Raw genomic sequence first — 57671 nt, 5'->3', positions numbered from 1 at the left:
GTCAACCAGCTCCATCGGGTTACGCAGGTCTGGTTTATCGGAACCGTAACGACGCTCAGCTTCGGCAAAGGTCATGATCGGGAAATCACCCAGATCGACACCTTTCACTTCCAGCCACAGATTACGCACCAGCGCTTCCATCACTTCACGCACCTGCGGTGCGGTCATGAAGGAAGTCTCAACGTCGATCTGGGTAAATTCAGGCTGACGGTCAGCACGTAAGTCTTCATCACGGAAGCATTTAACGATCTGATAGTAGCGGTCAAAGCCAGACATCATCAGCAGCTGTTTAAACAACTGAGGTGATTGCGGCAGCGCGTAGAATTTACCTTTATGTACGCGAGAAGGTACCAGGTAATCGCGCGCGCCTTCCGGCGTCGCTTTGGTCAGCATCGGTGTTTCGATGTCGAGGAAGCCGTGGTCGTCCATAAAACGACGCACCAGGCTGGTGATTTTGGCACGCGTTTTCAGGCGCTGCGCCATTTCAGGGCGACGCAGATCTAAATAGCGATACTTCAGTCGCGCTTCTTCGGTGTTGACGTGGTTAGAGTCCAACGGCAGCGAGTCTGAACGGTTGATGATAGTCAGATCGGAAGCCAGCACTTCAATTTCGCCCGTCGCCATATCGGCGTTGACGTTTTTCGCGTCACGCGCACGCACGGTGCCCGTAACCTGGATGCAGAACTCATTACGCAGTTCGGAGGCCAGCTTTAACGCGTCCGCACGGTCCGGATCGAAAAATACCTGCACGATACCTTCGCGGTCGCGCATATCGATAAAGATCAGGCTACCAAGATCACGACGACGGTTGACCCAACCACACAGAGTCACCTGCTGCCCCTCGTGGGACAGACGTAGCTGTCCGCAATATTCTGTACGCATGAGATATCCCTTAACTTTGCCGCAGGCGGATTGTCACCTGCCTCGCAGATGACGAAGTCGCAGCTTTAGCTGAATGTCACAACTGAATGAAAAAAGGCGGCTATTATACTGGAAATTCTGCCGCACGATAAGTCCGGTACTGACTGTACGCCTGTTTCCTCGACGGGCATTGCGTAATCTCACAAAAAATAACAAAAATTGTCGCCCCTTTCACACTGATTCGCGATTAAGGTGTAACGGAATTCTTTTATTACTGGAGTGACCATGCTGGAATTGAACGCTAAAACAACCGCCCTTGTCGTAATTGATTTACAGGAAGGGATCCTGCCTTTCGCTGGCGGCCCTCATACGGCACATGATGTGGTTACCCGCGCCGCGCAGTTGGCGGAAAAATTCCGTGCCCACGGTTCCCCGGTGGTAATGGTGCGCGTCGGCTGGTCTGACGATTACGCCGAAGCGCTGAAACAACCGGTTGATGCGCAAACTCCGGCTAAAGCGTTGCCTGAAAACTGGTGGCATTACCCAGCTTCTCTGGGGAAATGCGCCAGCGATATCGAAGTGACTAAACGCCAGTGGGGAGCCTTCTATGGTACCGATCTGGAATTGCAGCTGCGTCGCCGGGGTATTGATACCATCGTCCTGTGCGGGATCTCGACGAACATTGGCGTTGAGTCGACGGCGCGAAATGCGTGGGAGCTGGGTTTCAGTCTTATCATTGCAGAGGATGCCTGTAGCGCCGCCAGTGCTGAGCAACACCAGGCCAGCATGACCCACATTTTCCCGCGCATTGCGCGCGTTCGCAGCGTGGAGGAGATTCTGCAAGCGCTATGATTTATATCGGTTTACCCCAGTGGTCGCATCCAAAATGGGTGCGTCTGGGGATCACCAGCCTTGAAGAGTATGCCCGCCACTTTAACTGCGTGGAGGGCAATACCACGCTGTATGCGCTGCCTAAATCCGATATTGTTGCCCGCTGGCAGGCACAGACCACCGATGCGTTTCGATTTTGTTTTAAATTTCCGGCGACCATTTCGCATCAGGCTGCGCTGCGTAATTGTGATGACCTTGTACAGGAATTTTTTACACGCATGTCGCCGCTGGAAGCGCGCGTTGGGCAATACTGGCTGCAATTACCCGCGACTTTTGGCCCACGCGATCTGCCTGCCCTGTGGCAGTTTCTCGATGAGCTCCCGAATTCCTTTACCTACGGTGTGGAAGTTCGCCATCCAGACTTCTTTGCCAAAGGCGAAGCCGAGCAGCTATTTAATCGCGGTTTACACGAGCGTGGCGTAAACCGGGTGATTCTGGACAGCCGCCCGGTACATGCCGCAATTCCGCATACTGAAGCAATACGCGACGCCCAGCGCAAGAAACCGAAGGTTCCGGTGCATGCAGTAGTGACGGCAAACCATCCGATGGTACGCTTTATCGGTAGCGATAATATGGCACAAAACAGCGAGCTTTTTGCCGTCTGGCTGACCAAGCTGTCGCTATGGCAACGCACCACGACGCCGTATCTGTTTTTGCATACGCCGGACATCGCGCAGGCCCCGGAGCTTGTTGATACGCTATGGGCAGATTTACGCAGCGCCCTGCCAGAGATCGGATCAGCACCCTCTATTCCACAGCAATCTTCTCTTTTCTGAAAATGCCACCTATCATAGTCAGTGCCAGCAGCCATTTTAAAAGGGAGTTTGTATGGTAAGCGCGCTTTATGCCGTATTGGGTGCGTTATTGTTAATAAAGTTCTCCTTTGACGTCGTTCGCCTGCGCATGCAATATCGCGTTGCCTATGGCGATGGAGGTTTTAGTGAACTGCAAAGCGCTATCCGTATTCACGGTAATGCGGTGGAATATATTCCCGTCGCGTTAGTGCTGCTGTTATTTATGGAAATGAACGGCGCAGAGACGTGGATGGTGCATATTTGCGGGCTGATGTTGATTGCCGGACGGCTGATGCATTATTACGGATTCCACCACCGGCTCTTCCGCTGGCGCCGTTCAGGCATGAGCGCAACCTGGTGTTCGCTGTTGCTAATGGTGCTGGCGAATCTTTGGTATATGCCCTGGGAGTTGGTTTTCTCCCTGCATTAGCGCACAATACGCCACTTTATTTTTCCCGGATTTTTACGTTATGTCTCACCGCGACACGCTTTTTTCTGCGCCTATCGCCAGTCTGGGTGACTGGACCTTTGATGAACGGGTAGCTGAAGTCTTCCCGGATATGATCCAGCGTTCCGTTCCTGGCTATTCCAATATCATATCTATGATTGGCATGTTGGCCGAACGTTTCGTACAACCCAACACGCAGGTCTACGATCTGGGCTGTTCTCTGGGCGCAGCGACGCTCTCGGTGCGTCGCAATATTCATCACGAGAATTGCAAAATTATTGCCGTCGATAACTCCCCGGCGATGGTTGAGCGCTGCCGTCGTCATATTGATGCCTATAAGGCACCGACCCCGGTTGAGGTTGTCGAAGGCGATATTCGCAACATTACTATCGAAAACGCCTCGATGGTGGTGCTGAATTTTACCCTGCAATTCCTTGAGCCACCTGAGCGCCAGGCATTGTTGGATAAGATTTATCAAGGGTTGAATCCCGGCGGCGCGCTGGTGCTGTCTGAAAAATTCAGTTTCGAAGACGCTAACGTTGGCGAGCTGCTGTTCAACATGCACCACGACTTCAAACGGGCCAATGGCTACAGCGAACTGGAAATTAGTCAGAAACGCAGCATGCTGGAAAACGTGATGCTGACCGACTCGGTAGAAACGCACAAAGCGCGACTGCATCAGGCTGGCTTTGAGCACAGCGAATTGTGGTTCCAGTGCTTCAATTTTGGCTCTCTGGTGGCGTTGAAAGCTGAGGTTGGCGCATGATCGATTTTGGTAACTTTTATCAGTTGATTGCCAAAAATCATCTGTCCCATTGGCTGGAAACGCTTCCGGCGCAAATCGCTGCCTGGCAGCGCGATCAGCATGGTTTATTTAAACAATGGTCAAACGCCGTCGAGTTTCTGCCCGAGCTGACGCCGCATCGTCTGGATTTACTACACAGCGTTACCGCAGAAAGTAAAGAACCGCTCAGCGAAGGCCAGCTTAAACGTATCGACACCCTGATGCGTAACCTGATGCCATGGCGTAAAGGACCGTACTCGCTGTACGGCGTCAACATCGATACCGAATGGCGTTCCGACTGGAAGTGGGATCGCGTTCTGCCGCACTTGTCTGATCTCACCGGCCGTACCATTCTTGATGTTGGCTGTGGCAGTGGTTATCACATGTGGCGCATGATTGGCGCTGGAGCGCATCTGGCGGTTGGGATCGATCCTACGCAACTGTTTCTGTGCCAGTTTGAGGCGGTACGTAAACTGCTGGGCAATGACCAGCGTGCTCACCTGCTGCCGCTGGGTATTGAGCAACTTCCAGCGCTAAACGCCTTTGACACCGTGTTCTCCATGGGCGTGCTTTATCACCGCCGATCGCCGCTGGAACATCTGTGGCAGTTGAAGGATCAGTTGGTTAAAGATGGCGAGCTGGTGCTGGAAACGCTGGTCGTCGAAGGTGATGAAAATACCGTTCTGGTGCCGGGCGATCGCTACGCGCAAATGCGTAACGTCTACTTTATTCCATCTGCGTTGGCTTTAAAAAACTGGCTGGAAAAATGCGGTTTTGTTGATGTGCGCATCGCCGATGTCTGCGTCACCACCACCGAAGAGCAACGCCGCACCGAGTGGATGGTAACCGAGTCGCTGGCCGACTTCCTCGATCCGAACGACCACAGCAAAACGGTGGAAGGCTACCCCGCCCCATTACGTGCAGTATTGATTGCGCGTAAGCCGTAATAGATTGCCGAATGACCGTTACGTATAGCACCGTTTCTCCAAAATAGTTCAAGTTGCAGCAAGGCGGCAACGCAGCAAATCCCCGGGAGCGTAGATAACTACGTGACCGGGGTGCGCGAGGCGGCCAACGCTGCTGCGGCTTGAAATATGAAGGAGAAAAAAAGGCCCCTGTTGAAATTGCAGGGGCCTGGTACGAGCAAGCATCATATTGGGCGACATGATGCAACGGTAAAATCAGCTGGCCTGATGGTGTGCAATGATTGCTTTCATTTCAGCAACCGCCGTCCCGTCTACCGCATAGCGCGAATACTCATTCGCCTGCGCATCCGAAGACATCGACAACCCCGAATTGCGATAACGCATTGGTGAAGCCAGCCATACTCCGGCAGAACTGTGGACTTCCTGCACTCCAGCATCAAGGAACAGGGACAAATTCGAGGCGCGAACCCCCGCTCCGGCCATAATGATTGGAGCACCGGGCTGCGCAATAAGTTCCATTATTTTTGTTAAACCTTGCGCCGCATCTGATTTTTGCCCTGAAGTGAGTACTCTGGCAATGCCCAAATCAGCTAATTTTTTAAGCGCATTTAGTGGGTTAGCACACATATCAAAGGCCCGATGAAAAGTGACTTGCAGCGAACCGGCGGCAATCATTATTTTCTCCATGCGCGGCATATCGACATTGCCATCCACATCTAAAATGCCGGTCACCAGCCCTGAGAATCCCAGCTCCCTGACCATCACAATATCATCCAGCATTGCAGCAAATTCACCTTCGGTGTAGCAAAAGTCGCCTCCACGTGGGCGAATAATGGGATTGACGGGAATCGAAATGTGCTGGCGAACGGAACGCAAGACGCCCAGTGACGGCGTTAAGCCCCCTTCTTTGGGTGCCGAGCATAGTTCAATACGATCCGCGCCGTTTTGCTGCGCCGTGCGCGCGCACTCCATGCTGTAACAGCAGATTTCCAGTATAGCCATGCTCACTCCTGACGTTCGCTTGCCACAATGGTTTCAATCGACCACGGATGGAATTTTATCGTCACGCTACCATCGCTAACCGCCAGCGTCGGATTCGGTAAACGCTCACGCTCTCCTTTTGGCGAGCTGGTTTTCACAAAAATGCCCGGTTGACTCAGACCGTGATCGGAAAGCAGCGCCAGCGCTCGCGCATTCAGCGTTTCCGCTTCTCCCGGCAGAACAATTTCAATATGTTCCCAGCCTTCATGTGGGTAGCGTTTTTCGCCCGGCCACGGCAGTTCGACGATGGAAAATTGCCAATGTTGCACACAAACCGGCTCATGCAGTTTAAAAAGACAAATAGGTCTGCCGTTGATAATGTTTTCTGACAACAATTCACCGCACTGTTCAAACCCACGACGCCAGCGCTCTGCGGTGGTATTTTGATGGCAACGCAAGGAAATGTGATCGGCTTCCAGGCCTGTGATATCCAGCCCAAGGCGGGTAGAAAGTTCCGTTAATGCCTGCGTGAAATGCGGTAAATCTGCAGAAATATCCTGTAGTTCTGCAACGGTTTGCCAGTTCGCCATATTAAAAGCTCATATCCATGTTCAAAGTCGCTAATTTACTCTGTTGCGCTGCGCCATCCAACCGCTGTTTTCTCCGAACACATCATGAATAAATTTACGCCATTGCATTGTTTATATTTCAGGCTACTGGCGGTACACACAATGCTGACGGCAACGGGCATTTGCAGTATACTCCCGCCCTTAATTCTTAAACTGGTGCGGTGAATTTTAGGCCGCTTCATAAATGTAAGGTATTCCGGTGAATATTCAGGCTCTTCTCTCAGAAAAAGTCAGTCAGGCCATGATTGCTGCAGGCGCGCCTGCAGATTGCGAACCGCAGGTTCGTCAGTCAGCAAAAGTACAGTTCGGCGACTATCAAGCTAACGGCATGATGGCTGTCGCTAAAAAACTGGGTATGGCGCCGCGACAACTGGCTGAGCAGGTGCTGACTCATCTGGATCTCAACGGGATTGCCAGCAAAGTTGAAATTGCAGGCCCGGGCTTTATCAATATTTTTCTCGATCCGGCATTTCTGGCGCTGCACGTTCAGCAGGCGCTGGCTTCCGATCGTCTGGGCGTAACTCAACCGGCAAAACAAACCGTCGTGGTTGACTACTCCGCGCCTAACGTAGCGAAAGAGATGCATGTTGGTCACCTGCGTTCCACCATCATCGGTGACGCGGCGGTGCGTACGCTGGAGTTCCTCGGTCACAACGTTATTCGCGCTAACCACGTCGGCGACTGGGGTACTCAGTTCGGTATGCTCATCGCATGGCTGGAAAAACAGCAGCAGGAAAATGCCGGAGAGATGGCGCTGGCTGACCTGGAAGGTTTCTACCGTGATGCGAAAAAACATTACGACGAAGATGAAGCCTTCGCTGAACGCGCCCGTAGTTATGTCGTGAAACTGCAAGGCGGTGACGAATACTTCCGCGAGATGTGGCGCAAACTGGTCGACATTACCATGTCGCAGAACCAGTTAACCTACGATCGCCTCAACGTTACCCTGACCCGTGACGACGTCATGGGCGAGAGCCTGTACAACCCGATGCTGCCTGGCATCGTCGCCGATCTGAAGGCGAAAGGTCTGGCTGTTGAAAGCGAAGGCGCTACCGTCGTATTCCTTGATGAGTATAAGAACAAGGAAGGCGAACCGATGGGCGTTATCATTCAGAAGAAAGATGGCGGCTATCTCTACACCACAACCGACATCGCCTGCGCCAAGTATCGTTACGAAACCCTGCATGCCGATCGCGTACTTTATTACATCGACTCTCGCCAGCATCAGCACTTAATGCAGGCCTGGACCATCGTACGTAAAGCCGGTTATGTGCCGGATTCAGTGCCGCTGGAACACCACATGTTCGGTATGATGCTGGGCAAAGACGGTAAACCGTTCAAAACCCGCGCGGGCGGCACGGTTAAACTGGCCGATCTGCTGGATGAAGCACTGGAGCGCGCACGTCGTCTGGTCGCGGAGAAGAACCCGGACATGCCTGCCGACGAACTGGAAAAACTGGCAAATGCGGTCGGTATCGGCGCAGTGAAATACGCGGATCTGTCCAAAAACCGTACCACCGACTACATCTTCGACTGGGACAACATGCTGGCGTTCGAAGGTAACACCGCGCCATATATGCAGTACGCTTATACCCGCGTACTGTCCGTGTTCCGTAAAGCAGATATCGACGAAAGCGCGCTGGCAAATGCGCAGGTCGTCATCAGCGAAGATCGCGAGGCTCAACTGGCGGCGCGTCTGCTGCAGTTTGAAGAAACGCTGACCGTCGTTGCGCGTGAAGGTACGCCACACGTGATGTGTGCTTACCTGTACGACGTTGCTGGTCTGTTCTCCGGCTTCTATGAGCACTGCCCTATTCTCAGCGCTGAAAACGAAGAGATTCGTAACAGCCGACTGAAGCTGGCACAACTGACGGCGAAAACCCTGAAGCTGGGTCTGGATACACTGGGTATCGAAACCGTAGAACGTATGTAATCACTTCAAATAATGTGAAAGCCCGCGCTATGTCGCGGGCTTTTTTATTTCCTCGAATGACCGCCCTCGTAGGCCTGATCAGCAAAGCACCATCAGGCGCTACGTTCACTGTAATTTGTAACAACCCACAAGGAATGACACATTTCCCTAGAGATATGGAACATCTTTTGCCTGTCATCCCGTCTAAGCCTCCGTATCATTAGGCGGCGAATTAATCGGGTACGGGTCAATGACATTCAGAGATTTTGAGGCGGAAGAAAAGCTCTTCCAGCGGCGTGTATTGGTGGCCTTTGGCCTGGTAGTCATCTGTTTTGGCATCCTGATTTACAATCTGTATAACTTACAAATCTGTCAGCACCAGTATTACACCACCCGGTCGAATGCAAACGACATCAAAATGCTGCCCGTCGCCCCAACGCGTGGCATGATTTACGATCGCAACGGCATCCCGCTGGTGCGCAACGTTACCTGGTACGATATTTCCGTTACACCGTATAAAATCAGCGATATGAATGCGTTACTCCAGCAGCTCACGCCGATCGTTGACCTCACACCTGATGACATAGACCAGTTTCGCCATGAGCTGAAAGCCAGCAGCCGCTATCGTCCTGTGGTGCTAAAAAATGCGCTAACCGATGTCGAAATCGCCCGTTTTTCGGTAAACCAGTTTCATTTTAGCGGCGTCAACATCAATAGTTACGAAGACCGCCAGTATCCCTATGGCGCGGCGCTGGCGCATGTCCTGGGTTATGTTTCAAAAATCAATGACAACGACCTGAAAGCACTGGATCAAAAGGGTCTGGCGGAGAACTACGCCGCCGATCACAACATCGGTAAGCAAGGTATTGAGCGCTATTACGAAAACGAACTGCATGGAAAAACCGGTTATCAGGAGGTGGAAGTAGATAACCACGGACGCATCGTACGCTTGATCAAAGATGTGCCGCCCGTTGCCGGAAAAGATATCCATCTGACGCTGGATTTACATTTACAGCAATACATTGAGAGCTTGTTGACTGGCCAGCGTGCCGCCGTTTTGGTTGAAGATCCACACGACGGTTCCGTACTGGCGATGGTCTCAAACCCCAGCTATGACCCTAATCCGTTTGTCAAAGGCATCAGCTATCAGGACTATAACAAGTTACTCCAGGATAAAGACCTGCCATTAATCAATCGCGTCACGCAAGGATTGTACCCTCCCGCTTCAACGGTCAAACCGTATATGGCGATGTCGGCATTACTGAACGGTGTGATCACGCCGCAGACCAGTTTCTTCGGCGCCCCTACCTGGACGCTACCCGGCACCGAGCGACATTACCGTGACTGGAAAAAAACGGGCCACGGTATGCTGGATGTCACCAAAGCGATAGAAGAGTCTGCCGATACGTTCTTCTATCAGGTGGCGTATATGATGGGGATCGACCGGATTAACAGCATGCTCAGCCAGTTTGGTTACGGTAAACCGACCGGCATCGATCTTGATGAGGAGTATAACGGCCTGCTCCCGAGCCGCGAATGGAAGCAAAAAGTGCACAAAAAAGCCTGGTATCAGGGGGACACTATTTCAGTTGGCATCGGTCAGGGCTACTGGATTGCCACACCTATCCAGATGGTAAAAGCCATGGTCGCACTGATTAACAACGGCAAGGTTATCGTCCCTCACCTGCTGCTCGATGAAGAGAGCGGCAAAACCATCACGCCGTATCAGGCTCCAGAAGCACCGTCACAAATCGCCTCAGCCTCATCGCCCTACTGGGGACTGGTGCGTCAGGCGATGTTCGGCATGGCGAATGAACCAAATGGTACAGGTTATAAGTTCTTTCACACCGCGCCATACGGCATTGCGGCAAAAAGCGGCACCTCGCAGGTCTTTAGCCTGAAAGAAAATCAGACCTACAATGCGAAGATGATCCCTGTCCGCTTGCGCGACCACGTGTTCTATACCGCATTTGCACCCTATAAGAACCCGAAGGTCGCGGTGGCGTTAATTCTGGAAAACGGCGGCAGCGATGGTGTCACCGCCGCGCCGGTTATGCGTCAAATCATGGATCATCTGTTTGCCCCGCAGGACAATACGGTACAAACAGTGACGACTGAACAATCAGGACCGATAGCGGTATCGCCATCGAATACCGATATCAAAAATACTTTCGCAAGTATTCGGTAAGGCACAGCATCGCCATCGCCTGTCCGTAAGGCATGGAGGTCCGAGGGATGTTGCGGTAGAAATCGAGATTGTGTCCCATCCCGGTACCAAACGAGGTGTGCAGCAGTTCACCTTCCGGTGAAATATGCTGCACAATGCCGCGAATGGCTTTTTCGGCTACCGGCGCATACTCTTGCCCAACATAGCGTTTACGTACTGCTTTGAGGATCCCATAGGCAAATCCGGCAGTTGCCGATGCTTCCAGATACGACTGCGGGTCGTCCAGCAAGGTATGCCACAACCCACTTTCATCCTGGCATTTCGCCAGCGCCGCGATTTGCGCGTTCAGGACCTGTACCAGATAGCGGTGAACAGCATTGCTTTCCGGGAAATCAAGTAATTCGAGGAAGTCCGGGATCACGATAGTTAACCAACTGTTGCCACGCGCCCAGCGGGCATTAGCAAAGTTATGATTTCCTTCATAGCTCCAGCCGTGGAACCACAGCCCCGTTTCTTTATCCATCAGGTTTTGCACGTGCAGCAGGAACTGATACGTTGCCTCTTCGATGTAGTCCGGGCGATTGAGTAGCTTGCCAATCTTCGCCAGCGGTAAAACCGTCATCATCAGCGTGTCATCCCACATCTGTTGATGGTTTTCTTCCGCCAGCGTGATGTGTTGCATACCACCAAATTCGGTACGCGGCATCTCATGCATTGCCCACTCAGCCCAGCTGTCGAGCCACGGCAGATACGCTGGATTACGCGTCTCTTCATAGCGATACGCCAACGTTAAAAATGGCGCCATGGTGTTCACGTTTTTAGTGGTTGCACCTTCAGCAAAGCGATCGGCAAACCAGCTATCGATGATATCGCGCATCGTTTCATCGCCGGTTTGCAGATAGTACTGATACATCCCGTACAGGCCGACGCCGTGTGTCCACTCCCATCCCGCCCAGCCTTTAGTATCAATTACGCGTCCATCGTCCAGACGCAGCAAGAACTCGCCGGTTTCGTCATGAATATTGACCAGGTTATGCGTCACCTTTTTGATCAGCGTTTTTAATTCATCCCTGGCAATAAAATGTTCTGGCTGGCGCAATAACGGGCTATGTTTAACCGGGTAAACAATCATTTACTAAACCTCTGTCAATGTCGGATTCAATGCTGTGACCTGCCCCTGTTACGGCGCAGCAGCTTTTTTGGAGGCCCCGCAATCCTCGCTTTGACAATGGGCATCCTTATAGGGTCACAGTAAAAGCTAACAGGAAGTGAAACCTTTCTATTTCTGCCAGAAGGATTCGTGAAATGGCAAGAATACAAAGAGTCCGGCAACGTACGTCACTTATTTTATAAAACGGCGTTTCTATTTAATTGAATGAGAGACTGGAATGTTGAAGCAACCAGCAGTTTCAACTGCTGGTCTGAATGACGGAGGGTGTTAACGGTAGTTCACAATCACCTGATTGCTCTGAATGCGTAACGCGGGGATCAGGCGACCACCGCCGGGGACCTCCCAGACAAAATGCATCGGTTCAATGGCCGGAACGTTATTGAACCCGTTGGTGGTCCCACTTTGCCCGTCCAGTTCGACACAACGGGACTGAGAACATAAACGCACCCGCAAACCTGCGGGCGTTGGGCCATTCAGCTCATAGCGCCAGGCCACCAGCGTCATCAAGCCTGAGACCGGCTGGCTGGGAACCAAAGGATCAGACGAGGCTGACTGGCCACGGTGATTTAAGGTGATCCCCATGCCACTTGCCTGCCAGGCCCCTTCTCCGGCGGCCTGCGCCACCAGAGGAAAAAACAACAACCACAGTAACTTACGCATTATTTACCTCCAATGGTCGCCGTCATGCGGATATGGCGGTTATCGGAAAGCTCCATATTCGATAACACCACCAACTGCGGGATGCTGCGGCGTAAAAACCGCGCCAGTAACGGACGTAACGCGTGATTAACCAGCAAGACCGGCGGCGCGCCCAACATTTCCTGCCGGGACAGCGCTTCCTGAGTCTGGGCCAGCAGTCGGTCTGCAAGCCCAGGCTCCAGACCGCCGCCCCCCTGCAGCGCTTGCAGCAGCAAACGCTCGAGCGGAGTATCAAGACCGATAACCTGAACCTCTTCATTACCCGGGAACCACTGCTGAGTGATGGCACGTCCTAACGCAACACGGACGACCGCGGTAAGCTCATGCGGATCGTTTTGCAACGGCGCATGTTCCGCCAGCGTTTCAAGAATGGTGCGCATATCGCGAATCGGTACTTTCTCATCCAGCAAGTTCTGCAGCACTTTATGCAGCGTGGTGAGCGTCACAACGCCCGGCACCAGATCTTCCGTCAGCTTTGGCATCTCCTGCGACACTCGATCCAGTAACTGCTGCGCTTCCTGACGGCCAAACAGCTCAGCGGCGAACTGCCCAATCAGGTGGTTTAGATGCGTAGCGACAACTGTACTGGCTTCAACCACCGTAAAGCCCTGAATCTGCGCCTGTTCCTTCAATGCGCTTTCAATCCAGATAGCGTCCAGTCCGAACGCCGGATCGACCGTTTTCTCACCCGGCAGCGACCCGGCGGCAGTACCCGGGTTAATGGCCAGCCAGCGTCCCGGATAGGCGTCACCGCTGCCAATTTCTACCCCTTTCATCAAAATTCGATAGCGGGCTGGCTGCAGATCCATATTGTCTCGAATGTGTACCACCGGCGGCAGGAAGCCCATATCCTGGGCAAATTTCTTACGAATACTGCGAATTCGCCCCAGCAACTCGCCATCCTGCTGAAAATCCACCATTGGGATCAGGCGGTAACCTACCTCCATGCCCAGCGAATCTTCCAACTGCACGTCGTTCCACGTGGCTTCTACCACGGAGTTGTTTTCCGGCATTTTCACCGGCTGCGGTTCATCCGGCGCTTTTTGCTCACGACCGCGCATCCACCAGGCCAGGCCCAGTAATGCGGCAGTAAACATCAGAAACACCAGGTTAGGCATGCCCGGAACCAGACCCAAAAGCCCAAGTACCGCCGCACTGAGCAACATGACGCTGGGGTTACTGAACAGTTGGGTCACCATCTGTTCGCCTACGTCCTGGTCTGTACTCACGCGGGTCACGATAACACCCGCCGCGGTAGAGATAACCAGCGCAGGAATTTGTGCCACCAGCCCGTCACCGATGGTCAGCAGGGTATAACTTTCCGCAGCGCTGCCCATGCTCATACCATGCTGCAACACCCCAACTAACAGACCGCCGACCACGTTGATTACCATGATCAAAATACCGGCGATGGCATCTCCACGGACGAATTTACTCGCACCGTCCATTGAGCCGTAAAAATCCGCTTCCTGGGTCACTTCCGAGCGTCGTTTTTTAGCTTCATCTTCGCCAATCAGACCGGCATTCAAATCCGCATCAATCGCCATCTGCTTGCCGGGCATACCATCCAGCACGAAGCGCGCACCAACCTCGGCGATACGCCCCGCACCTTTGGTGATTACCATAAAGTTAATGATGACGAGAATCACGAAGACCACGATGCCGATCGCAAAGTTACCGCCAACCAGGAAGTGGCCGAAGGCTTCAACCACCTTCCCCGCCGCCGCCGCGCCAGTGTGTCCTTCCATCAAAATGATACGGGTAGACGCGACGTTCAGCGCCAGACGTAATAATGTGGTAAACAGCAAAATCGTCGGGAATGCGGCAAACTCCAGTGTACGCTGGGTGAACATCGCCACCAGCAGCACCATGATCGACAGCGCAATGTTAAATGTGAACAGCAAATCGAGGACGAAAGCCGGCAGCGGCAGCACCATCATCGACAGAATCAGCAGGATGAGGATCGGTCCGGCAAGGATTTGCCATTGCGTGGATTTCAGGTTGCTGGGCAGACGCAGCATCGCGACCAGATTAGCCATCAGTATTCTTCTCGTTCATAAAATCCAGTGCTTCTGGCACCGGAAGGTTTTCAGGTTGTGGTGGACGCTTGCCGCCAGCCAGACGCCAGCGTTTTAGCTGCCATACCCATGCCAGTACTTCAGCAACGGCGGCATATAATTGACCCGGTATTTGCTGACCAATTTCAGCATGGCGATAGAGCGCACGCGCCAGTGGCGGCGCTTCTAATGTCGGGACACGGTGCTCTGCGCCAATTTCACGAATGCGCAACGCAACCAGCCCGGCCCCTTTCGCAACAACTTTCGGCGCACTCATTTTGTTCTCGTCATACTTCAACGCCACTGAGTAGTGCGTAGGGTTAGTGACAATAACGTCTGCTTTCGGCACATCCGCCATCATGCGACGCTGAGCGGCCGCGCGCTGCATTTGACGTATTTTGCCTTTAACGTGCGGGTCACCTTCGCTTTGCTTAAATTCATCGCGGATATCCTGACGCGACATACGTAGCTTTTTCACATGGCTATAGATCTGGAAAAAGACGTCGAACCCCACCATCGGAATGACGCCAAGTACCACCAGTAGTGCACACATACCGACTAAATCCAGGGCGTTGCCCATCGCCGTAATCGGTGACTCCGCCATCAGACGCATCATCGCTGGCCAGTTATGCCAGAGATAAAATCCGGCCACGCTTCCCACTAACGTGGACTTCAGTATTGCTTTGAGCAGTTCTGCGCCGGTTTGAGCGGAAAACATGCGCTTAATGCCCGGCAGCGGATTCAACTTAGAGAATTTGGGTTGCAGGGATTTACCGCTGAAAATCAAGCCGCCAAGCATCACCGGGGAAATTAAAGCCACCAGAACGACGCCGGTAATCAACGGCAACAGCGCAATCATCGCGTCTTTAATCAGCAGGATGATTTGGCTGAGGATCAGATTAGGGTCGTTAACCATACTGTGGTCAAAACGTAATCCGGCCGACAGCATGCCAGCCAGCCTGCGGGCAAGCGACTCCCCACCAATCCAGATAATGCACACACCCACCAGCAAAATAAGCAGTGAGGTCAGCTCTTTGGAGCGGGGGATCTGCCCTTCTTCCCGCGCTTTTTCAAGTCGGTGGGGTGTGGGGGCTTCTGTTTTGTCGTCGTCGCTTTCTTCTGCCACGCATCAGACCCTGGATAGAGATATAGTCGAGAATGATGCCAGAACAGCTATCCAGCAATGGGAAGAGTAAGCGGTAAAAAAGACGGGATTTATGGCTTTAAGCAGAATTGCGCGTAAGCCGGATGAGAGGCCCACGCCTCACATCCGGCAAATACGCATCAGAACCCGAGGCTATCCAGCAGGTCGTCAACCTGATCCTGACTTGCTACTACGCCGGCTTTCGAGGCGTCAACCTGCGGGCCGTTAAGCAAGCTTTCGTTTTCACGTTTTGGACGTGCGCCCTGTTCCGGAATGTTTTCCAACAGAACCATCAGCAGCTGACGTTCAATCTCCTGGATAACATCCATCATGCGCTTGATAACCTGACCGGTGAGATCCTGGAAATCCTGCGCCATCATGATGTCCAGCAACTGGGCATTGGTAAAGCTGGTATGTCCAGGTACATCACCAAGGAACTGACGGGTATCGGTGACCAGCTCACGGGCATCGGACAGTTCGATCGGATTTTCGAACCATTCATCCCAGCGTTTAGTCAGGTCTTTGGCCCCTTTTTCCATCGCGTCCTGATGCGGCTGCGAAGCTTCTACGCTGTTTAGCGCACGCTCCGCCGCCTGCGCGGTCATCTGTACAACGTAATCGAGACGATCGCGGGCATCAGGAATCGCTTCTGCCGCTTCGGCAATGGCCTGATCCAGCCCCAGTTCACGCAGGCTGTCGCGCAGCATTCGGGTCAAACTGCCGATGCGCGCGATGATGTCCCCTGCAGAGTGTTCGTCAGCAGGTTTAATTTGTGGTTGCATCATCATCACACCCTCACATGCCCAGTTTCTCAAAGATTTTATTCAGTTTTTCTTCCAGCGTCGCCGCCGTGAACGGTTTCACGACATAGCCACTGGCACCTGCCTGTGCTGCCGCAATGATGTTCTCTTTTTTCGCTTCTGCCGTGACCATCAGCACCGGCAGAGAAGCCATCCCGCCATCAGCACGGATGGTTTTCAGCAGTTCCAGTCCATCCATGTTCGGCATGTTCCAGTCAGAAATAACAAAACCGAATCCCCCAGCCTGCAGCTTGTTCAGCGCATCCACGCCGTCTTCAGCCTCTTCAACATTGTTGAATCCCAGCTCTTTAAGCAGGTTACGCACGATGCGACGCATGGTGGAAAAGTCATCCACAACCAAAAACTTAAGCTCTTTATCCGCCATAAAAATAAACTCCTGATTCAAATACGTATTGCCTGTCCGGCACTAATTTTCACCAGCATTTGCTGGCTCACCTGGCTAAGATCGACCACTTCGCTTACGCCACCCATATTGATGGCCTCGCGCGGCATGCCGAACACCACACAACTTGCTTCGTTTTGCGCAATGGTCCAGGCTCCCGCCTGATTCATCGCTAACATTCCGGCTGCGCCATCGTTGCCCATACCGGTCAGGATCACCCCGACGGCATTGCGCCCCGCATGTTTCGCCACCGAATGGAACAGCACATCCACTGAGGGGCGATGCCGATTAACCGGCGGACCGTCATGAATTTTGATTTGATAGTTCGCGCCACTGCGCGCCAGTTCCATATGCTTGTCGCCCGGCGCGATATACGCATGCCCCGGGAGTACGCGCTCTCCGTCTTCTGCCTCTTTCACGGTTATCTGGCACAGTTTGTTCAGACGTTCGGCAAATGAACGGGTAAACCCTGGTGGCATATGCTGGGTAATAAGAATACCGGGGCTTGAAAGCGGCAATGGCTGGAGTACATGGCGAATTGCCTCTGTTCCTCCGGTTGACGCCCCAATCACCAGCAGTTTTTCCGAACTGAGTAACGGCCCTGCTTTCAAGGTCGTCGGTGCCGCCATGGGCTTATGGGCCGCCAGTTTTGCGCGCGATGCGGTGCGAATTTTCTCCGCAATCATCTCGCTATACGCCAGCATCCCTTCGCGGATCCCCAGTTGCGGTTTGGTGACAAAATCAATCGCCCCCAGTTCCAAGGCCCGCAGCGTGACCTCTGAACCTTTACCAGTCAGTGAAGAAACCATCACCACAGGCATTGGACGCAGGCGCATCAACTTCTCCAGGAAGTCGAGGCCGTCCATGCGCGGCATTTCCACGTCCAGCGTCAGGACGTCGGGATTGTATTTTTTGATTAAATCCCGGGCGACTAACGGATCCGGCGCCGTCGCCACCATTTCCATATCACTGTGACTGTTAATAATTTCGGTCATGATTTGACGCATCAATGCAGAATCATCTACCGACAACACCCTGATTTTACTCATGCTTTATCCTTACCTGGCGCATGCGCATACACGGTCTGTCCACGCAGGCTAAACTCGCGCACAAGGTTGCTAAAGTTTTCTGAATGACCTGCAAACAGCAGCCCGTCAGGTTTAAGAAGTGGAACAAAACGGTGCAAAATGTCCTGTTGTGTCGTTTTATCGAAATAGATCATCACGTTACGACAAAATATGGCGTCGAACGGTCCGGGCACGTTGTACTGCTTATCCAGTAAGTTCACGCTGGAAAATTCAACATGACCTGCCAGTTCCTGCCTAACGCGTACCAGTCCTTCATGCGGCCCGGTGCCGCGCATGAAATAACGCTGCAACTGCTGGGGTGACAGCGTCTTTAGCTCATCGAGGCGGTAAATGCCGTTTCTGGCCTTTTCCAGTACTTCGGTATCAATGTCGCTGGCAAAAACGCGCCAGCGGCCCGGTGCCATACCTAAGGTATCGGCAAGCGTAATCGCAATGCTGTAGGGTTCTTCTCCGGTTGACGCCGCCGCGCTCCAGACGCGGTATTCACCGCTGCGCCGACGAGCGTGATCTGACAGCACCGGAAAATGATGCCCTTCGCGAAAAAACGCGGTCAGGTTGGTAGTCAGGGAGTTAATAAAAGCCTGCCACTCAGCACTGTTCTGGTTAGCTTCCAGCATGCTGAGATAGCGACCAAAGTCATCCAGCCCCAGGGTACGCAGTCGACGAACCAGGCGGTTATAAACCATGTCCCGCTTATGGTCGGCCAGTACGATCCCCGCACGCTGGTAGATTAATTGACATATCCGACGAAAATGCGCGTCAGACAGCGCGAGGCGCTGTGTCATCTGTAACAATAATGACGTTTGCCCGGAGGGCAGAGATGATGTCATAGCGCCTTCTCAATCACATTCAGGATACAACGGGCGCAACCTGAGGCTGCGCCAACTCTTGTTTTGCTACGGTTTGCTCTTCAAGTTTAAAAAATGCGACACAAGCAGAAAGATGATCGGCCTGCGTGGCAAGTTGTCCGGCGGCGGATGCAGCTTCTTCTACCAGACCGGCGTTTTGCTGCGTCACGGAGTCCATCTGGCTGACGGCCTGCGCCACCTGCTCAATGCCTCTGCGCTGTTCATCGGATGCCGAGGCAATCTCGCCCATGATGTCGTTAACCCGGGTCACCGAACTGACAATTTCCGTCATAGTGCGCGACGCCATATCCACCAGCTGCGAGCCCTGATGAACCCGGGTGACAGATTCCTCAATCAGTCCCTTAATTTCTTTCGCCGCCTGTGCGCTACGGCTTGCCAGATTGCGCACCTCACCAGCGACGACGGCAAAACCACGCCCTTGCTCCCCCGCCCTGGCAGCCTCTACCGCGGCATTCAACGCCAGGATATTGGTCTGGAAGGCAATGCTGTCAATCACGCCGATGATGTCGCCGATTTTCTGCGAGCTGGCAGAAATCTCATGCATGGTGCTGGCGACCCGGGACGTCTGCTCGCCACCTTTATGCGCTGTGTCTGCCGCACTTTTGGCGATTCCTGACGCCTGGCGTGCATTATCAGCGTTCTGGCCGACGGTGGCGGTCAGTTGCTCCATGCTGGCCGCCGTTTGCGCCAGAGCGGCCGCTTGCTGTTCGGTTCGCGAAGATAAATCGTTATTGCCCATCGCAATTTCTGAAATACCGCTATGCATGGCTGAGCTGCCCTGACGAACGTCACTGACCGTTTCGCGTAACGCCTTTTGCATCTTCTGCAAGCTGGCAAAAATGGCCGAGATCTCATTGCGCCCATAAACCGCTACCGGTCGTGCCAGGTTCCCCGCGGCAATACTGTCGAAATGGCTGCCAATAATCGCCAGCGGCTGAACGATCATCTTGCGCGACCAGAACAGCGCACCGCTGGTGAGCAGTGCCGCCAGTACCACCATGGTGGCGAAAATCACCCCCGACATATGGTAATTTCGCTGGCTCTGATCGCCTGCCGTTTGTAACACGCTGTCGATGTTGCTCTGCCACGCATTCACATTCGCATCAAAAGCATCCTGAGCCGCCTGCACCGGCGCGGTCAGAAAATCTGACAACTGATTGTTTTCAAGCCAGGTGGCCTGATGCGCGAGAGCGCTATGCCACTGGTTGAAATTTTTCTCAGTTGCGCCTAACAGCGCCTTGCCTTGTTCCGTCGAATCCGACGTCGCCATAAAGCGTTTAAACATCAATTCAGACTGCGCCAGGCTGTCGCGCGCGAGGGTCATCAGCGTTTTGATGTCCTCTGGCGGATAGCTCAGGGCGGTCAGCGTCCCTGCCTTATTAAGGGCCGTACTGGCCTGTAATAACACAGCGCGGGTTTGGGCCAGTGCAGCGCGTTGCTGATTACTCCGTTCGACCTGATTCAGGTTCTGAAATCCGTCCCGAAATGCCCAGAAGGACAAGCCATTACTGCCAATCTGCAAAACTCCGCAGAGGATCAAAATCAAAAACAGCGTGGTCGAAATTCGAATACGATTAAACATCAACGCTCCCATCGGGCGGCACTGGCCGCGGTTTAACTATCAGTCAAAATGTTTCCCAATTCGTATCTTGTTCAATGCTCTGGCGCGGATAGGATGCGCTCGGGGCTGCTGGTAATCGTGTATCGCGTGGTTTTGTCGAGGCCGGACGTGACGCAAGACGGAAAGTCGATACCGACTGCGTTAAGCGACTGGCCTGTTCTTCAAGAGCGGCCGCTGCGGCAGCTGACTCCTGTACCAAAGAGGCGTTCTGCTGCGTAACGCGATCCATTTCAGAGACCGCGAGCGCAACCTGATCAATCCCCCGGCTTTGCTCGTCAGATGCCGAGGCAATCTCGCCCATAATGTCGGTCACCCGCGTCACGGCATTGACGATATCGTTCATTGTTTCGCCGGCGCTTTCTACCAGTACGGAACCGGTATCAACCCGGGAAACGGAATCTTCAATCAATGCTTTGATCTCTTTCGCCGCCTGCGCACTGCGACTTGCCAGATTACGCACTTCACCCGCCACCACGGCAAAGCCGCGGCCTTGCTCACCGGCACGTGCTGCTTCAACTGCCGCGTTCAGTGCGAGAATATTGGTCTGAAAGGCAATGCCATCGATGACGCTGATGATGTCGGCGATTTTCTTCGAGCTATCGGCGATTTCGTGCATGGTGTTCACCACGCTATCAACCACTTTGCCGCCATGCTGCGCGGTATCGGACGCGCTTTTCGCCAGTTGCGAGGCCTGACGCGCGTTGTCCGCGTTTTGCTTCACAGTTGCGGTCAGCTGTTCCATGCTGGCTGCGGTCTCTTCCAGTGCAGACGCCTGCTGTTCCGTACGAGATGAAAGGTCAGTGTTTCCGCTGGCAATTTCGCTGGTACCGGAATAAATCGCATCAGAGCCTTCACGCACCAGAGTGACGGTTTCCGTCAGCGAGCGCTGCATATGATCAACCGTACTGGCCAGCTCGCCGATTTCGTTACGGCCACTAACGGCGAGAGTTGCGGTCAGGTTACCGCTGGCGATTTCCCGGATATGGGCAATGACACGGGACAGAGGATTAAGCAGGGTATGACGGATGCCATACCAGACCACCACCAGAATCAGCACCAGCACCACGGCCAGCACGCCGAGCTGCCATTGGGCGAAATGGTAATCCCGCGCGCTTTGATCAAATGCCTGGACGTAAAGCTTTTCGCTAACGCTGGCGTACTTGCCCAGCGCCTCGCCGAGCGCGTTTTGCATTCCCTGCGTGGGCTGCGCGAAGTAGGCGTCCATATTGCCGCTTTCCAGAAACTGAACCAGTTCTGCCAGGGCCGCATGGTACTGCTGATATTTTTCCTCAACGTTGCCGCTGGCTTCTGCCATTTCCGGCAACGGTGTGATGTTTTTAAATTTTGCGTAATGCGTTTCAGCCTGCGCCAGCGATGCTTTCGCATTCTTCAGCAGATCGTTTTTGGCGCTGCTTTGCTGGTTAGATGCAACCATCATCATGCGCGCAGAAGAACGGCTTAAATTGATTCGTGTCTGCAGCATCAGATCCCATGTTGAGGTGAGTTCACTTTGCTGCTGTCGAAGATCGTTAGAAATAACAAAACTTTGCTGATTCTGCTGCAATGAAGAAAACAACAGACCACCGGAAACAAGCTGTAGCAGTGCGAAAACCCCCAGCACCATCATCAGCATTGTGACAACGCGGATACGGTTAAACATAAGGCACCTTCCTGAAAACGAGTTATCAACGTTATCGGCACTCGCTGAGATAACTTTACGTTTGCGAAAAGGAAATCCTGAAGGGATGTGAAGCCTGGCGAGGGGAAGATAAAACGGATGCGCAGCAACCACAAATCATTCACATAAAAACACCATAATTATCATGTAAATAACATTTATTTTCATCGGTGAGCACGGTCAGAATGGCCGAAATACGCATTTTTATGTGATTGAGATCACACATACGCATCGTAAATACCACAACAAAATGGATAAAAAATTAAAAAAAGTTGTATCCGTTTACGCTTTAATCCAATTTATATGATGAATACCTCGTTACCACTTAATAAGTATAAAAAATGAGTAACCGATCAATAAATGTTAAATCCTTACTGAGGGCTTTTTAGTGGCAAATGCAAACAAACTCACGTTGTTTATCGTGATCTTCATGCTGGCGGGGATCCTGTCGGGTGCGGTGATCCACTCTTATGCCTCCCCCGGCGTCGTGACCGCCTGGGCCGATAACATTACGCTTCTTACCGACATCTTTTTACGCCTGATTAAAATGGTGATCGCGCCTTTAGTATTCAGCACCCTGACCGTTGGTATTATGCGCCTGGGAGAAACGTCCACCATCGGTCGCGTGGGCGGCAAAGCGATGATCTGGTTTATCAGCTCTTCTATATTGTCTATCCTGGTCGGTCTGTTTGTGGTTTCCCTTGAGCAACCCGGCAGCGGGCTGAACCTGGCGATCCCGCTGGAAGCCACCGACACCGGCCTGGCCGTGGGCGGCATGAGCCTGAAAGGTTTTCTGACACATACCATTCCAACCAGCATCGCCGAAGCGATGGCTAACAATGAGATCCTGCAAATTGTGGTGTTCTCAATGTTTTTCGGTATTGGTGGCGCATCCCTTGGTGAGAAATTCAACGCCCCACTGGTTGCGGCGCTGGATGTGGTTTCCCATATTATGCTCAAAGTGACCGGCTACGTGATGTACGTTGCACCGCTGGCTATTTTTGCCGCCATCTCTTCCGTCATCTCCACCCAGGGTTTGGGGATCCTGCTTAACTATGCGTCGTTTATCGGCGGCTACTATGTGGCGATTTTGCTGACCTGCCTGGTTCTGCTGGCTGTGGGTTATGTCATGCTGAAAAAAGAGGTATTTCGCCTGGTGAGCATGCTAAAAGACCCGGTTCTGGTCGCATTCACCACCAGCAGCTCTGAGGCCGCTTATCCGAAAACGCTGGAGCAATTAACTAAATTTGGCTGTTCACCCAACATCGTGTCATTCGTGCTGCCTATCGGTTATTCGTTTAACCTGGTCGGTTCCATGGTCTATTGTTCATTTGCCTCCATGTTTATCGCGCAGGCCTATAACATCCACCTCTCCTTCGCAGAAATCACCGTCCTGATGCTGACGCTGATGCTGGCGTCCAAAGGGATTGCCGGTGTGCCGCGTTCAGCACTGGTAGTGCTGGCTGCAACCATCCCGAGCTTTAATATTCCGGTCGCCGGGATCCTGTTACTGATGGGAATTGACCACTTCCTGGATATGGGACGTTCAGCAATCAACGTATTAGGTAACGGGATTGCAACGGCGATGCTGGCGCAGGATGAAGGTTTACTGGAAGAAGAACCTGAGCTGGTTGAGCGGGAAGCGTAAGAGGGAAATCTGCCGGATGCGCTACGCTAATCCGGCCTGCAACAGCAATCATTGTAGGCCGGATGAGTTATGGCGATTATGCGACGTGGGAAGCGGCAATATCCAGCAGCGCCATTTCTTCGCTGTTCAGCAGTTTCTCAATGTTGACCAGAATCAGCATCCGGTCACCCAGCGCACCCAATCCCGTCAAATATTCCGTTGACAGCGTGACCGCAAACTCCGGTGCCGGACGGATTTGATCCGTTGTCAGCGACAGCACATCCGAAACGCCATCTACCACAATTCCAACCACCCGCTGACCCAGATTCAGCACAATCACCACTGTGTTTTCGTTGTAATCCACATCGCTCTGGCTAAATTTCACGCGCAGGTCGACGATAGGCACAATCACACCACGCAGGTTTGTGACGCCTTTGATAAACGCAGGCGTGTTAGCGATGCGCGTCACCTGATCATAACCACGGATTTCCTGCACTTTCAGGATATCGATACCGTACTCTTCATCCCCCAGCGTAAACACGAGGAATTCCTGACCTGACGGTTCGCCGGCCAGTTTAGTTACATTACTCATACCGGTCATATTATTCCCTTCTCACTCAATCAGGCGGCTGTGATCGCCACACGTTGTTCGCGGTTTAACCCCTGCAATGCAGAGACATCGACAATCAGCGCGACGCTGCCGTCGCCGAGGATCGTTGCAGCAGAAATACCTGGCACTTTGCGGTAGTTGCTTTCCAGGTTTTTGACCACTACCTGGTGTTGGCCAATTAACTGATCGACCAGCAGCGCATAGCGACGCCCTGCACTTTGTAAAATGACCACAATGCCCTGAGTCGCTTCAGTTTTTGCGCCTTCAACCTCGAAGACTTTCCACAACTCAACCAGCGGTAAATATTCGCCACGCACTTCCAGAACGCGCTCTCCTCCGGCCAGCGGATGGAGATCTTCTTCGCGCGGTTGCAGCGATTCCATAACGGCATTCAGTGGCAGAATGAAGACCTCATCGGCCACACGCACGGACATCCCGTCGAGGATCGCCAGCGTCAGCGGCAGCAGAATGCGAATAGTGGTCCCCTGTCCCTGTTTAGACTGGATCTCAACATGGCCGCCCATCTCCTGGATATTTCGCTTCACCACATCCATACCCACGCCGCGTCCGGAAACATCCGTCACCTGTTCGGCGGTCGAAAAGCCTGGAGCGAAGATCAACATACCCACTTCGTCATCACTCATGTTTTCGTGGATCGGCATGCCCTGAGAGACAGCTTTAGCCAGGATACGTTCGCGGTTCAGGCCAGCGCCATCATCGGTCACTTCAATACAAATATTCCCGCCCTGATGCTCCGCGGAAAGCGTCAGATTGCCGATTGGGCTTTTGCCAGATTCAAGGCGTTTTTCCGGCAATTCGATACCATGGTCGAGGCTGTTACGCACCAGGTGCGTCAACGGATCGATGATGCGTTCAATCAGGCTCTTATCGAGTTCGGTTGAGCTACCTACCTGCGTCAGCTCGACCTGTTTACCCAGCTTACCGGCCAGATCGCGCACCAGACGAGGGAAACGGCTAAACACGTACTCCATTGGCATCATACGAATCGACATCACCGACTCTTGCAAATCGCGGGCGTTACGTTGTAACTGACCCATACTGGTGATGAGATCGCCATGATTGACAGGATCCAGTTCGTTAGAGCGCTGGGCCAGCATCGACTGCGTGATCACCAACTCGCCAACCAGGTTAATAAGCTGATCAACCTTTTCTACCGCTACGCGGATACTGGTCGACTCGCTGGCGCGGGCGGGTTTTTCACGTTCCGCGCGGCTATGTGGTGCTTCACTGGCGGTAGCCTTCACCGCAGGTGCCACAGCAACCGGCTGCGGCTCAGTGACAACAGCCACCTCTTCAGCTTCAACTGCCACAGGCGCTGCGCTGACGGTTTCAAATTCAATTTGGTCAGCTTCAATCACAAAACAAAGCACCGCGATGATGTCATCTTCTGCCAGGTTGCCATCAAGCGTTGCTGATAACGTGTCGCTTCCTTTTACCACATCGGTTAAGGTCGCCAGATTCCCCAGTTCCTCTTCCAGTAAATCCACTTCGCTGGCTTTCAGACGCGAGAGAGTAATGCGTTTTTTGCTCTCTTCACTGGCGGGTTCAGGCTTTGCAACCGCCTCTTCCTGCATCGCGGCGCTGTCAACAACGCTAAGTTTTGCTGAGTTAACAACTGCCGGTGCGGTTTCACCTTTCGCTTCGAGCGCTAACTGCCGTAACGCCTGGCAGATGTACTCAAAACTGTCGGCATCAGGCTCCACTGAGCTTTTATAGGCGTCGAGCTGTTCCTGCATAATATCTTTCGTTTCCAAAAACAGGTTGATAATGTCGGCATTGAGCTGCATCTCGCCACGCCGCGCTTCATCCAGCAGGTTTTCCATCAGATGGGTCGTTTCCTGCAAAATGGTAAAGCCGAAGGTGCCCGCCCCGCCTTTAATCGAGTGCGCTGCACGAAAAATGGCATTCAGCTGTTCGGAATCCGGGGCTTCAGGAACCAAATCAAGCAGGTGTTGCTCCATATCAGCCAACAGTTCGTCAGCTTCATCAAAAAATGTCTGATAAAAATCGCTAATATCCATGCTCACGCTATCACCTCGGATTGGCTGGTGGCGATGTGGGAACGCTTACCGGCGGGAGTTCCGCTGGCCGTTGTAAGACACTTACCGGCTCATTCTGGCTTTCAGCGTTTTCATGCAAAATGGCCTCTTCTGCCTGCTTATTGAGAACCAGCAGGCTAATACGGCGGTTGATAGCGTCTTCAGGACCGCGATCGCTCAGACGCATCGTGGCGGCCATACCTACCACACGTAATACTTTTCCATCATCCAGACCGCCGCTAACCAGCTCGCGACGCGATGCATTTGCGCGATCGGCAGACAATTCCCAGTTGCTGTACCCTTTCTCACCATTCGCGTAAGGGTAATCATCCGTGTGACCGGAAAGGCTGATCCGGTTAGGGATCCCGTTGAGCACTGGTGCAATCGCGCGCAGGATATCGCGCATGTAGGGCTCAACTTCAGCGCTACCGGTCTTAAACATCGGGCGATTCTGACTGTCGATAATCTGTATCCGCAGCCCTTCCTGAACTAAATCAATCTTTAAATGCGGACGCAGCGCTCGCAGTTTGGGATCGGATTCAATCAGTTGATCGAGATCGCCGCGAAGTTTGCTCAAGCGGCTCTGTTCCATACGTTTTCTCAGGTCATCAATATTCGGCTGCTTGTTCACCTCGCCCTGCTGCTGGGTGTAATCATCCCCTCCGCCTGGAATCGGGCTTTGGCTATTCGAAATACGATTTCCCCCGGTCACTGCGGTGGCCAGCGGTGTACGGAAATATTCGGCAATCTGGATCAATTCTTTAGGGCTGGAAATAGAAATGAGCCACATCACCAGAAAGAAGGCCATCATCGCGGTCATAAAATCGGCGTAGGCGATTTTCCACGAGCCATGCGCCCCACCACCGTGATTCTTATGTTTGCGTCGCTTTACAACGATAATGGGATGGGCCTGATTTTTCATGCGTCCTCGGTCGTCTGTTGCGCAGTTGGATTTCTCACCGCACGAACATGTTCTTCCAGTTCGATAAACGAAGGACGTTCGCTGGAGTACAGTGTCTTACGACCAAATTCAACGGCAATCGGCGGCGCGTAACCATTCAGATTGGAGAGCAGCGTTATCTTCACGCACTGCATCATTTTGGTTGTTTCAGCGCTTTTCTGGCGCAGAACGCTGGCAAGCGGAGAAATAAATCCATAGGCCAGCAAAATACCGAGGAATGTTCCCACCATCGCATGCGCAATCAACGCACCCAGCTCTGCTGCCGGGCGATCGGCAGAAGCCAGCGCATGCACAACACCCATAACGGCCGCGACGATCCCGAATGCCGGTAGTGAGTCGCCGACCATCGCCAGACTATTCGCCGGGACTTCAGCCTCACTCTCATGAGTCTCAATTTCTTCGTCCATCAGCGCTTCAATTTCAAACGTATTCATGTTGCCGCTGATGATCAGGCGCAGATAATCGACAATAAAATCAAGCATTACAGCATCCGCAAGAATGCGCGGATAGCTGGCGAAGATTTCACTTTCTTTTGGGTTTTCGATGTCGCGCTCAAGCGAGAACATGCCCTGTTGACGTGACTTAGCCATCAGGCGATACAAGAGCGCCAGCAGATCCATATACATCGCTTTGGTGTATTTCGAACGACGGAAAAGCAACGGGATCGCTTTCATCGTCCCTTTGATGGCTTTCCCGTTATTGCCGACGATGAATGCCCCAATACCCGCACCACCGATAATCACCAGCTCAGCCGGTTGATAGAGTGCCCCAAGGTGTCCGCCGGTCATCATGTAACCGCCGAAAACTGTACCAATAACAACCAGGTAACCTAATAAGATAAGCACGACATCATCCTTTCGCAATTGACTATGACAGGATGCGCAGTCGGGCAATTAACGTAAGGTCAGGACAAAAAAAAGCAGCGGTAATTGCTTACCGCTGCTGGAGTGTTCATCCACACCGTATCAGTTAAACAGCCTGTTCGATCTGTTCATCCAGCAGTTGTGGAATAATATCGGCAGCATTCTGGGAAAGTTTACGTCTTTTTACGGCCCGTGATGGCGGTTGGCATAAACTACAGGCAAAGCTGCCTGCGGGTTGGTGTGCGTGGGTGATAAAATTCCCACCGCAGCAATTGCATTGGGACAACTCCAGCAATCCGCTGTCGACAAATCGCACCAGCGTCCACGCGCGGGTTAACGCCAACAATGGCCCTTCTTCAGGCTGCGGACACTGCTCAAGATATAACCGATACGCCTTGATCACGGCATCCACGCCGCTACAGAGACCCGTTTTGAGCAGGAATTGCCATGCATTGCAAAACATCGACGCATGAATATTTTGTTCCCACGTCATAAACCAGTCGGTGGAAAACGGGAGCATCCCTTTTGGCGGAGGACTACCGCGTAATTCTTTGTACAGCTTGATTAATCGACCACGGCTTAATTGCGTTTCGCTTTCCAGCATTTGCAAACGGGCGCCCAATGTGATTAATTCCATTGCTAACTGGATATCACGCGCTTCCTGAACAATGCTTTTTTCGCTCATCATCAAGCCCTTTTCTTACGTGCTGCATCATCGATGTCGCTTAACAGGCGTGTTGAAAGCATGATACCAGTATGAATTTGCTGAAGATCGTCAACGCGGGAGTCTTGCGTCAGGCGAGTAACAGTCTGGTGATCGTCGAAACGGAAATGACATACCAGTTGGTTTGTTTCGGCCAGTTTGACCATTTGAGGAAGTGTTAATGTTGCCAACGTGTCCGCCATTTCCTCGCTGATACCAAGGCGAAACATCGCAGATGCTTTGTCCTGAACGATCAAACGCTGTGCAAGCAATAAATATGACAAATTGATGTCATAGATGTGTTTCAGCAACTCGGATGTATGCATTATTTGCATCCATAATAACCAACATTGTTTTCATGCGGTAAAACCGCACCCCGTGATGTCGCCGGGAAGGCCCGGTAAAAAAAAGCAAAAGGTCAAATACATAGCAGCGTGACGACACTTACGCGTTGTCTAAACATTCCCTTTTAAGAAGGCAGCGTCCCTTACAAGCTCACATCAATTCTTACAAATGTCTAAGATTTTTCCTAATTCGACGCAACTCTACCCGCCGTCAGTTACACATACAACGGAGGTATGCTGCGAATTTAAAGAATATGTGATCAAGATCACATAAACCAGCCAAACACTTAACATAAATCCATCAGCGTAGCTTTTACTTTGCTTATTTTTTAATCCGTCATCATCCATTTCAATTCCTGATGTACGAATATTCTTGCAATAAAAGCGAATAGTATTTTGTTCACATCCGTTAATATCACGCCGTGAAATAGCGAGCTGGATCACATATTTAACTCAAAAAACTTTTTTAATTAAATTCTTTAGAAACAATAAGTTAAATATTTAGAGTGATTAATTAATACCGCGATGTGACGACCTTGCAAATGTTAATATATGTTTAATTTTTATTAACACATTGTTTTCATTAGCGGTGGGTTTCACTTAAGTAACCTGAACATATCTGCAACTAATATGAATCGATTATTCTATTTATAAGAATAATTAATGAATAATCATGATGACATTCACACTATCGAGGCGGGAAACGTTGCAGTATGGGGTAAGCTGAGTAAAGCTGAAAAGCCCTCTCATAATTCTTACAAAAAGGAGCGAGTTATGAGCTATTCGCACATTCTTGTTGCTGTTGCCGCCACCCCTGAAAGTCAGCAGTTGTTAGACAAGGCGGTTTCTATCGCTCGCCCTGTCAACGCCCGAATTAGCCTGATTACACTGGTCTCAGACCCCGAACTGTATAACCAGTTTGCTGCCCCCATGCTGGAAGACCTGCGTGAAGTGATGCAGGAAGAGACTCAGGATTTTATCGACAAACTTAGCAAAGAAGCAGAATACCCCATTGAGCATACCTTTATTACCTATGGGGCTCTGAATGAACATATCCTGGATGTGTGCCGCAAACACGCCATTGATCTGGTCATTTACGGCAACCATAACCACAGTTTTTTTTCGCGCGCTTCCTGTTCAGCGAAAAGCGTGATTCATACCAGCCAGGTGGACGTTCTTCTGGTTCCGCTAGCTGGAGATTAATCCACAGTGCCACGACTTCATGCGAGTTTAGAACAGGAAGAGATATTGTCTGGCAGTTGGCATTGACTCCGACGCCGCGTGACCGTTTTAAGATCGCAAATGAACGTCGCCTGCCAGTTGTCGATATCGTTTTTAACGATAGTCTCAAGCATTTCAGCGTGGCGCGAGATACGTTCGGTAAGTGGCATCGTCAGCGCCTGGTTTAATGCGCCTGCCACTTCATCCCGGTCATAAGGATTAACAATAAGCGCGGAGGTTAGCTCGTTCGCCGCCCCGGCAAATTGCGATAAAACCAGCACGCCAGGGTTAGCAGGATCCTGTGCGGCCACAAACTCTTTCGCCACCAGGTTCATACCATCGCGCAACGGGGTCACCAACCCTACATCAGAGTAGCGGAAGATCTTCATCAGCAATTTACGATCAAAATACTGGTTCAGATAGTAAAGCGGCGTCCAGCCCAGTTGCCCATATTTGCCGTTGATTCGCCCAGCCTCTGTTTCCAGTTGGTGGCGAATATCCTGATAGGCCTGCACCTCTTCACGCGAGGTCGGTGCTATCTGCGTATAGCGAATTTTACCGTGGTGCTGCGGATAATGTTCCAGTAAGGCCTCATAGGCCTGAAAGCGCTCCGGCAAGCCTTTGGAGTAATCCAGACGCTCCACGGAGAAAATATTCTGCACATTTTTAAGCTCCGCTTTTAGCTGTGCCAGTTTTGGCGGCAGCGGACCGGACGCCTGTCGTGCAATCTCATCCGGTTCAATACCGATGGGATAAACCTGAGTACGAAACGCTTTTCCCCATGCCTGGTGGTGCTTATCTTTATGCGTGGTCACCCGAGTCTGGGCTGCGAGACAGTCCAGAAAAGCCTGGCGATCGTTTTCGGTCTGGAAACCAAGCAAATCAAAATCACACATTTGCTCAAGTAGCGCCAGATGCGGCGGGAGCGCATTAAAAATTTCCGGCGTCGGAAAAGGAATATGCAGGAAAAAACCGATGCGATTACGCACGCCGCGCTTACGTAACTCGCAGGCAAACGGCAACAGATGGTAATCATGAACCCAAATAATGTCGTCATCGCCAAGCAACGGCAGAAGTTTATCTACCAGTAAGGCATTAACCCGTTGGTAGCCCTCCCAGGCAGAGCGCTGAAACTGAACTAAATCCAGTCGATAGTGAAACGCGGGCCATAAAACCGCATTTGAAAACTGGCAGTAATACTCTTCGTAATCTTGCTCACTCAAATTAAACGAGGCCCAGGTGATATTGCCACGCGTGACCTTTTTTAACGGTTTATCCTCATTACCTGTATCACCACTCCAGCCAAACCATAAACCACCAGCAGCTTTTAACGCGCCCAGTACACCGACCGCGAGCCCACCCGCGCTCCCTTTGTCATCTGGTGAGGCGATACGATTAGATACTACGACTAAACGACTCATAGCCACCTCTTCTGTTATTCGTTGCTTTCGGTTCTTGCTGCGAAGAGTTATTTTTCTCCAGCCAGTGCCAGACATCCCTGACACCATCCAGACGCCATGTTGCCTGCGTCGGCCCGCTCCCTACCTTTACAGAAATACCGCCAGCGCGGTTAACTACAGCAAACCCTGTTTCATCTGTCAGATCATCACCGAAAAACACAGGGATCCGGCCAGCAAAAGGCGCTTCCTGCATAAATGCAGCTATCGCGTCGCCTTTATTACTGCCCTTAGGCTTTATTTCCACGACACATTTTCCGTGCTGCAGAGCAAGCTGCGGCCATTTGCGCGTGATGTGCTCAGCCAGGGTAACCAGCGCCGCTTCGTGTTCGGGTGCCTGGCGATAATGCAACGCGAAGGCCATACCTTTGGTTTCAAGTGTTGCCCCCGGTAACGTCACCAACGCTGCGTGTAATAACGCCCCGGCTTCACGTTCGATACCTTCAGGCAGGTTTACTATGTGCGTTTGACCATTGATGTCACGGCGTTCTGCCCCATGTACTCCGGCAAGCGGAAAACGAAACGGAGTAGTGAGTGCGTCAAGCTCAACCATTGAGCGCCCTGAAATCAATGCCAGCGCATCCGCATTCTGCGTCGCTAACTGATGTAGACATTGCAGGATTATCTTCGGGACAACGACCTGGTCGGGAAAGGGTTTAATCTCAGCAAGTGTCCCATCGAGATCAAAAAAGTAAGCACAGTTTGCAGATTGTTCAGGGGGTAAAGTCAGTGATGCTGTCACCCGGTTATCCTCCTCATCATGGTCAGAACGCCACGCGGATCGCGGCGTATAGATGATGTATGACGGATATAAGTATAGACAGTGTGACCATGCTCGCCATTTGAAAAAACAATCGCCAGCCGGGTAGCGGCTGGCGACGGGCAGAAGCTAGACTAAAAAGTTGGGGTTTAAAATCGTCAAACGGTACGCTTCGCTTTTTGCTTATAACGGTCGAAGATCACCGCCGCCAGCAGGATGAGGCCACGAACCACATACTGCGCGAACGGAGAGATATTCAGCAGGTTCATCGCATTCTCAACCGTCCCCAGGATCAACACCCCGGCCACCACATATGAGATTTTTCCGATTCCGCCTTTAAGCGAAACGCCCCCTAACACGCAGGCCGAAATCACGATCAACTCATAACCGATTGAGGTCATTGGCTGGCCGCTGGTCATACGCGATGCGAGGATAATCCCGGCAATGGCGGATACCAGACCGGAAAGAATAAAGATAATAATCTTGGTGCGAACAACCGGAACCCCAGCCAGGCGCGCCGCCTCTTCATTGCCCCCAATGGCCAGCGTATTACGCCCAAACGTGGTTTTGTTCAGCAGTAAGCCAAAGACAATGAAACAAACGACCGTGATCCAAATAGGCGCCGGCAGACCAAACCAGTTAGCATAGCCGAGTGTGAAGAAACGCTCGTCTTCAATCCCGACTGCCTTACCGTCGGAGATAATATAGGCCAGACCACGTACAATCTGCATTGTCGCAAGAGTAGTGATCAGGGCGTTAATTTTTAACCGCGCAATCACGAACCCATTCACCAGACCACACAGAATACCGAGCAGCAGCCCGGCAGCCACGCCAATCCACAGACTTTCGGTCATGTTAATGACTACGGCAGTGGTAACACCAGCACAGGCAATTACAGACGCGACAGACAGGTCGAAATCACCGGATGCCAGGCAAAACAGCATCCCGCAGGCAACCATACCCGACATTGATACCGCCAGCCCTAACCCCTTCATGTTGATGAAAGTAGCAAAGTTTGGCACAAAGAGGGAACAAACCAGGAACAGCACGGCGAACACCACCAGCATGCCGTATTGGTCCCAAATGCGGCCCAGATTTAGCGCCGACTTCGCTGCGCCAGAACCCGATGTAGAAACGGAAGACATCATACTCTCCTTATTCAGGCTACAGCCTGGCTGACTTTAGGCATAGCAAGGCTCAACGCCTGGCGCTCATCCGCCTGTTCATGAAGTAACTCACCGGCAATTTCGCCTTCTCTCATCACCACAATACGGTCGGCGACACCGAGTACTTCTGGCAGGTCACTGGAAGCAAACAATACGGCCACACCGCGCGCTGCGAGGGCATAAATCACGTTGTAAATTTCATGCTTGGCGCCCACATCAATGCCGCGTGTAGGCTCATCCAACAAAATCACTTTCATCTCTTCCGATAACCAACGACCGAGAATAGCCTTCTGTTGATTACCGCCGGAGAGGTTCATGATCAGTTGCTCTGCACCCGGCGTTTTGATGTTGAGTGAACGAATATGGTGATCGGCATTGGTCTCTTCCCAGCCGTTGTTGATCACGCATCCCCCCAGAACATGCTTACGCCGTGCACTAATGTTGATGTTGTTGCGCACTGAATGGACCGGAATGATCCCTTCAGCTTTGCGATCCTCCGGGCACAGCATCATCCCCGCTTCAATGGCATGGCTTGGTTTACGGATATCGATAGGCTGTTCATCAATAAATACCTGGCCCGCCGTGATACGCGTACCGCCGAACAGCCCTTTCATTAATTCGCTACGTCCGGCCCCCACCAGGCCAAACAGCCCGACAATTTCACCGCTTCGCACGGATAAGCTGATTGGCGTACGCACGCCTGGAGCTTTGACTTCATGCAGCCGCAGACGCTCTGTGCCATACGGTCTGGATTTCCAGCCATAGATATCCCCGAGGTCGCGCCCGACCATCGCCTGCACCAGCGCATCGTGATCGACCTGCTGCATGTCCGTGAACGTTTTGACGTAATGACCATCTTTAAACACGGTGATGGCATCGCTGAGAGCAAAAATCTCCTCCATACGGTGTGAAACGTACAGAATGATGCGTCCTTCGTTTCGCAGCTCACGGATGACGCGAAACAGATTCTCAATCTCGCGAGCCGACAGGGAGCTGGTTGGTTCATCAAAGGCGATAATTTTGGCGTTTCGCGCCAGCGCTTTTGCAATCTCCACCATCTGCCACTGGCCAATGGAGAGGTATTTCAGTGGGGTATCGGGATCGATATCCATCCCCAGATGCTTCAGCTGGATTCCTGCTTCATAGTTCAGCAGCGAGCGGTTCACAATCCCGCCTTTGTGCGGTAACTGCCCTAAGTAAATATTCTCGGCAACGGTCATTTCCGGGACGAGATGCAGTTCCTGATAAATAATGGCGACACCGGCGTTGAGTGCGGCAGTGGTATCCGCGAACGAAACTTCCTGTCCGCGGATCGTCAGAGATCCCGTTGTTGGCGCATAGTTACCGCTGAGAATTTTTAAGAGTGTTGATTTCCCGGCGCCATTTTCGCCCATCAGCGCATGCACCTGTCCGGCATAGCAGTCGAAACTGATATCCGTCAGCGCCTTAACGCCCGGGAACGTTTTGCCAATGCCGCGAAATGAAAGATACGGGGTAGACTGTTGCATAACGTCTCCGTGAGTCAGGATTTTACCGGCCAGGAAAACCGCCGGACGTAGGCCCGGTAAGCACAGTGCCACCGGGCATTGCGCCGGATGGCGGCTTCGCCTTATCCGGCCTACAACATCGCAGCACTTCTGTTACTTACCGCCTAAGCCTTTCTTCGCCAGCTCTTCTTTGAAGTTATCGCGGGTAATCAGCACCACATCTGTCACTTCAGTGAATGCCGGTGGCTCTGCACCTTTCGTTACCCAGTTGTAGAGCATTTCACTGGATTTGTAGCCGTGCACGTCCGGGCTTGGCAGCAGTGAACCGTAAAACCCGGTCGCTTCGCCTTTTGACAGTTCGCTCACCGCGTCAACGCCGTTGATCCCGATACCAATCACGTTTGGTGCTTTGAAGCCCTGCCCTTCGGTCGCACGTACGCCACCCAGCACGGTGTTGTCGTTCATGCCGACAATCAGCCAGTTTTTGACTTCAGGATGCTGAACCAGCATGGAGTTGGCGGCGTCGAATGCACCGGGGATGTCATTCGATTTTGTTGGGACCTGGTAAATCTGTTTTTCCGGGAAGCCTGCGGCTTTAAGCGCTTCCATTGAACCAGAAGTACGACGACGTGCGGTATCCAGTTCGTTGGCGGTAATGGCCATTACGGCGGTGGATTTCACATCCCAACCGCGTTTTTGCATCTCCTTGTACAGCTCCTGGCCCTGGCGCTCACCAATTTTGGTTGCCGCCATCATCACCAGTGGCACGGTATCCATCGGCTTACCTTTGGCGTTGGCAAACTGGTCGTCGACGGCAATGACTTTCATATCGTAGCCGCGCGCCTTAGCCATAATGGCTGGCCCCAGTTTTGGGTCTGGCGTACAAATCACAAACCCTTTTGCTCCACTTGCAGCCAGGCTGTCGATGGCGTTAAGGGTTTTCTCACCATCCGGAACGGCAATTTTAATCACCTCAAAACCAAGGTCTTTACCGGCTTTATCGGCAAATTTCCATTCAGTCTGGAACCACGGTTCTTCCGGCTGTTTGACCAGGAAACCGAGCTTCATGGATTCAGCGATAGCGGATTGTGACATAATGGCCGCCAGACCGATGGCAGCCAGCGCTTTAGTGAATTTGTGCATGGTTAACTCCAGCTTTAACGTTCTTTTATGTAGGGTAAAATCAGACGATTTTTTGTAATTCGGACGTAAAACAAGGCATTACCTTTTATTGATAAGATCAATGCCAGTGCTGAGAGTATTTTTAGCGGGAAATTGATTCTCCATAAGAGAGCGGCATCACACCACAGAATTACAGTAATTGCGTACATAAATTCAGCGGGAAATGACATAAAAAAACGCGGTTTTGTCGACGGGAAAAAAGAGGGGTAGCAGATTAGTCCATAACATCAGCCAACGAATCCTTGTTCCCGAATACCGAAGCATTCGGGAGCACAATGATTACCATCTGTAATAAATGTGGTCAGCGTGATCGCGAACCGGAATGTCATCTTCCAGCAGACGCGCTGAAAGCGTGAAAGCAAAATCGAAAATATGCCCTAATCCTTTGCCGCTAATAAGGTTGCCATCTTCAACAACCGGCGCATCAATATATTCCCCATCCGCGACGTTTTGCCACAGATCTCCCGAACACACATAGCGACGCCCCTTCAGCAGGCCGTTGCCACCCAGCACGCGCGCCGCCGCAGAACACACCGGGCAAATGAGTTTTCCCGCCTCGTCATGGCGAGCGATAAACTGGATGACAGCCTCACTGGCGGCAAGGTTAACGCTGCCCTGCGGCCCGCCGGGTAACACAACGGCATCATAAAGATCCGTCTGACGCGCAGCCAGCGTGCTGTCCGTCACCATCGGCACGTCATGGTAGCTCACCACCGCACGGGACTCGGCGCAGGCCAGTGTTTCAACTTCGATCTGCAGGCGGCGCAGAATATCAATGGTAACAATGGCTTCCGCCTCTTCAAAACCAGGTGCCAGTAGCACGGCAACCTTTTTCATACACACTCCTCGATTTTTCCAAATACACCAAACAATAAATGTCGAATCATTCAGGCGCTTAACTTTATTAATTTCCACAAAACTGATCTGGCGCAAAAAAATTAGCCAGCAGATAGCGTTCACAGACGCGGGTCAATGGTGAAATTTCTTCATCCGAAGACCAGATAATCATCTGGCGACAGACAATACCTGATTGTGAAATACCATTTCGTGATATGAAACATCATTTCATTATCAATATTTCACTTTAATTCTATAAATATCAATCTGTTATATTCACAGCATTTATATGCACAAGCGGAAAAATCACTAATATTGCTATGACAATATGTAAAAAATCATAAATACGCAGATTTAAGGATTTTCTTATGTCGGGACTGGAGTTATGCTGAATCTTGATCGGGAGCGAATATAATTCGTGATCACTAAAGGACCGGCGGAACGGATTTATTCTGCTAACAGTTTTAATTGTACGTAGAGGTGACGTGTAGCGGCAGCCCGTTGCACTGACGTTAGTAACGTACATCCCCCTTTCTGGAAATAAGGATATTGATATGGCTGCAGTTGGAATTGTTCATAAACTCAACACGCAAATGAACCTCGAGTTCTACGCATCGAATCTTTACCTGCATCTCAGTGAATGGTGCTACGAACACAGCCTGACTGGCACCGCAACCTTTCTACGCACCCAGGCGCAAGGTAACGTGACTCAAATGATGCGTATGTTTAATTTTATGAAAAGTGCCGGGGCTAACCCTATCGTCAAGGCTATCGATGTTCCAGGTGATGAACTAACTTCCCTTGAAGAACTGTTTCAGAAAACGCTGGATGAATACCAACAGCGTTACAGCAAGCTATCACGCTTAACCAATGAAGCAGAAGCCTTGAATGATGCAACAACCATTGATTTTCTTCACGATCTGGAAAAAGAGCAGCAGCAGGATGGCGTGCTGTTACAGACGATTCTTGATGAAGTCCGCAGCGCTAAACGTGCGGGACTGTGCATGGCGCAAACCGATAAGCACCTGCTGAACGTCGTGAACTATCAACATCACTAATCTTCAATTTTCATCGTGTTAATGCCGGATAACGATGCGACGCACCTTATCCGGCTGGTGCTTAATTTTCTCTACGCTCACGCCTCTCATTCTGCGAGGCGAAAAAAAACCTTTCTAAAACCTGAAACAACGGTTTATTTTAGTGAGATTCATTCTGCGGCGTGAATTTCAACTCGATCAAGGCAACCGCTTTTTGTATTGCGCGCATAGTGACCGGATCGGCACCTGCAGGATGGCTGGAAAAGTCGATGCTTTTCAGCTGGCTGGACATTTTCTCCCGAACTTCAACTGGGGCAATAACATCAAGAACATCCAGAATCTGCTTGATAACCAGCTGACAGGCAACAACGTCCGAGAGCAGTTCCTGATCGGCATTCAGTGTTTGGGACATAGTGAGCTCCTTATAGAAAGGTCGTCATAGTACCCATTCAACGAACGAAACGATAGCCGCGCATGCCTTCCGAATGCGCTGAAAATAAAAATAGTTCCAGTCAGTTTCTTTTGAGATGGCAAGCACAACATGAGTGAACATTTAGCGGTTGAGAACAAACGCGGTCTATCCCCGGCTGCATTACTTGTTGCCGGGGCTTTCTTTATGGAGTTTATTGACGGCACGGTGATTGCCACCGCACTGCCCGACATGGCGAAAAGTTTTGGCGTGCAGGCAGTTGACCTGAACATAGGTATCAGCGCCTATCTGATCACCCTCGCGGTACTGATCCCCGCCAGCGGCTGGATTGCGGATCGCTTCGGCGCCAGAAAGGTGTTTACCCTTGCACTGGCGATATTTACTCTCGCCTCGGTTTTATGCGGTTTGTCCGAAAACCTTGAGAGCTTTGTCGCCATGCGAATCTTACAGGGTGTAGGTGGTGCGCTAATGGTTCCGGTTGGCCGACTCGCGGTATTACGAACCACGCCTAAACATCAGTTGATCACCGCTATTGCGACCCTGACCTGGCCCGCTTTAGTCGCGCCCATCATTGGCCCTCCCCTTGGCGGATTCATTACCAGCTATGCCAACTGGCGCTGGATCTTCTTCATTAATGTACCGCTCGGAATACTGGCGATTGCGCTGGCGCTACGTTTTATCCCGGATATTCATGACGACGAGCGCCGCCCATTTGATATAACGGGATTTATCGCAACCTCTGTTGCGATGGTGAGCCTGGTGTATGCCATGGAGTTACTGGGAACCCAACAGCCTCAGGGCTGGCTGACCGCCGGACTTTTGGCGCTAGGAACATTGACCTTTCTGTTTGCCCTGCATCATTTTCGTCGCACCGCCTGGCCAATGATTCGCCTTGATGCCATGAACGTCCCTACTTTTCGCGTCACCATGTATGGCGGATCGCTGTTTCGTGCCTCTATCAGCGCCGTGCCGTTTCTGCTGCCGTTAATGTTTCAGGTAGGTTTTGGCATGAACGCTTTTCACGCGGGTTCGCTGGTACTGGCGGTATTTGTCGGCAATCTGACAATTAAACCTGCCACCACACCGTTGATACGCTGGCTGGGCTTTAAGAAACTGCTGTTGATTAACGGTGCGCTTAACGTTCTGGCGTTGCTGGCCTGTGCATTAATTACGCCGCAGACCCCCGTGTGGGTTATTTTGCTGGTGTTGTATCTGGGCGGTGTGTTCCGCTCAATTCAGTTTACCGGCGTCAGCACGCTTGCCTTCGCGGACGTCCCCGCTGCACAAATGAGCTACGCTAATACGCTGTTCAGTACGGCGACACAATTAGCAGTGGGATTGGGCATTTCTTTAGCCGCTATTGGCATCCGCATTGGTGATGTGGTCAGCGAAAGGCTGGCATTGGGCAATATTCCGGGGATCAGTTTCCGGCTGGCCTTTGTCGCTATTGCCATTATTTGTCTGGTAGGTATGGTGGATACGCTGCGGCTCACCCGTGATGCAGGAAGCGCAGTATCGAACAGGAACAGGTAGCCCGGAGGGTGAACACCTCCGGGCCAACAGGATTTAGCCAATCACCTCGCGTACAAACGCTTCGATTGCTTTGTCCTGGCAGTTTTCAAAGAAGCACTGCTGGAAGCGCGGGCCTGATACAGCGGTTTTCACCAGTTCAGGATCGATCGCGCGCAGCGTGTCCAGATAATTTTCTTTTACCACAGCCGCTTTCACCTGATTCAGAATACCGGCGTTACGCACCTGCGGCTCTTTACGCTCCGGTGGGTAGCCTTCACCGTTACGCCCGGTGAACGCTTTTTCAAACATATAGCGCACATTCAGCTCAGCACCCCAGCCAAAACCTTTGGCGAATGCCAGAGAAAGCGCGTTGCCGTTGTTGATCTGAGAGAACAAGAACGCATCTGCAGGATCAAGGCAATAACCACACACCACACCCGGATGGATATTCAGTGACATCATTGCCCCCTGGCCCGTACCGCAACCTGTAACAACAAAGTCTACAGCTTTGGAATTAAGCAGGATGCTGGCCATAATGCCTAAATGGATGTAGGTCAGATGATGATCATTTTCGTCGCTCATCCCAACGTTATAGACCGGAAAACCTTTCTCATCCGCAACGGCCTTAAGCTCGTTATGGATGATGGCGTTTTTGCTTGCCTGGCTGTTTTCCATCATCAATGCAATTTTCATTCTGTACTCTCCTGAATGCGCTGCGGTAGCCCGTTGAAAGTCATAACATTCAGCCACATTACTATTTTGCAATCGTACTTTCAAATTTAATGAAATTTAGTTTTAAAAAACAAAGTTACGCTCACATTCCTGTCTGAACAGTTCAGAATTACCTCAAACAAATGACCTCGTTGTGATTAATCGCAGGTGATCTTCGGGCTATTCAAGCCATTGATGAGGGTCTCTGTATGCCATGATAGTGTATCTTCGAACTTTCAGAGCGATCTCATGAAGACCTTTATCCTAGCGCTTTTGCCGCTCATGCTGACAGGATGCACAATTACAAAACAGGCACAGGTCAGCGAAGCCAGCGCCATCACTGGTGTGGTTCGCCTGACTTATAATCAGGCCATGTTACAAACAGCACGTACCGATGACTACGTTACCCAAGGGACAGCCACCAAAGAGTGTCAGCGCCTGGGCTATGCCAGCGCAGAAGCGTTTGGTCAGCCGGTGTCAACCTGTAGCGTGTATGCAGGCTCTCTGTGCTTAAATACCAAAATTACACTCGCCTGGCAGTGTCATGGTGTCGCGGTGCCCCAATCGCCTTCTTTCAATTATTAATATTTCCGACCAGCTCATTTTTGCTGGTCTTTTACCACTTTATTATTTATATCCTCCGTTTAATATCGTTAATGCGTTTTATTCCCATTCGCATTTTTAATAAATAAATTTATTATTTTACCTTTTGCAAATAATTAAATAACAAATTATAGTGGCGCCACGTCAATATATAATAACGTTTGTGGAGCAGAACCATGCTGAAAACAGAAATGATCGACCAACTGAATGAGCAAATGAATCTTGAATTATATTCATCTCTGCTCTACCAACAGATGAGCGCGTGGTGCAGCTATCACAGCTTCGAAGGTGCTGCCGCGTTTTTGCGCCGTCACGCCCAGGAAGAGATGACGCACATGCAGCGTCTGTTCGACTACCTGACCGATACCGGCAGCTTGCCGCGTATTAATACCGTTTCTTCACCCTTTGCTGAATATGTTTCTCTGGATGAACTGTTCCGTGTTACTTACGAACACGAGCAGCTGATTACCCAGAAAATTAATGAGCTGGCACACGCGGCAATGACCCACCAGGATTATCCAACCTTTAATTTCCTGCAATGGTATGTTGCCGAGCAGCATGAAGAAGAGAAATTATTTAAATCTGTTATTGATAAGCTGTCGCTGGCAGGAAAAAGCGGCGAAGGTCTTTATTTCATCGACAAAGAACTGGCTACGCTTGATACACAGAATTAATATTTTAGGGTAATGAAGGCAACCCGCCATCATTACCCCTTGAAATCAGTGACGGCAGATCTTGCTTTCGTGCGTAGAGAAGCCGTCTTCTTTTGCAATAAACTTTCCCTTCGCCGCTAAAAACGCCACCAACTCGCCTGCCGTCATATCCGCCGCAGAACAAGTGTGAAAACGCGCCTGCTCGCCGAAACGTGCCGTAATCGCCGCTTCAAGGCTGGCATTTGAATACTGCTCACCAGATTCAATCATCATGTTAAGCACTTCGTGACCGTGAATAGATTCCATATTACCTCCTTAATAAAGTCCGTAGCCTAATGTGAACCGCACATCGTCGCTTTGCGCTAACGCAGGTTTATCAGCAGATAAATGTCATTTGTTATACATCTTAATGGCCAAAACATCGTAAACATTAATGTACAGTCATTGTAACGGTGATTTGACGAAAATAGCGTTTTGCCTTAATCTGCGCCGCAGATATAACCATTGATTATCTCTGGGACAGAGGAAAGCGTGAAAAACAGAACCCTGGGTAGTATTTTTATCGTGGCGGGAACCACGATTGGTGCCGGTATGTTGGCAATGCCGCTGGCTGCGGCAGGCGTGGGGTTTAGCGTCACGCTGGTATTGTTAGTCAGTCTTTGGGCGTTGATGTGCTACACCGCGCTGCTGCTGCTTGAAGTGTATCAACATGTCCCGGCAGACACCGGGCTGGGTACGCTGGCAAAACGTTATCTTGGTCGTTACGGACAATGGGTAACGGGCTTTAGCATGATGTTTTTAATGTATGCCCTGACGGCGGCGTACATCAGTGGTGCAGGTGAACTGCTGGCCTCCAGCATCAGCGACTGGACCGGAACAAATATATCCCCGACAACAGGCGTACTGCTGTTCACCTTTGTTGCCGGTGGCGTGGTTTGTGTTGGGACCTCGCTGGTCGATCTGTTCAACCGTCTGCTATTCAGTGCCAAGATAATCTTCCTGGTGGTGATGCTGGCTCTGTTAATGCCGCATATTCATAAAGTGAACCTGCTTACGCTGCCGCTGCAACAGGGGTTGGCGCTCTCCGCAATCCCGGTCATCTTCACCTCGTTCGGTTTTCACGGCAGTGTTCCCAGTATCGTCAGCTATATGAACGGTAACATCCGTAAACTGCGTTGGGTGTTTATTACGGGTAGCGCTATTCCTCTGGTCGCCTATATCTTCTGGCAACTGGCGACGCTTGGTAGCATTAACTCGACAACATTCATGGGGCTTTTAGCTAATCACGCAGGCTTAAACGGCTTATTGCAGGCATTGCGTGAAGTCGTGGCTTCGCCGCACGTCGAACTGGCGGTGCATCTGTTTGCTGACCTCGCACTGGCAACCTCTTTCCTCGGCGTTGCATTGGGATTATTTGACTACCTGGCCGACCTCTTCCAGCGCCGCAATACCGTAGCGGGAAGAATGCAAACTGGCGTGGTGACCTTCCTGCCGCCGCTGGCATTCGCGCTGTTCTATCCGCGTGGTTTTGTCATGGCATTAGGGTATGCAGGCGTTGCCCTGGCGGTTCTGGCGCTGCTCATTCCCTCGATGCTGGCCTGGCAGAGCAGAAAACATAATCCGCAGGCCAACTACCGCGTAGCAGGCGGTGCTCCGGCGCTGGCGCTGGTATTTTTGTGCGGCATTGTGGTGATAGCAGTACAGTTTTCTATTGCAGCAGGATTACTACCAGAAGTGGGTTAAAACAAAGGGGCTTTCGCCCCTTTCTGTTAATGCAAACAGCACTGCTTATATTTCTTGCCGCTGCCACACGGACAAGGGTCATTGCGCCCTACTTTGGCATCCACTTTCACCGGTACTTTGACCGGCGTTTCCTGAGGATGCGCCATCCAGTAAGCATGCAGGTCCAGCGCTGCCAGGCGGATGGCATCGACGCTCTCTTCAAACGCTTCCGGCGTTAGTTTCTCAACCACCGCAAAGTTCTCTTCCGTGCCGTGCAGCGCAATAGCTTCAAGTGCTGGTTTTAACGTGTCCGGTAACGCGGACCAGTCTGACAGTGCGACGCCGCGCATATAACCAAAGCACCACTCTTCAACGATGGTCAGTTCATGCTCGTCAATTTCACGCAAACCAAATAACGGCTCAAACTGCTCAGGATATTCATCCAGACGATCGGCCGTATCCGCCATATGTTGAAACGCCAGGTTCATGAAACGCGTCATTTCTTTTTCGGAGGACCAGCGAGGGACATACTGCGCGCCGCCCCAAATTGCGACCAGCCACTGCTCTGGTTCAATTTCATACGGTGAACTCAGCACCGCCGTCAGCAAACCATCCAGTTCTGACACATCCAGAATAGCCTTGTCTGTATTGTACTTAGTCAGTACATCATCCAGCCATTCCAGTTCGCTCTCGTTTAATGGTCCCGTTTTCATAACGCTTTTCCTTAGTCAAAAAATCTTGCCTGTGATCATCCTACATGGCTGGAGGGATAACAGATAAAAATGGGCATATGCGACATATAGCTGCCGCCTGTTCAGGTTAACAGGAAACGAGGGGAATTCCGGAAGTTAACGCACAAAAGAGAACACTAAGCCGCCGGGCATCATACCGGGAAAACACAATAAAACCACCCGTAGGTGGTTTACTGTTGTTCAATACGGTTGAGCGTTGCGGTATAGCCCATTTTCGCTACCGCGTTAAGTAACGTATCGGTTGGGAAACCTTCTGGCACAATCGCTTCTGCTTGTCGGGTTTTTAGGGAGGATTTTGCTTTAATCACACCATCGGTTTCACGTAGCACCTGATTGACCGAAATAACGCACAGCGAGCAGGTCATATTTTGTATATCCAGCACCACTTTTTGATTGGCCGCCTGAGCCCACAGCGGCAGCAACAAGCATGCAACTAATGTGAAGATTTTCATTCAAATACCTCATAAAACCAGGCAACGAGCGTTGGATAAAATAGCACCGGCAAAATCAACGCCAGCGCGCACCAGTAGAGAACGCGCGCTTGCTTCAACGTTAACCATCCGGAGCACCACAGCCGCCTGGAAAAATAGAGCCGCCAGAAGACGCGCAGTAATAAGCCCAATGACACCAGCATCAGGGGAATTCGCAAAAACTCAAACTGGGTGAAAACAGCAAAGCTCGCCGCCGAAATACCAAACAACAGATAGAGCAGCGGTCCAACGCAGCATAAGCCCGCGGTGACAGCAGCCGCAGCGGCCGTCAACAGGGTGAGCCCCGCCCCTTTAGCGTTGTTCTGTGGCGACATAGCTGTAGGAGAACGCTTTAGGATCGTAGAAATTGATCGGGTCACCATCGACTTCAGCGTAAGGATAGCCAAAGTTGTTCATGGCTCCCTGTTCCGTTGCTGGGTACAGCTCGAAATCACGCCCGTAGTTAAATCCAACCCAGTTCATTTCCCAGTTACCAAACAGGTAAGTGTTTACCGCCTGGACATCGGCGTCCTGATGCGACTTTTTCTCTGCCAGACGCATTTTGGTCACATCAGCAGGATCGCACGGTAACCAGCCGTAACCGGCCAGATAGAATTCGGCGCGGCAATGTTGTCCGCCGCTCACATCGGCGACGCCTGCACTGTCTGCTTTGCCAAAAGCGCTTTTCGAGTAACGTTCGAGCTTATTGGCTTTGCCCAGACGGATGCCAAACAGTTCGCGCGCCGGAATGCCGCTGGCCCGCGCCAGAGCCACAAAAACGGAGCTCATGTCGGTGCATTTTCCTTTGAGCTTACCGCTTTTTAAGATCTCCGCCACATCCCCCGTGCCGCAGCCAATGACGTCGTTATCGCGCTCCATATGGCTACTCACCCATTCGTAAATCAGGCGCGCTTTTTTCAGCGGATCCTGCTCATTACCGGTGATTTTACGCGCAGTTTCCAGAACAAGCCCATCAACTGGGGTATGTGTCGTCGGCAGCAGGTACGGTTTTACATCCAGCGGATAAATAATCTGCTCCGGCGCTTGCCAGGTTTTCAGCGCGTCCTGCTTCAGCGGCTCCCAGTCGGCGGTTTCAATGTCGATATCAACGTTAATCAACAGTTCGCCCTGCGAGTCAGGCCAGGTGGCGAACAGCGTTTTCGCGCCATAAGTATTATTAGTGGTAACGTACGCCTGCTTGTAGTTTCCGCTAAAGGTAAGCGCCGTCATTTGTTGAAACGCGGTATCTACCGGAAGCGGGATCCACAGTTTTACCACGCCGTTCGACCCCTTAGGAGGGTTAAGTTTATACGTCTGGGATAACACAAAGCGCCGACGCGCGACTGGTGCAACGGATGGCTCAGCGGCATGAACCGTCTGGCTAATGAACGCAGGACCGACTAAACCGGCGGCGGAAAGGAGAACGCTATTTTTGAGAAATTGTCGACGTTGCATTGCTGTCTGTCCATGTTGTAAGAGTTGAGCTACGGCTAAGAAGGTAAAAACCGTGTGCGATCATCACAGCAGACAGACGCTGACATAAAAAGGTGAGCCGATGGAGGTTATTCATCAATAACAGACCTGTTAACTGTGAATGAAATGAGAAACTGCGCGACAGATAGTAAGCCATAGGCAGGCAAAAAGTACAGCAGTGAGGGCGAGTTCAGAAAATATAGACATTCGTTGCCAGTTTGCGGGCTAACCCTCTTGCCCCTTCGCGCATAACCATATCGTGATTCCAGCGAAAAACGGGTGCCGCCAGCGGAGCCAGGTAATTCATCCAGCGGATCGTGGTACGCACATTCCAGTCATATCTGACGATAGTTTCTGCGCCACTGGCAGAAAAAGACCACACGCCTCGCCCTTCAACCGCCCCGCTGGCTTGCCCCTCAAGCAGCGAGCAGGGCAGAATATTCAACACGTTGATGTCAAAGGTTAAGCGATAAGGAAGCGCTCCTTTCCAGGTATAACGATGCAGCGCCCCAATGCCCTGTGTATCACCTTTTTTAATCTCAACAATGCGTTCCAGACTTTCCCACCATTCTGGCCACTGATCGGGATGAGAAAAAACATCCCATACCTCCTGAATTGAAGCCTCAACCCGCCAGACGGTGGAAAACCGATAGTTAGCCATAATACAGACTCCCTCAAGGCGAGAAGAAATTGGCGGGAAAACGGATGTTAATGACCATAGCATCCAGAAGCACGGTTTCTAATCGCTGCCCATCTGGCGCATAGCTGATCACTTTGGCAGGGAGTCCGTGATAATTATCCAGCCAGACGTCATAGCGGTGAACACCATCAACCGCCATTGTTCCTGGCCCAACCACAGATACGCGCGTCGTCGCCCGTCCTGCAAGGTTTTCATTACCAACTGTGGTTGTTATCCCTTCGCGTTGCAGATGACGAATATTGCCCAACAACACGCCGATATCAGAGCGATCCACCCGATGACCGCGCTCATCCTGGATCAATGAATTAGTAGGTGACAGGTGCAAAATGGGCAACGTACCCGCACCAAATGGCCATAACGTCACTTTACCGCTGACGGGATTAAAGATAAGCACCGCACCTGAATGCGGTTGGGTAAAATCCATCCGGACATACCCAGGCTTTTGAAAGCTATAGCGAATAATTTTGCTTTCATCGGATGGCGATGAGGAGCGCATCATAACCTGATAAGACATCAGGTTATTAAATGACTGTTGAGAAAATGCGATGGGATCCGTAGCCCTGGCATTCTGCGAAAAGATATCCTCTTTTTCCACCGAATATGCTGCACCACTAAGGGTAAGCAATGCTGCGAACATGACTATCGGAAAAGATGAAATGTTCATAGCAGCCCCCTGAATCAGCACTGTCTGCAAACAGAAGTAATCACCTGTTGACTGTTTTTATTATAGTTCTTATTTATACAGTCCTTCGCAGTTGCGCTTCGAGAGGATATTCCATTAAATTCGGCAGTTTGCGTAAACCTGTAGTGGTGCACACACAAGCGTAAATTATAGCCTATCGGATTAGTCGCCCTTTCGCTTTGCTTAAAAGCTTATGCTAGCAATCGTCTCCTACCTTTAGAGGCCAGCAAACTGGAACCTTCATTCAATCTCATCAGTCAGCTTAGTGCTTTTTTATATCCCCCAGACGAATTCCACTCCAGCAAAAAGCTATACTTTAGTAACCATACTTAAAATGAGGGTTAATCATGAGACGGCTATGGGCGTCGTTATCCATCGCCTTTGTTCTACTGCTGATGAACTCCCCTTACGCCGCAGCCAGCGCCCTGCAGCACCAGGGCGACAGAGAGCATGAATTACGGATTGCCGTGATTGCTGGTAATGGTTTAAACAGCTTCGGGGGAGACATTGGTTTTACGCTCAACGCGCAAAACAGGAAAATCCATCCCTTTGGTCCTCAATTTATCATTGTTGATCCCATCATCATTGATAACGTTGGAATGCGCGGCGGAAATCCTGCCCGCGATGGCTTCATCGGCAACCCTGCACGTAATGGATTTATGAATAATCCTGCCCGCGGTGGATTCATGACAAACACCCCTATTCGCAGATAACACTAATGTAGTGGTCGCGTTTGTGCCAACTGGGTCGCTTTCGCACATTCGATGCAATTACCGCCAATACCAGGGGCCGTATTGGCGACCGCACCTGCGCGATAGACTTTAATGTTATGTGCTTATAGGCATGAGCCTAGTCACATCACTTTTTATATTTTCAAATAATCAGTAAACACCAACATCTAAATACAACGTCAGGTTAATCCATAATAAATACGGCTGATATTAAAACAATAAACCATACAGCACACTTACCTTTCAGACGTCTTTTAGATATCAAAATAATAAAAATAAGCGATAGTCATAACGCGTCTCCTCCGGATCCGCGCAATATAGTATTTGTTCAATTCGCCGGAGCTCTCACACGACAGGGGGTAATAGACGTTTCAACAACCCTGGAAAATCGTCACTTAAAATAGGAAGGTTTCAATATGCTGGGTGTTGCCTTTGTCGATGGTTATACCGCCAGAGTTTCACCGGGCGTTCTTGAAGTCTGGACCAGCGTCGATTGAAGGCATCATTTAACGCCATTTGGCTGAAAGTGATGCGCTGCACTCCTGTCCATATCAACACCCTGTTCCTGGACGTTGATATCAACGTAAGCACTCGTCTTTCGAGGGGAAAATCATGGTTAAATTGCTGTTGCAGGGTTCATCCGGCCAGGAAGTTGTTCAACTCCGCAAGTGTCTGGCTGCTACATTGGGGCCGGATGCAAAAATGTTCGATCTACAGACAAAAAATGACCAGTTCGATGAGGCACTCGTGGCAGCAGTACGTCACTGGCAGTCGAATATCGGTGTCCTTGCCGATGGCATTGTTGGTCCCTATTGCCAGAGCCTGCAAGGTTTGATAACTCTCCCCACCATCGGTCTGCGCGCAGACGATGTGCAGAAGTTATTCCCAGCCACCAAACCATCCAACGTATTGCGATATCTGCCGTATGTTGCGGCAGCACTGGTCAGTGAGGGGCTCACGGCGTTCCCGTTGGTTCTCGCTGCACTGGGTACCATACGCGCGGAGACAGAAGGTTTCGTGCCGATTGCCGAATACCCTTCTCAGTTCAACACAATACCGGGTTTACCGGCATTCAGCGCCTACGACGCAGGTACCAAAATAGGTGAAGATCTCGGCAATACTAAACCGGGGGATGGTGCCAGATTTCGTGGTCGCGGTTTCGTGCAACTCACCGGGCGCGCAAATTACGAAGAATACGCTCCCCGCATCGGCGTGGACATTGCCGCTTTCCCTGACCTCGCCAATGCACCTGAAGTGGCAGCCGTATTATTGGCTATGTTCCTCGCCGATCGCAAAAAAGAGTTAATGACCGCACTCGCAGCCACTCCACCGGACTACAGGAAGGCACGTCGACTGGTGAATGGCGGCTCCCACGGATTGGATCGTTTCAAAAGCGTGTTCACGCTTGCCGCAGCCACACCAACCGCCATGCTAAACACCGGAAAAGCCGGGAAGATTATGACAAGTAGCGAGCCTTCAAAAGCGGGTAAGCAAAAGAGCGCCACAGCGGCAATTCCCTTATCCGTACTCGACTCGGGGCCCGTGCTCAATGCTTCAAAGGATCCGGTCGATCTGCGCGATCGAACCTATACACCGCCCCCGGTAAGCTTACCCGACCTGTTCCCAAGCGATGAGGACATTGCAACACGGTTGACAGTTTACACGAAGGCAAAATTGATCCTCGATCAGGGCCAGGAAGGAGCCTGCACGGGCTTTGGCCTCGCATGCGTCGTGAATTATCTCCGCTGGCGTAAAGCCGGTTTTCCATCGACGCTCGATTCAGTGAGCCCCCGCATGCTTTACAATTTTGCCCGGCGATACGACGAATACGCAGGTGAGGATTACGAGGGCTCAAGCTGCCGTGGCGCGCTCAAGGGCTGGTTTCACCACGGCGTGTGTCTGGAGTCTGACTGGCCCTATCAGGCGCAGGAAGATGTGCCGCCAAAGTATGGCTATGCCGAACGATCAGCGAATACGACACTGGGTGTCTACTATCGCATAGACATCAAAAGTATCACCGACATGCAAGCCGCGATCCATGAAGTTGGTGCGATCTACGTTTCCGCCTTCACGCACGAGGGCTGGCAGGCTGTTCCGGAAGTGAAAAAAACAATCACGGGGCATACCTCACTTTCCATTATCGCCTTCAATGGCAAACCCTCAAAAACCGATGGACATGCCTTTGCTCTGGTGGGATTCAACCGCGATGGCTTTATTATCCAAAACTCATGGGGAAATAGCTGGGGTTGTGGTGGTTTTGCGGTGTTGAGTTATGCCGACTGGCTGACCAATGCGATGGATGCCTGGGTCGCTGCGTTGGGCGTACCGGGTGTGATGCAAGGGCAACTCACCATTGGCAAACCGTCTTACGCCACGTTGGCAGGAACAGCCAATAAAGAGCAGTGGTGGGATGAAGCAACCGCTTACGAACACAGTATCGTAATAGGCAACAATGGACGCGTGACTCGCTACCTTACACAAGACGAAATGACGCGCACATTGATGTATCAAGGGTGTGTATTACCCGATCGCTGGTTCCGGACACATACCACCGAAACCAAGCGTCTGGTGATCTATGCACACGGAGGACTCAACGACGAGGCCGGTTCTATTGAACGGGCGCGAGCGATGGGCCGCTACTTCATCGGCAACGACTGCTACCCATTATTCCTTGTGTGGAAAACGGGGATTCTGGAATCCATTGGCGACATCTTTTCCGACCACTTCCATCGAGAACCGTCACGAGCAGGAGGCATTCGTGAGGCGTTAACCGATGGCTCCGACATGCTGCTTGAGCAAACAATAGGTAGGCCATTTGCCAAACCTATCTGGAGCGAGATGAAGGAAAATGCAGAGTTTAGCTGTGTCTCAGGCCGCGCAGGCGACCTGCTGGTGACAGCACTACAAACGCTAGCTGCGAGCTGGGGCAACGCACTTGAGATCCATATCATCGGCCACTCGGCAGGCAGTATCATCCTCGGCTATTTCGTCGACCTGTTGTCGGCACGCGGTCTGGGCGAGCAACTTAAATCAGTGCATCTCTATGCACCCGCATGCACAGTGCAATTTGCCAACCGCCACTATGCACCGCATGCTTCTTTAATGAAACGTATGTATCTGCACATTCTCTCCGATCGCAATGAGAGGGACGACAATGTAGCGAAAATTTATCGTAAGTCGTTGCTGTACTTCGTTTCAAATGCCCTGGACGGCGATCAGCGTACACCACTACTGGGAATGGACAACGTACGCGACAAAAACTACAGCGGCTGGGACGGTTCGTCGAGCACAGGCGAAGCACTTCGCAATTGGCGCCGTGCTGCTAGTGAGGCTGGGTTAGATAAGAGCGCACGTACGAATGTGATTGATATGAACAAGGTGCCCACAGGTCCGAACGTCTGGATTGATCCTTCACACGGCAGTTTCGACAACAATACCAATGTTCTCGAACTGACGTTGCAACGTATTGTTGATGTAGACGCACTGAACATGCCCGTTGACGATCTGAGAGGCTTTTAACTAGCGCTCGCTCTCTGAGTTACGCGCACATTGAAACTAACAACATTAAGATAATCATTGATATACAGGAATACGGGTGCCAGGGACGGCTGATGTGACAGGTAAACGTCAGGCACAAAAAAACCACCCGTAGGTGGTTTCACGACACTGCTTATTGCTTTGATTATTCTGTTCTTTCCCATGGTACCCGGAGTGGGACTTGAACCCACACAGCGCGAACGCCGAGGGATTTTAAATCCCTTGTGTCTACCGATTCCACCATCCGGGCTCGGGAAGAAATTGGAGGCGCGTTCCGGAGTCGAACCGGACTAGACGGATTTGCAATCCGCTACATAACCGCTTTGCTAACGCGCCGAAATCTTCTGGCTTTACAGCCGACATCCGCTATTGCCGATGTCTTAAATTTGGAGCGGGAAACGAGACTCGAACTCGCGACCCCGACCTTGGCAAGGTCGTGCTCTACCAACTGAGCTATTCCCGCATCACCAAGTAACTTTGTTAATCACTTGATTTTGTTATCGTCTGGCAATCAGTGCCGCCGTTCGATGCGTTGCATTCTACTTACCTGACGCAATGAGTCAACGATATTTTTCACCACTGACGATCGTTTGCTGAAATTTGCGTCGAAACGATCACTGATCAAGCAAATCTCCACGTGCAGCGCTCAAATACTGGAACATTGACCACAAAGTCAGTATCGCGGCGACGAAGAAAAGTGCGATCCCAGCATACTCTACCCAGATATTTGGACGCCACAGCAGCCAGGCCAGTGCAGCCATTTGCGAAGTGGTTTTCACTTTACCGATCCAGGATACGGCTACGCTGCTGCGTTTACCCAGTTCGGCCATCCATTCACGCAGTGCAGAGATGATAATTTCACGCGCAATCATTGTTGCGGCAGGAAGCGTCACCCACCAGCTGTGGTAATGCTCTGTCACCAGGACCATCGCGATTGCCACCAGCACTTTATCAGCGACCGGATCGAGGAAGGCGCCAAAACGCGTGCTTTGGTTCCAGCGGCGCGCCAGAAAACCGTCAAACCAGTCAGTGACCGCTGCGATACAGAAGATCAGCGCACAAACAAAGGGAGCCCAGGTGAATGGCAGGTAAAAAGCCAATACAAAGAATGGGATCAGGATGACGCGAAACAGCGTGAGCAACGTAGGGATATTAAATTGCATATGACGGATAACTATCTGTTGTCAGTGAAATTACCCCTATGTTGCTACAGAGGGCCTAATGTTTCAACGAGTAGAAGATCTTTTCTGCCAGAGCTTGCGAAATACCCGGCACTTTTGCAATTTCTTCGATACTTGCGTTACGAAGGCCTTGCAAACCTCCCATATATTTCAACAACATCTGGCGACGCTTTGGCCCGACACCTTCGATGGTCTCAAGCGTGCTGGTGCTTTTCACTTTCGCCCGCTTTTTACGATGCCCGCTAATCGCATGATCGTGAGATTCATCGCGGATATGCTGGATAACGTGCAATGCAGGCGAATCCGGCGGCAGGCTAAAGCCCTCACCTTCCGGCTCAAAGAACAGCGTTTCCAGGCCTGCTTTACGATCGGCCCCTTTTGCCACCCCCAGCAAGAGTGGGTGCTGTTTGTCCCAGGGAACATCCAGCTCAGCAAAAACGGCTTTCGCCTGCCCTAACTGACCTTTACCGCCGTCGATCAATATGACGTCCGGAATCTTACTTTCTTCAATCGCCTTACCATAACGCCGACGCAAAACCTGATTCATCGCCGCATAATCATCACCCGGCGTAATGCCGGTAATGTTGTAGCGGCGATACTCTGCGCGCAGCGGGCCATTGGCATCAAAGACCACGCAGGAAGCTACCGTCTGTTCACCCATCGTATGGCTGATGTCGAAGCATTCCATACGCTTCACCGCAGGTAACTTCAATACCGATGCCAGCGCCGTCAGACGTTGCGTAATCGTCGACTGCTGAGAAAGTTTTGTGGTGAGCGCCACTGCCGCGTTGGTCCGCGCCAGCTTGAGATAACGTGCGCGATCTCCTCGCGGTTTCGTCTGCACGTTAATCTTCCTGCCGGCCAGTTCAGACAGAGAGTCTGCCAGCAGGGTTTTATCGCTAAGATTAAAATCGAGCAGGATCTCCCCGGGTAAGGTACGCATCTGGCTCCCCTGCAGATAAAACTGCCCGACAAAGGTTTCGACGACCTCGCCGAGTTCCGTGCCACCGGGTACTTTCGGGAAATAGCTGCGGCTGCCCAGCACTTTACCCTGGCGAATAAACAGAACATGCACACAGGCCATACCTGCGTCAAACGCCACGCCAATGACGTCCAGATCGTCTCCGGTATTAGAGACAAACTGTTTTTCTGTCACGCGACGTACGGCCTGAATTTGGTCACGAATGCGCGCAGCCTCTTCAAACTCGAGATTTTGGCTGGCCTTTTCCATGCGGGCGATCAGCTGCGTTAATACCTGATCGTCTTTTCCGGACAGGAACAGACGAACATACTCGACCTGCTGAGCATACTCTTCCTCACTCACCAGACCCGCGACACACGGACCGAGACAGCGGCCAATCTGATATTGCAGACAAGGTCGAGAACGGTTGCGATAAACGCTGTTTTCGCACTGACGGATAGGGAATATTTTCTGCAACAGCGCCAGCGTTTCACGCACCGCATAACCGTTAGGGAACGGTCCAAAGTACTCGCCTTTGGCATGCTTTGCCCCGCGATGCATCGCCAGACGCGGGTGGGTATCGCCGCTAAGGAATATAAAAGGGTAGGATTTATCATCGCGCAGCAATACGTTATAGCGCGGCTGATACAACTTGATGTAGTTGTGCTCAAGCAATAACGCTTCGGTTTCAGTGTGCGTTACCGTGACATCAATCTGCTGGATTTGCGCGACCAGCGCTTCGGTCTTGCGTGACGCAAGATTACTACGGAAGTAGCTGGAAAGCCTTTTTTTCAGGTCTTTCGCTTTCCCGACATAGATAACCGTCCCGGCGGTATCATACATACGATAGACACCGGGCTGACTGGTCACGGTTTTCAGGAACGCTTTGGCATCAAACTGATCGGTCACTGGCTTGTTAATGTCTCCGCATTGCACAGGCCATGGCGAATTGCCAGGTGAGTCAGCTCTACATCGCCATGAATGTTTAATTTACTGAACATTCGATAGCGATAGCTGTTCACCGTTTTAGGACTAAGATTCAGCTGTTCTGAGATCTCATTGACCTTCTGACCTTTGGTGATCATCAGCATAATCTGCAACTCGCGTTCAGACAAACTGGCAAACGGGGTTTCCGTTTTCTCAGGCTCAATCTGGCTGAGCGCCATTTGCTGAGCGATATCGGAGGCAATATAACGCTGCCCGGAAAAAACCGAACGAATCGCACTCACTACTTCCTGGGGGGCGGCGCCTTTGCTGAGATACCCTGCGGCCCCTGCCTGCATAACTTTTGCAGGTAATGGGTTTTCGGTGTGTACCGTCAGCATGATCACTTTAATGTCTGCCGTGGAACGCGCAATTTTGCGGGTTGCTTCCAGACCGCCAATACCGGGCATATTCATATCCATCAGCACAACGTCAACGGAATTTGAGCGGCACCATTTTACCGCATCTTCACCGCAGCACGCTTCGCCGACAACTTTTATGCCTTTTATATCTTCCAGAATGCGTCGTATCCCTGCGCGCACCAGTTCGTGGTCATCAACAAGAAAAACGTTGATCAAAGGAATATCTCCAGAATAGGGATAACGCTACCGATAGTTAATCGGCCCTATGTTAACGGGTTTTATCTCAACTTTGAAATGTAAAAAACGCCCGACTTTCGATTTTGCTCTCGTTTTTGGAAATTAGATTGTACGACGAGTGGAAACTTTCAGTCCTGACAGCCTTCTGCCACGGTTATATCTGCATAGCTGTTTCAGAATAGTGACAAAAAATTCATATTCCCCCGCTGAATGCAAAATAGGCAGTCAAAGTTGTAACAATAATTAACGAGGAAAATACTCGAAATAAACAACATGTGGAGAAAATATATGCACTGCAACATGTTGTTTATTTTAATGTCCACAACATTGGTCCGCGCAAAAAACAACCACAGATATTTTTAGCCTCGCTTATGGTATACTCCGCCGCCTTAAGATTTGACATCGCACTTTTTCATTGAAACATAACGAGGAAAATAAATGAGTACGCCTGACTTTTCCACTGCTGAGAATAACCAGGAACTGGCCAATGAAGTCACCTGCCTGAAAGCCATGTTAACGCTGATGCTGCAGGCAATGGGTCAAGCCGATGCAGGCCGCGTGATTCTTAAAATGGAAAAACAGCTCGCGCTGATTGAAGATCAATCACAGGCGGCGGTATTTTCCAACACGGTTAAGCAAATTAAACAAGCTTACCGCCAGTAAAAAGAAACCGGCTGATAGCAATGCTCTCAGCCGGTTTTGCGTCTGACACTCAGAACGATAATTTACTCAGATAAGCCCGGTTGCCGCGGCATAACAGGCTATCTGCGTTTTGTTTGGTGCATTGAATTTCTTTTGCATATTCTTCTGGTGGAAGTTTACAGTATTTTCAGAAATAGACAGAATGATGGCTATCTCTGAAGAGGTCTTCCCCTCCGCCGTCCATTTCAATATTTCCTTTTCCCGCTTGCTAAAGCGCATTTCTGGCGCCATAACCATGTCATCTTCCAGCCGCGTCAGTACAGACAGACTTTCCCGCACCAGAAGCTGCATCCTGAGCTCCACTTCATCGCTCGCAAGGCGACTGTTACGAATACTTGCACGCGATACCGATAAAAAACCCAACGCCCGATTAGGCAACATTAAGCATTGCGTCATCCCTTTGCGTAAACCGTGATTGCGTGCGGCGTCCCACAAAGGTTGCGCATCGCGAAACAGAGTATCGTTCCAGGGTAAATGCCCCTGACTGAAGTTTTCAGGTTTCAGCACCGGATCAATGGCGAAATAATTTTCGGACTGATAATGCGCCACCCATGCTTTGGGATAGGTCGTATGAAGAGACGTTTTAGGTCGGGTAAAAGGTACCGGATGACGAACACAGAGCGCGTAAAAATCGAACTCTAAGTGCTGCGTCTGTTGTTGTAATTCCGTATAGACATCCTCTGCCGTCGCCATTTCCTGAAAGCGTAACAGCATACTCCGTCGCCAGGTGAAGAAATCATGATCCTGCATACTAAGTGGTAATGCCCCTGAGATTGATAATCATCCAAACATATGAAACAAGCTAACACATAAATGTATTATATATGCAAATTATCGGACAAATGAAGAATTACTTGAGTATTACTCAACAGTGGAAGGAAGTAACAGATTCAAGCATTAATAATAAAGCAATAATTATAAATAGTTATGCGAACAGCACTCGCCAGAAACAATTCCGACGAGTGCTATATGCACTATTTATTGCATCAAAAACTTCTCAAGAAACTGGCGGGTACGCGGCTGCTGCGGA

56 protein-coding genes and 3 tRNA genes (2 of these 59 running past the window's edge) are annotated in these 57671 nt (G+C 51.3%); 17 read left to right on the top strand and 42 right to left on the bottom strand.

Features of this window, described 5'->3' with window-relative positions; translation table 11 throughout:
- Window positions 1-882 carry the start of an aspartate--tRNA ligase gene (aspS, locus tag GHC22_RS09565; RefSeq protein WP_003833841.1) on the bottom strand. The gene continues 891 nt to the left of window position 1, outside the view, so the window shows 882 of its 1773 coding nt (coding positions 1-882); it begins with the start codon at window positions 880-882; its stop codon lies beyond the left edge, outside the window.
- Window positions 883-1146: 264 nt separating this feature from the next.
- Here aspS and GHC22_RS09560 point away from each other — a divergent pair, with 264 nt between their 5' ends.
- From GHC22_RS09560 to cmoB, 5 genes are read left to right on the top strand one after another with little or no spacing between them, the layout of a single operon-like run.
- Complete coding sequence (locus GHC22_RS09560) at window positions 1147-1713, top strand: hydrolase (RefSeq protein WP_060683690.1); 567 nt, start codon at window positions 1147-1149, stop codon at window positions 1711-1713.
- The gene (locus GHC22_RS09555; protein WP_153752791.1) at window positions 1710-2528 is read left to right on the top strand and encodes a DUF72 domain-containing protein; all 819 of its coding nucleotides are present in this window, start codon (window positions 1710-1712) and stop codon (window positions 2526-2528) included. The genes GHC22_RS09560 and GHC22_RS09555 overlap by 4 nt, the downstream gene beginning before the upstream one ends.
- Window positions 2529-2580: 52 nt before the next feature.
- The gene (locus GHC22_RS09550) at window positions 2581-2976 is read left to right on the top strand and encodes an MAPEG family protein (protein WP_003833847.1); all 396 of its coding nucleotides are present in this window, start codon (window positions 2581-2583) and stop codon (window positions 2974-2976) included.
- Window positions 2977-3016: 40 nt separating this feature from the next.
- Window positions 3017-3760, top strand: coding sequence for a carboxy-S-adenosyl-L-methionine synthase CmoA (gene cmoA, locus GHC22_RS09545; RefSeq protein WP_008785057.1), 744 nt, complete (start codon window positions 3017-3019; stop codon window positions 3758-3760).
- Window positions 3757-4725, top strand: a complete 969-nt coding sequence (cmoB, locus tag GHC22_RS09540; RefSeq protein ID WP_003833851.1) for a tRNA 5-methoxyuridine(34)/uridine 5-oxyacetic acid(34) synthase CmoB — start codon at window positions 3757-3759, stop codon at window positions 4723-4725. The genes cmoA and cmoB overlap by 4 nt, the downstream gene beginning before the upstream one ends.
- 234 nt (window positions 4726-4959) lie before the next feature.
- On the opposite strand, the gene cutC is transcribed toward cmoB, so the two are convergent.
- On the bottom strand, window positions 4960-5706 hold the full coding sequence (gene cutC, locus GHC22_RS09535) for a copper homeostasis protein CutC (RefSeq protein ID WP_111465439.1): 747 nt from the start codon (window positions 5704-5706) through the stop codon (window positions 4960-4962).
- Between the two features lie 2 nt (window positions 5707-5708).
- Window positions 5709-6275, bottom strand: coding sequence for a VOC family protein (locus GHC22_RS09530; protein WP_003833855.1), 567 nt, complete (start codon window positions 6273-6275; stop codon window positions 5709-5711).
- A 238-nt stretch (window positions 6276-6513) separates the two neighbouring features.
- On the opposite strand from GHC22_RS09530, the gene argS reads away from it, so the two are divergent.
- Together argS and mrdA are read left to right on the top strand one after the other, a co-directional pair.
- Window positions 6514-8247 (top strand): arginine--tRNA ligase, encoded by a 1734-nt coding sequence (argS, locus tag GHC22_RS09525; protein ID WP_048235196.1) that lies wholly within the window; start codon window positions 6514-6516, stop codon window positions 8245-8247.
- A gap of 229 nt (window positions 8248-8476) precedes the next feature.
- Complete coding sequence (gene mrdA / locus GHC22_RS09520) at window positions 8477-10414, top strand: penicillin-binding protein 2 (RefSeq protein ID WP_153752789.1); 1938 nt, start codon at window positions 8477-8479, stop codon at window positions 10412-10414.
- On the opposite strand, the gene GHC22_RS09515 is transcribed toward mrdA, so the two are convergent.
- The 10 genes from GHC22_RS09515 to tar all read right to left on the bottom strand — a co-directional run bounded on the left by GHC22_RS09515 (window position 10386) and on the right by tar (window position 21905).
- On the bottom strand, window positions 10386-11525 hold the full coding sequence (locus GHC22_RS09515) for a glycoside hydrolase family 105 protein (RefSeq protein ID WP_032943794.1): 1140 nt from the start codon (window positions 11523-11525) through the stop codon (window positions 10386-10388). The two genes, mrdA and GHC22_RS09515, sit on opposite strands and share 29 nt — an antisense overlap.
- Window positions 11526-11831: 306 nt before the next feature.
- Complete coding sequence (gene flhe, locus GHC22_RS09510) at window positions 11832-12224, bottom strand: flagellar protein FlhE (RefSeq protein ID WP_003833862.1); 393 nt, start codon at window positions 12222-12224, stop codon at window positions 11832-11834.
- Complete coding sequence (gene flhA / locus GHC22_RS09505; protein WP_003034666.1) at window positions 12224-14302, bottom strand: flagellar biosynthesis protein FlhA; 2079 nt, start codon at window positions 14300-14302, stop codon at window positions 12224-12226. The genes flhe and flhA overlap by 1 nt, the downstream gene beginning before the upstream one ends.
- Entirely contained in the window at window positions 14295-15446 is a 1152-nt protein-coding gene (flhB, locus tag GHC22_RS09500; protein WP_003833866.1) for a flagellar biosynthesis protein FlhB, read from the bottom strand. Before flhB ends, flhA begins: the two co-directional genes overlap by 8 nt.
- 158 nt (window positions 15447-15604) lie before the next feature.
- Complete coding sequence (cheZ, locus tag GHC22_RS09495) at window positions 15605-16249, bottom strand: protein phosphatase CheZ (RefSeq protein WP_003034659.1); 645 nt, start codon at window positions 16247-16249, stop codon at window positions 15605-15607.
- Window positions 16250-16259: 10 nt separating this feature from the next.
- Window positions 16260-16649: a chemotaxis response regulator CheY gene (gene cheY, locus GHC22_RS09490; protein ID WP_003034656.1), complete on the bottom strand. Its 390-nt coding sequence runs from the start codon at window positions 16647-16649 to the stop codon at window positions 16260-16262.
- 17 nt (window positions 16650-16666) lie between these two features.
- Entirely contained in the window at window positions 16667-17716 is a 1050-nt protein-coding gene (locus GHC22_RS09485) for a chemotaxis response regulator protein-glutamate methylesterase (RefSeq protein WP_003833872.1), read from the bottom strand.
- Window positions 17713-18585 (bottom strand): protein-glutamate O-methyltransferase CheR, encoded by an 873-nt coding sequence (gene cheR / locus GHC22_RS09480; protein ID WP_032943796.1) that lies wholly within the window; start codon window positions 18583-18585, stop codon window positions 17713-17715. The genes GHC22_RS09485 and cheR overlap by 4 nt, the downstream gene beginning before the upstream one ends.
- 19 nt (window positions 18586-18604) lie before the next feature.
- Window positions 18605-20206 (bottom strand): methyl-accepting chemotaxis protein IV, encoded by a 1602-nt coding sequence (gene tap / locus GHC22_RS09475; RefSeq protein ID WP_008785067.1) that lies wholly within the window; start codon window positions 20204-20206, stop codon window positions 18605-18607.
- Between the two features lie 43 nt (window positions 20207-20249).
- Window positions 20250-21905, bottom strand: a complete 1656-nt coding sequence (gene tar / locus GHC22_RS09470) for a methyl-accepting chemotaxis protein II (protein WP_153752787.1) — start codon at window positions 21903-21905, stop codon at window positions 20250-20252.
- A 406-nt stretch (window positions 21906-22311) separates the two neighbouring features.
- Here tar and GHC22_RS09465 point away from each other — a divergent pair, with 406 nt between their 5' ends.
- Entirely contained in the window at window positions 22312-23571 is a 1260-nt protein-coding gene (locus GHC22_RS09465) for a dicarboxylate/amino acid:cation symporter (protein ID WP_003833882.1), read from the top strand.
- A 76-nt stretch (window positions 23572-23647) separates the two neighbouring features.
- Here the strand turns inward: GHC22_RS09465 and cheW are convergent, their stop codons facing one another.
- The 6 genes from cheW to flhD form a co-directional block, all read right to left on the bottom strand.
- Window positions 23648-24151, bottom strand: a complete 504-nt coding sequence (cheW, locus tag GHC22_RS09460) for a chemotaxis protein CheW (protein WP_003034638.1) — start codon at window positions 24149-24151, stop codon at window positions 23648-23650.
- 20 nt (window positions 24152-24171) lie between these two features.
- On the bottom strand, window positions 24172-26208 hold the full coding sequence (gene cheA, locus GHC22_RS09455; protein WP_057068897.1) for a chemotaxis protein CheA: 2037 nt from the start codon (window positions 26206-26208) through the stop codon (window positions 24172-24174).
- Between the two features lie 4 nt (window positions 26209-26212).
- Window positions 26213-27142: a flagellar motor protein MotB gene (gene motB / locus GHC22_RS09450; protein WP_003034631.1), complete on the bottom strand. Its 930-nt coding sequence runs from the start codon at window positions 27140-27142 to the stop codon at window positions 26213-26215.
- Window positions 27139-28026 carry a flagellar motor stator protein MotA gene (motA, locus tag GHC22_RS09445; protein ID WP_003034628.1) on the bottom strand — a complete coding sequence of 296 codons (888 nt, stop codon included), beginning with the start codon at window positions 28024-28026 and terminating at the stop codon, window positions 27139-27141. Before motA ends, motB begins: the two co-directional genes overlap by 4 nt.
- Before the next feature lie 124 nt (window positions 28027-28150).
- Window positions 28151-28735 carry a flagellar transcriptional regulator FlhC gene (flhC, locus tag GHC22_RS09440; protein WP_008785071.1) on the bottom strand — a complete coding sequence of 195 codons (585 nt, stop codon included), beginning with the start codon at window positions 28733-28735 and terminating at the stop codon, window positions 28151-28153.
- A complete protein-coding gene (gene flhD, locus GHC22_RS09435) occupies window positions 28732-29073 on the bottom strand; it encodes a flagellar transcriptional regulator FlhD (RefSeq protein WP_003034622.1) in 342 nt (113 codons plus the stop codon). The genes flhC and flhD overlap by 4 nt, the downstream gene beginning before the upstream one ends.
- A gap of 792 nt (window positions 29074-29865) precedes the next feature.
- Between flhD and uspC the strand changes: the two genes are divergently transcribed.
- Window positions 29866-30294 (top strand): universal stress protein UspC, encoded by a 429-nt coding sequence (gene uspC, locus GHC22_RS09430; protein WP_032943802.1) that lies wholly within the window; start codon window positions 29866-29868, stop codon window positions 30292-30294.
- 17 nt (window positions 30295-30311) lie between these two features.
- Here the strand turns inward: uspC and otsA are convergent, their stop codons facing one another.
- From otsA to GHC22_RS09400, 6 genes are all read right to left on the bottom strand, one after another.
- Window positions 30312-31733, bottom strand: a complete 1422-nt coding sequence (otsA, locus tag GHC22_RS09425; protein WP_153752786.1) for an alpha,alpha-trehalose-phosphate synthase — start codon at window positions 31731-31733, stop codon at window positions 30312-30314.
- Complete coding sequence (otsB, locus tag GHC22_RS09420; RefSeq protein WP_153752784.1) at window positions 31708-32511, bottom strand: trehalose-phosphatase; 804 nt, start codon at window positions 32509-32511, stop codon at window positions 31708-31710. The genes otsA and otsB overlap by 26 nt, the downstream gene beginning before the upstream one ends.
- Before the next feature lie 176 nt (window positions 32512-32687).
- Entirely contained in the window at window positions 32688-33674 is a 987-nt protein-coding gene (gene araH / locus GHC22_RS09415) for an L-arabinose ABC transporter permease AraH (RefSeq protein ID WP_003034609.1), read from the bottom strand.
- Between the two features lie 14 nt (window positions 33675-33688).
- Entirely contained in the window at window positions 33689-35203 is a 1515-nt protein-coding gene (gene araG / locus GHC22_RS09410) for an arabinose ABC transporter ATP-binding protein AraG (protein ID WP_003839135.1), read from the bottom strand.
- Between the two features lie 132 nt (window positions 35204-35335).
- Entirely contained in the window at window positions 35336-36325 is a 990-nt protein-coding gene (locus GHC22_RS09405) for an arabinose ABC transporter substrate-binding protein (RefSeq protein WP_003833897.1), read from the bottom strand.
- Window positions 36326-36643: 318 nt separating this feature from the next.
- A complete protein-coding gene (locus tag GHC22_RS09400; protein WP_048235190.1) occupies window positions 36644-37201 on the bottom strand; it encodes a DJ-1/PfpI family protein in 558 nt (185 codons plus the stop codon).
- A gap of 554 nt (window positions 37202-37755) precedes the next feature.
- On the opposite strand from GHC22_RS09400, the gene GHC22_RS09395 reads away from it, so the two are divergent.
- Entirely contained in the window at window positions 37756-38259 is a 504-nt protein-coding gene (locus GHC22_RS09395; RefSeq protein WP_003034597.1) for a non-heme ferritin-like protein, read from the top strand.
- A gap of 139 nt (window positions 38260-38398) precedes the next feature.
- On the opposite strand, the gene GHC22_RS09390 is transcribed toward GHC22_RS09395, so the two are convergent.
- Window positions 38399-38650: a DUF2766 family protein gene (locus GHC22_RS09390; protein WP_003034595.1), complete on the bottom strand. Its 252-nt coding sequence runs from the start codon at window positions 38648-38650 to the stop codon at window positions 38399-38401.
- A 129-nt stretch (window positions 38651-38779) separates the two neighbouring features.
- Between GHC22_RS09390 and GHC22_RS09385 the strand changes: the two genes are divergently transcribed.
- Entirely contained in the window at window positions 38780-40201 is a 1422-nt protein-coding gene (locus GHC22_RS09385) for an MFS transporter (protein ID WP_153752782.1), read from the top strand.
- Between the two features lie 33 nt (window positions 40202-40234).
- Here the strand turns inward: GHC22_RS09385 and GHC22_RS09380 are convergent, their stop codons facing one another.
- Window positions 40235-40873 (bottom strand): RpiB/LacA/LacB family sugar-phosphate isomerase, encoded by a 639-nt coding sequence (locus tag GHC22_RS09380; RefSeq protein WP_003034591.1) that lies wholly within the window; start codon window positions 40871-40873, stop codon window positions 40235-40237.
- 267 nt (window positions 40874-41140) lie between these two features.
- Here GHC22_RS09380 and yecR point away from each other — a divergent pair, with 267 nt between their 5' ends.
- Window positions 41141-41476, top strand: coding sequence for a YecR family lipoprotein (gene yecR / locus GHC22_RS09375; RefSeq protein WP_008785081.1), 336 nt, complete (start codon window positions 41141-41143; stop codon window positions 41474-41476).
- Window positions 41477-41670: 194 nt separating this feature from the next.
- Window positions 41671-42168 (top strand): non-heme ferritin, encoded by a 498-nt coding sequence (gene ftnA / locus GHC22_RS09370; protein WP_153752780.1) that lies wholly within the window; start codon window positions 41671-41673, stop codon window positions 42166-42168.
- 45 nt (window positions 42169-42213) lie between these two features.
- Here ftnA and GHC22_RS09365 read toward each other — a convergent pair whose 3' ends face one another.
- A complete protein-coding gene (locus GHC22_RS09365; RefSeq protein ID WP_003034586.1) occupies window positions 42214-42453 on the bottom strand; it encodes a YecH family metal-binding protein in 240 nt (79 codons plus the stop codon).
- A gap of 225 nt (window positions 42454-42678) precedes the next feature.
- Between GHC22_RS09365 and tyrP the strand changes: the two genes are divergently transcribed.
- A complete protein-coding gene (gene tyrP / locus GHC22_RS09360; protein ID WP_153752778.1) occupies window positions 42679-43890 on the top strand; it encodes a tyrosine transporter TyrP in 1212 nt (403 codons plus the stop codon).
- Window positions 43891-43916: 26 nt separating this feature from the next.
- On the opposite strand, the gene GHC22_RS09355 is transcribed toward tyrP, so the two are convergent.
- The 6 genes from GHC22_RS09355 to GHC22_RS09330 all read right to left on the bottom strand — a co-directional run bounded on the left by GHC22_RS09355 (window position 43917) and on the right by GHC22_RS09330 (window position 47928).
- On the bottom strand, window positions 43917-44582 hold the full coding sequence (locus GHC22_RS09355) for a YecA family protein (protein ID WP_003034581.1): 666 nt from the start codon (window positions 44580-44582) through the stop codon (window positions 43917-43919).
- Between the two features lie 209 nt (window positions 44583-44791).
- Window positions 44792-45073 (bottom strand): heavy-metal-associated domain-containing protein, encoded by a 282-nt coding sequence (locus GHC22_RS09350; protein ID WP_153752776.1) that lies wholly within the window; start codon window positions 45071-45073, stop codon window positions 44792-44794.
- Complete coding sequence (locus GHC22_RS09345; protein WP_003833912.1) at window positions 45070-45426, bottom strand: mercuric transporter MerT family protein; 357 nt, start codon at window positions 45424-45426, stop codon at window positions 45070-45072. The genes GHC22_RS09350 and GHC22_RS09345 overlap by 4 nt, the downstream gene beginning before the upstream one ends.
- Window positions 45404-46546, bottom strand: a complete 1143-nt coding sequence (locus tag GHC22_RS09340; protein WP_153752774.1) for a transglutaminase-like domain-containing protein — start codon at window positions 46544-46546, stop codon at window positions 45404-45406. The genes GHC22_RS09345 and GHC22_RS09340 overlap by 23 nt, the downstream gene beginning before the upstream one ends.
- 208 nt (window positions 46547-46754) lie before the next feature.
- Window positions 46755-47225: an SRPBCC family protein gene (locus tag GHC22_RS09335; RefSeq protein ID WP_103285442.1), complete on the bottom strand. Its 471-nt coding sequence runs from the start codon at window positions 47223-47225 to the stop codon at window positions 46755-46757.
- Window positions 47226-47238: 13 nt separating this feature from the next.
- A complete protein-coding gene (locus GHC22_RS09330) occupies window positions 47239-47928 on the bottom strand; it encodes a DUF1571 domain-containing protein (RefSeq protein WP_153752772.1) in 690 nt (229 codons plus the stop codon).
- Window positions 47929-48293: 365 nt separating this feature from the next.
- Here GHC22_RS09330 and GHC22_RS09325 point away from each other — a divergent pair, with 365 nt between their 5' ends.
- On the top strand, window positions 48294-48659 hold the full coding sequence (locus tag GHC22_RS09325) for a hypothetical protein (RefSeq protein WP_153687550.1): 366 nt from the start codon (window positions 48294-48296) through the stop codon (window positions 48657-48659).
- 630 nt (window positions 48660-49289) lie between these two features.
- The gene (locus GHC22_RS09320; RefSeq protein ID WP_153752770.1) at window positions 49290-52196 is read left to right on the top strand and encodes a C1 family peptidase; all 2907 of its coding nucleotides are present in this window, start codon (window positions 49290-49292) and stop codon (window positions 52194-52196) included.
- Between the two features lie 181 nt (window positions 52197-52377).
- On the opposite strand, the gene GHC22_RS09315 is transcribed toward GHC22_RS09320, so the two are convergent.
- The 6 genes from GHC22_RS09315 to uvrY all read right to left on the bottom strand — a co-directional run bounded on the left by GHC22_RS09315 (window position 52378) and on the right by uvrY (window position 55918).
- Window positions 52378-52464, bottom strand: a tRNA-Leu gene (locus GHC22_RS09315).
- A 12-nt stretch (window positions 52465-52476) separates the two neighbouring features.
- A tRNA-Cys gene (locus GHC22_RS09310) sits at window positions 52477-52550 on the bottom strand.
- 51 nt (window positions 52551-52601) lie between these two features.
- A tRNA-Gly gene (locus tag GHC22_RS09305) sits at window positions 52602-52677 on the bottom strand.
- 151 nt (window positions 52678-52828) lie between these two features.
- The gene (pgsA, locus tag GHC22_RS09300; RefSeq protein WP_003030490.1) at window positions 52829-53377 is read right to left on the bottom strand and encodes a CDP-diacylglycerol--glycerol-3-phosphate 3-phosphatidyltransferase; all 549 of its coding nucleotides are present in this window, start codon (window positions 53375-53377) and stop codon (window positions 52829-52831) included.
- A 55-nt stretch (window positions 53378-53432) separates the two neighbouring features.
- Window positions 53433-55265: an excinuclease ABC subunit UvrC gene (gene uvrC, locus GHC22_RS09295; protein WP_003834021.1), complete on the bottom strand. Its 1833-nt coding sequence runs from the start codon at window positions 55263-55265 to the stop codon at window positions 53433-53435.
- Entirely contained in the window at window positions 55262-55918 is a 657-nt protein-coding gene (uvrY, locus tag GHC22_RS09290; RefSeq protein WP_003834023.1) for a UvrY/SirA/GacA family response regulator transcription factor, read from the bottom strand. Before uvrY ends, uvrC begins: the two co-directional genes overlap by 4 nt.
- Window positions 55919-56377: 459 nt before the next feature.
- Here uvrY and GHC22_RS09285 point away from each other — a divergent pair, with 459 nt between their 5' ends.
- A complete protein-coding gene (locus GHC22_RS09285; protein ID WP_003030482.1) occupies window positions 56378-56602 on the top strand; it encodes a DUF2594 family protein in 225 nt (74 codons plus the stop codon).
- Between the two features lie 66 nt (window positions 56603-56668).
- Here GHC22_RS09285 and sdiA read toward each other — a convergent pair whose 3' ends face one another.
- Window positions 56669-57391: a transcriptional regulator SdiA gene (gene sdiA / locus GHC22_RS09280; RefSeq protein ID WP_008785095.1), complete on the bottom strand. Its 723-nt coding sequence runs from the start codon at window positions 57389-57391 to the stop codon at window positions 56669-56671.
- A 228-nt stretch (window positions 57392-57619) separates the two neighbouring features.
- Window positions 57620-57671: the end of an L-cystine ABC transporter ATP-binding protein TcyN gene (tcyN, locus tag GHC22_RS09275; protein ID WP_003030477.1), read on the bottom strand. It continues 701 nt past the right edge of the window; 52 of the gene's 753 nt are visible here — the last part of the coding sequence; the start codon falls outside the window, past its right edge; it ends in the stop codon at window positions 57620-57622.

The sequence above is a fragment of the Citrobacter sp. H12-3-2 genome (assembly GCF_009649895.1).
Taxonomy (GTDB): Bacteria; Pseudomonadota; Gammaproteobacteria; order Enterobacterales; family Enterobacteriaceae; genus Citrobacter; species Citrobacter portucalensis.
Note: the sequence above shows the minus strand (reverse complement) of the source record. Positions and strands in the feature narration are given on the sequence as shown.

Coding starts and splice junctions, on each gene's coding strand:
- GHC22_RS09560 (WP_060683690.1), top strand. CDS start 1,147: ATGCTGGAATTGAACGCTAAAACAACCGCCCTTGTCGTAATTGATTTA.
- GHC22_RS09555 (WP_153752791.1), top strand. CDS start 1,710: ATGATTTATATCGGTTTACCCCAGTGGTCGCATCCAAAATGGGTGCGT.
- GHC22_RS09550 (WP_003833847.1), top strand. CDS start 2,581: ATGGTAAGCGCGCTTTATGCCGTATTGGGTGCGTTATTGTTAATAAAG.
- cmoA (WP_008785057.1), top strand. CDS start 3,017: ATGTCTCACCGCGACACGCTTTTTTCTGCGCCTATCGCCAGTCTGGGT.
- cmoB (WP_003833851.1), top strand. CDS start 3,757: ATGATCGATTTTGGTAACTTTTATCAGTTGATTGCCAAAAATCATCTG.
- cutC (WP_111465439.1), bottom strand. CDS start 5,706: ATGGCTATACTGGAAATCTGCTGTTACAGCATGGAGTGCGCGCGCACG.
- GHC22_RS09530 (WP_003833855.1), bottom strand. CDS start 6,275: ATGGCGAACTGGCAAACCGTTGCAGAACTACAGGATATTTCTGCAGAT.
- mrdA (WP_153752789.1), top strand. CDS start 8,477: ATGACATTCAGAGATTTTGAGGCGGAAGAAAAGCTCTTCCAGCGGCGT.
- GHC22_RS09515 (WP_032943794.1), bottom strand. CDS start 11,525: ATGATTGTTTACCCGGTTAAACATAGCCCGTTATTGCGCCAGCCAGAA.
- flhe (WP_003833862.1), bottom strand. CDS start 12,224: ATGCGTAAGTTACTGTGGTTGTTGTTTTTTCCTCTGGTGGCGCAGGCC.
- flhA (WP_003034666.1), bottom strand. CDS start 14,302: ATGGCTAATCTGGTCGCGATGCTGCGTCTGCCCAGCAACCTGAAATCC.
- cheZ (WP_003034659.1), bottom strand. CDS start 16,249: ATGATGCAACCACAAATTAAACCTGCTGACGAACACTCTGCAGGGGAC.
- cheY (WP_003034656.1), bottom strand. CDS start 16,649: ATGGCGGATAAAGAGCTTAAGTTTTTGGTTGTGGATGACTTTTCCACC.
- GHC22_RS09485 (WP_003833872.1), bottom strand. CDS start 17,716: ATGAGTAAAATCAGGGTGTTGTCGGTAGATGATTCTGCATTGATGCGT.
- cheR (WP_032943796.1), bottom strand. CDS start 18,585: ATGACATCATCTCTGCCCTCCGGGCAAACGTCATTATTGTTACAGATG.
- tap (WP_008785067.1), bottom strand. CDS start 20,206: ATGTTTAATCGTATTCGAATTTCGACCACGCTGTTTTTGATTTTGATC.
- tar (WP_153752787.1), bottom strand. CDS start 21,905: ATGTTTAACCGTATCCGCGTTGTCACAATGCTGATGATGGTGCTGGGG.
- cheW (WP_003034638.1), bottom strand. CDS start 24,151: ATGACCGGTATGAGTAATGTAACTAAACTGGCCGGCGAACCGTCAGGT.
- motB (WP_003034631.1), bottom strand. CDS start 27,142: ATGAAAAATCAGGCCCATCCCATTATCGTTGTAAAGCGACGCAAACAT.
- flhD (WP_003034622.1), bottom strand. CDS start 29,073: ATGCATACATCCGAGTTGCTGAAACACATCTATGACATCAATTTGTCA.
- uspC (WP_032943802.1), top strand. CDS start 29,866: ATGAGCTATTCGCACATTCTTGTTGCTGTTGCCGCCACCCCTGAAAGT.
- otsA (WP_153752786.1), bottom strand. CDS start 31,733: ATGAGTCGTTTAGTCGTAGTATCTAATCGTATCGCCTCACCAGATGAC.
- araH (WP_003034609.1), bottom strand. CDS start 33,674: ATGTCTTCCGTTTCTACATCGGGTTCTGGCGCAGCGAAGTCGGCGCTA.
- araG (WP_003839135.1), bottom strand. CDS start 35,203: ATGCAACAGTCTACCCCGTATCTTTCATTTCGCGGCATTGGCAAAACG.
- GHC22_RS09405 (WP_003833897.1), bottom strand. CDS start 36,325: ATGCACAAATTCACTAAAGCGCTGGCTGCCATCGGTCTGGCGGCCATT.
- GHC22_RS09400 (WP_048235190.1), bottom strand. CDS start 37,201: ATGAAAAAGGTTGCCGTGCTACTGGCACCTGGTTTTGAAGAGGCGGAA.
- GHC22_RS09395 (WP_003034597.1), top strand. CDS start 37,756: ATGGCTGCAGTTGGAATTGTTCATAAACTCAACACGCAAATGAACCTC.
- GHC22_RS09390 (WP_003034595.1), bottom strand. CDS start 38,650: ATGTCCCAAACACTGAATGCCGATCAGGAACTGCTCTCGGACGTTGTT.
- GHC22_RS09385 (WP_153752782.1), top strand. CDS start 38,780: ATGAGTGAACATTTAGCGGTTGAGAACAAACGCGGTCTATCCCCGGCT.
- GHC22_RS09380 (WP_003034591.1), bottom strand. CDS start 40,873: ATGAAAATTGCATTGATGATGGAAAACAGCCAGGCAAGCAAAAACGCC.
- yecR (WP_008785081.1), top strand. CDS start 41,141: ATGAAGACCTTTATCCTAGCGCTTTTGCCGCTCATGCTGACAGGATGC.
- ftnA (WP_153752780.1), top strand. CDS start 41,671: ATGCTGAAAACAGAAATGATCGACCAACTGAATGAGCAAATGAATCTT.
- GHC22_RS09365 (WP_003034586.1), bottom strand. CDS start 42,453: ATGGAATCTATTCACGGTCACGAAGTGCTTAACATGATGATTGAATCT.
- GHC22_RS09355 (WP_003034581.1), bottom strand. CDS start 44,582: ATGAAAACGGGACCATTAAACGAGAGCGAACTGGAATGGCTGGATGAT.
- GHC22_RS09350 (WP_153752776.1), bottom strand. CDS start 45,073: ATGAAAATCTTCACATTAGTTGCATGCTTGTTGCTGCCGCTGTGGGCT.
- GHC22_RS09345 (WP_003833912.1), bottom strand. CDS start 45,426: ATGTCGCCACAGAACAACGCTAAAGGGGCGGGGCTCACCCTGTTGACG.
- GHC22_RS09340 (WP_153752774.1), bottom strand. CDS start 46,546: ATGCAACGTCGACAATTTCTCAAAAATAGCGTTCTCCTTTCCGCCGCC.
- GHC22_RS09335 (WP_103285442.1), bottom strand. CDS start 47,225: ATGGCTAACTATCGGTTTTCCACCGTCTGGCGGGTTGAGGCTTCAATT.
- GHC22_RS09330 (WP_153752772.1), bottom strand. CDS start 47,928: ATGAACATTTCATCTTTTCCGATAGTCATGTTCGCAGCATTGCTTACC.
- GHC22_RS09325 (WP_153687550.1), top strand. CDS start 48,294: ATGAGACGGCTATGGGCGTCGTTATCCATCGCCTTTGTTCTACTGCTG.
- GHC22_RS09320 (WP_153752770.1), top strand. CDS start 49,290: ATGGTTAAATTGCTGTTGCAGGGTTCATCCGGCCAGGAAGTTGTTCAA.
- pgsA (WP_003030490.1), bottom strand. CDS start 53,377: ATGCAATTTAATATCCCTACGTTGCTCACGCTGTTTCGCGTCATCCTG.
- GHC22_RS09285 (WP_003030482.1), top strand. CDS start 56,378: ATGAGTACGCCTGACTTTTCCACTGCTGAGAATAACCAGGAACTGGCC.
- sdiA (WP_008785095.1), bottom strand. CDS start 57,391: ATGCAGGATCATGATTTCTTCACCTGGCGACGGAGTATGCTGTTACGC.